This is a genomic window from uncultured Oribacterium sp. (assembly GCF_902481605.1).
Lineage (GTDB): Bacteria > Bacillota > Clostridia > Lachnospirales > Lachnospiraceae > Oribacterium > Oribacterium sinus.
In genome coordinates this window covers 1-51,210 of the sequence record NZ_CABSXI010000011.1, presented here as the reverse complement: position 1 = coordinate 51,210, position 51,210 = coordinate 1, and the positions used below count along the sequence as shown (strand labels likewise).

35 protein-coding genes are annotated in these 51,210 nt (G+C 43.2%); 27 read left to right on the top strand and 8 right to left on the bottom strand.

The window, feature by feature from the left end:
* Positions 1-314 precede the first annotated feature (314 nt).
* The 10 genes from RDQ32_RS03520 (at position 315) to RDQ32_RS03475 (ending at position 16,906) form a co-directional block, all read left to right on the top strand.
* Positions 315-809 (top strand): MarR family transcriptional regulator, encoded by a 495-nt coding sequence (locus RDQ32_RS03520; protein WP_007157587.1) that lies wholly within the window; start codon positions 315-317, stop codon positions 807-809.
* A 269-nt stretch (positions 810-1,078) separates the two neighbouring features.
* Positions 1,079-3,217, top strand: coding sequence for a protein translocase subunit SecD (gene secD, locus RDQ32_RS03515; protein ID WP_308579134.1), 2,139 nt, complete (start codon positions 1,079-1,081; stop codon positions 3,215-3,217).
* A 33-nt stretch (positions 3,218-3,250) separates the two neighbouring features.
* On the top strand, positions 3,251-4,423 hold the full coding sequence (gene tgt / locus RDQ32_RS03510) for a tRNA guanosine(34) transglycosylase Tgt (RefSeq protein WP_308579135.1): 1,173 nt from the start codon (positions 3,251-3,253) through the stop codon (positions 4,421-4,423).
* A gap of 35 nt (positions 4,424-4,458) precedes the next feature.
* On the top strand, positions 4,459-4,740 hold the full coding sequence (yajC, locus tag RDQ32_RS03505; RefSeq protein WP_183683751.1) for a preprotein translocase subunit YajC: 282 nt from the start codon (positions 4,459-4,461) through the stop codon (positions 4,738-4,740).
* Positions 4,741-4,842: 102 nt separating this feature from the next.
* Entirely contained in the window at positions 4,843-5,913 is a 1,071-nt protein-coding gene (locus RDQ32_RS03500) for a D-alanine--D-alanine ligase family protein (RefSeq protein ID WP_308579133.1), read from the top strand.
* Positions 5,914-6,226: 313 nt separating this feature from the next.
* Positions 6,227-6,643 (top strand): DUF1934 family protein, encoded by a 417-nt coding sequence (locus tag RDQ32_RS03495; protein ID WP_308579132.1) that lies wholly within the window; start codon positions 6,227-6,229, stop codon positions 6,641-6,643.
* Positions 6,644-6,704: 61 nt separating this feature from the next.
* Positions 6,705-7,211: a hypothetical protein gene (locus tag RDQ32_RS03490; RefSeq protein ID WP_308579131.1), complete on the top strand. Its 507-nt coding sequence runs from the start codon at positions 6,705-6,707 to the stop codon at positions 7,209-7,211.
* Between the two features lie 527 nt (positions 7,212-7,738).
* Complete coding sequence (locus tag RDQ32_RS03485; protein WP_308579130.1) at positions 7,739-11,638, top strand: DNA-directed RNA polymerase subunit beta; 3,900 nt, start codon at positions 7,739-7,741, stop codon at positions 11,636-11,638.
* A gap of 10 nt (positions 11,639-11,648) precedes the next feature.
* Positions 11,649-15,350, top strand: a complete 3,702-nt coding sequence (gene rpoC, locus RDQ32_RS03480) for a DNA-directed RNA polymerase subunit beta' (protein ID WP_308579129.1) — start codon at positions 11,649-11,651, stop codon at positions 15,348-15,350.
* A 455-nt stretch (positions 15,351-15,805) separates the two neighbouring features.
* Positions 15,806-16,906, top strand: coding sequence for a DUF4349 domain-containing protein (locus RDQ32_RS03475; RefSeq protein WP_308579128.1), 1,101 nt, complete (start codon positions 15,806-15,808; stop codon positions 16,904-16,906).
* Positions 16,907-16,978: 72 nt separating this feature from the next.
* Here the strand turns inward: RDQ32_RS03475 and csrA are convergent, their stop codons facing one another.
* The 7 genes from csrA to RDQ32_RS03440 form a co-directional block, all read right to left on the bottom strand.
* Positions 16,979-17,227, bottom strand: coding sequence for a carbon storage regulator CsrA (gene csrA, locus RDQ32_RS03470; protein WP_007157574.1), 249 nt, complete (start codon positions 17,225-17,227; stop codon positions 16,979-16,981).
* 54 nt (positions 17,228-17,281) lie between these two features.
* Positions 17,282-17,746 carry a flagellar assembly protein FliW gene (gene fliW / locus RDQ32_RS03465; protein ID WP_040649253.1) on the bottom strand — a complete coding sequence of 155 codons (465 nt, stop codon included), beginning with the start codon at positions 17,744-17,746 and terminating at the stop codon, positions 17,282-17,284.
* 126 nt (positions 17,747-17,872) lie between these two features.
* Positions 17,873-18,448 (bottom strand): hypothetical protein, encoded by a 576-nt coding sequence (locus RDQ32_RS03460; RefSeq protein ID WP_007157572.1) that lies wholly within the window; start codon positions 18,446-18,448, stop codon positions 17,873-17,875.
* 85 nt (positions 18,449-18,533) lie between these two features.
* Positions 18,534-19,763, bottom strand: coding sequence for a hypothetical protein (locus RDQ32_RS03455; RefSeq protein ID WP_007157571.1), 1,230 nt, complete (start codon positions 19,761-19,763; stop codon positions 18,534-18,536).
* Between the two features lie 489 nt (positions 19,764-20,252).
* Entirely contained in the window at positions 20,253-22,037 is a 1,785-nt protein-coding gene (locus RDQ32_RS03450; RefSeq protein WP_183683737.1) for a flagellar hook-associated protein FlgK, read from the bottom strand.
* A gap of 98 nt (positions 22,038-22,135) precedes the next feature.
* On the bottom strand, positions 22,136-22,570 hold the full coding sequence (locus RDQ32_RS03445) for a flagellar protein FlgN (protein WP_040649250.1): 435 nt from the start codon (positions 22,568-22,570) through the stop codon (positions 22,136-22,138).
* 15 nt (positions 22,571-22,585) lie between these two features.
* Positions 22,586-22,897, bottom strand: a complete 312-nt coding sequence (locus RDQ32_RS03440; protein WP_007157568.1) for a flagellar biosynthesis anti-sigma factor FlgM — start codon at positions 22,895-22,897, stop codon at positions 22,586-22,588.
* A 214-nt stretch (positions 22,898-23,111) separates the two neighbouring features.
* On the opposite strand from RDQ32_RS03440, the gene RDQ32_RS03435 reads away from it, so the two are divergent.
* The 17 genes from RDQ32_RS03435 to RDQ32_RS03355 all read left to right on the top strand — a co-directional run bounded on the left by RDQ32_RS03435 (position 23,112) and on the right by RDQ32_RS03355 (position 49,186).
* A complete protein-coding gene (locus tag RDQ32_RS03435; protein WP_308579127.1) occupies positions 23,112-24,515 on the top strand; it encodes a hypothetical protein in 1,404 nt (467 codons plus the stop codon).
* A gap of 152 nt (positions 24,516-24,667) precedes the next feature.
* A complete protein-coding gene (locus RDQ32_RS03430; RefSeq protein ID WP_007157565.1) occupies positions 24,668-25,003 on the top strand; it encodes an EscU/YscU/HrcU family type III secretion system export apparatus switch protein in 336 nt (111 codons plus the stop codon).
* Positions 25,004-25,024: 21 nt separating this feature from the next.
* Positions 25,025-26,431: an N-acetylmuramoyl-L-alanine amidase family protein gene (locus RDQ32_RS03425; RefSeq protein WP_308579126.1), complete on the top strand. Its 1,407-nt coding sequence runs from the start codon at positions 25,025-25,027 to the stop codon at positions 26,429-26,431.
* 319 nt (positions 26,432-26,750) lie between these two features.
* Entirely contained in the window at positions 26,751-28,097 is a 1,347-nt protein-coding gene (locus RDQ32_RS03420) for an N-acetylmuramoyl-L-alanine amidase family protein (RefSeq protein ID WP_308579125.1), read from the top strand.
* Between the two features lie 884 nt (positions 28,098-28,981).
* The gene (locus tag RDQ32_RS03415) at positions 28,982-29,869 is read left to right on the top strand and encodes a lytic transglycosylase domain-containing protein (protein WP_308579124.1); all 888 of its coding nucleotides are present in this window, start codon (positions 28,982-28,984) and stop codon (positions 29,867-29,869) included.
* A gap of 28 nt (positions 29,870-29,897) precedes the next feature.
* On the top strand, positions 29,898-30,536 hold the full coding sequence (locus tag RDQ32_RS03410) for a PilZ domain-containing protein (protein ID WP_308579123.1): 639 nt from the start codon (positions 29,898-29,900) through the stop codon (positions 30,534-30,536).
* A 323-nt stretch (positions 30,537-30,859) separates the two neighbouring features.
* A complete protein-coding gene (locus RDQ32_RS03405) occupies positions 30,860-32,917 on the top strand; it encodes a LicD family protein (RefSeq protein ID WP_308579122.1) in 2,058 nt (685 codons plus the stop codon).
* A 10-nt stretch (positions 32,918-32,927) separates the two neighbouring features.
* Positions 32,928-34,826 (top strand): LicD family protein, encoded by a 1,899-nt coding sequence (locus RDQ32_RS03400; RefSeq protein WP_308579121.1) that lies wholly within the window; start codon positions 32,928-32,930, stop codon positions 34,824-34,826.
* A gap of 166 nt (positions 34,827-34,992) precedes the next feature.
* Complete coding sequence (locus tag RDQ32_RS03395; protein WP_308579120.1) at positions 34,993-36,978, top strand: LicD family protein; 1,986 nt, start codon at positions 34,993-34,995, stop codon at positions 36,976-36,978.
* Positions 36,979-37,082: 104 nt separating this feature from the next.
* The gene (gene aepX / locus RDQ32_RS03390; protein WP_308579119.1) at positions 37,083-39,104 is read left to right on the top strand and encodes a phosphoenolpyruvate mutase; all 2,022 of its coding nucleotides are present in this window, start codon (positions 37,083-37,085) and stop codon (positions 39,102-39,104) included.
* Positions 39,105-39,281: 177 nt separating this feature from the next.
* Positions 39,282-40,454, top strand: a complete 1,173-nt coding sequence (locus RDQ32_RS03385; protein ID WP_308579118.1) for a phosphonoacetaldehyde reductase — start codon at positions 39,282-39,284, stop codon at positions 40,452-40,454.
* 158 nt (positions 40,455-40,612) lie between these two features.
* Entirely contained in the window at positions 40,613-41,728 is a 1,116-nt protein-coding gene (gene aepY, locus RDQ32_RS03380; RefSeq protein ID WP_308579117.1) for a phosphonopyruvate decarboxylase, read from the top strand.
* A 118-nt stretch (positions 41,729-41,846) separates the two neighbouring features.
* Positions 41,847-42,197 carry a hypothetical protein gene (locus RDQ32_RS03375; protein WP_308579116.1) on the top strand — a complete coding sequence of 117 codons (351 nt, stop codon included), beginning with the start codon at positions 41,847-41,849 and terminating at the stop codon, positions 42,195-42,197.
* A 256-nt stretch (positions 42,198-42,453) separates the two neighbouring features.
* A complete protein-coding gene (locus RDQ32_RS03370; protein ID WP_308579115.1) occupies positions 42,454-44,964 on the top strand; it encodes a ribonucleoside-diphosphate reductase subunit alpha in 2,511 nt (836 codons plus the stop codon).
* 87 nt (positions 44,965-45,051) lie between these two features.
* Positions 45,052-46,095 carry a ribonucleotide-diphosphate reductase subunit beta gene (locus RDQ32_RS03365; RefSeq protein ID WP_308579114.1) on the top strand — a complete coding sequence of 348 codons (1,044 nt, stop codon included), beginning with the start codon at positions 45,052-45,054 and terminating at the stop codon, positions 46,093-46,095.
* Between the two features lie 262 nt (positions 46,096-46,357).
* Positions 46,358-47,446 (top strand): HD-GYP domain-containing protein, encoded by a 1,089-nt coding sequence (locus tag RDQ32_RS03360; protein ID WP_308579113.1) that lies wholly within the window; start codon positions 46,358-46,360, stop codon positions 47,444-47,446.
* A 369-nt stretch (positions 47,447-47,815) separates the two neighbouring features.
* Entirely contained in the window at positions 47,816-49,186 is a 1,371-nt protein-coding gene (locus tag RDQ32_RS03355) for an NAD(P)/FAD-dependent oxidoreductase (protein ID WP_304070013.1), read from the top strand.
* A gap of 114 nt (positions 49,187-49,300) precedes the next feature.
* Here RDQ32_RS03355 and RDQ32_RS03350 read toward each other — a convergent pair whose 3' ends face one another.
* Entirely contained in the window at positions 49,301-50,956 is a 1,656-nt protein-coding gene (locus tag RDQ32_RS03350) for a LicD family protein (RefSeq protein WP_308579112.1), read from the bottom strand.
* Between the last annotated feature and the right edge of the window lie 254 nt (positions 50,957-51,210).

Genomic DNA, 51,210 nt, shown 5'->3' with positions numbered 1-51,210 from the left:
CCGATGAGGGCAATCTGAGCCCGCCGGCACTTGCGAAAAACAAAGGAACTGCTGTTTTTCGCTTAGTGTCCGCTGCAGGGCGAAGTTAGCGGGAGCGTGCCCGAAGAGGAAGGCTGTACCGCAGAATGCGTTTCTATACTTCTTTTCTGCCCTCGGATTCGGAATGGAACCATTAAAACCCCTTATATAAAATCATTTTATTAATAACAGTTGAAATTTTATAGAAAAATTCCTTATAAGCTATAGGCAAATGAAAGTTTTTCTGTTAAAGTTTAACAAGTCACAGTTTATTTATTTCAAGAAGAGAGAATGCTATGTTTAGTGAATCGATTATTGAGTTGTACAACAAGTTTCGAATTTATTTTTATATGCAGGTGTTTGCGAAATTCGAAAAGAGAGAGGCCAGTCTGACCACTGTAGAAAGCTATAGCATTGAATGTATCAAGGCTCTGGGAGAGCCGACGGTACAGGAATTTGCCATTATGATGGGAATTTCCGCTCCTAATGCCGCCTATAAGGTGAATGCCTTAGTGCAGAAGGGCTACATCGAGAAAATTCAGGATGAAAATGATCGAAGAGAGTTCCACCTTCGTCCCACGAAGAAGTTTTGGGATTATTACAATGTTTCCTACAGTTATGTAAAGACTGTAGAAGCTCGTTGTAAGAAGCGTTTCAGCAAGGAGGATTTGGCAAAGTTTGAAGAGATGGTAAAGATTATTACCACAGAGCTTATGCCTGAGCTGGATACCAGGAAATTTACCAAAACAGGATTTGAAAACCACGTCAGCATCGGTGAAGTGGAAGAGTAAAAGTAACGGAAGAATCGAAAAAGTCCCCTTGGCCAAGAAGGCCTTGGGGATATTTTTTTGAAAAAATCCCGTATTTCCAGGAAAGGAATTGCCTTTTTTCTTGCGAGCAGGGTGAGCCTATGATAATATAAACCGGTATATGCCCGAGTGATGGGAGTAACCGGAAAACTTCGGAGAAAACAGGGATAAGGGCGAAATCTGGTGAAACATTTTTCCTTTTCCGGAGGAGAAAAGCGTTTCACCAAATTCGATTGTAAAGGAAGTAGAAGATGAACAAGAAATCAAATGCAGTGCTACGGCTTATCGGAATCCTCCTGCTGACCATAGCTTTTTGCGTTTTGGGTTACCTGAATGCAAAAAACATTAAGCTGGGCTTGGACCTGAACGGTGGTGTGTCCATCACCTACCAAACCGTGGAAGAGAATCCTACCGCCGAGCAGATGAGTGACACGGTGTATAAGCTTCAAATGAAGGCTCAGAGCTATTCCACAGAGGCGCAGGTATATCAGGAAGGAAAGAATCGTATCAATATTGATATTCCCGGAGCTACCGATGCCAATGAAATTTTGGCGGAGCTTGGAGAGCCGGGTACCCTGCAGTTTGCGGATGAGGATGGCAATGTTCTTCTTACCGGTGACGATGTAAAAACAGCTACTGCGGGAATGACCAACCAGAACAACAATCGTGAATATGTGATTGAGTTGCATTTCACAGAGGCAGGTGCGGCAAAATTTGCGGAAGCCACCAAGAACAATGTGGGAAAGCGTATCTTCATTATCTATAACAATGAAGTCATTTCTTCTCCAAATGTTAAAGAAGCGATTACCGGCGGACAGGCCAGCATCAGTCCCATCGAAAGCTATGAGCAGGCGCAGAAGATTGCTTCGACCATTCGTATCGGTGCTTTGCCGGTTAGCCTGACAGAGCTTCGGTCCAATGTAATCGGTGCTACCTTGGGTGCGGAAGCGATTTCCACCTCTTTGAAGGCTGCGGCTATCGGTATTGCATTGGTTATGCTTTTCATGCTTTGTGTTTATCGTATCCCCGGTCTTGCGGCATCTCTGGCTCTTTTCATGTATGTGGGGCTGGAAATGGTGCTGATGCAGGCCTTTGAAGTTACCCTGACTTTGCCGGGTATTGCCGGAATTATTCTATCCATCGGTATGGCGGTGGACGCCAACGTTATTATCTTCACCCGAATTAAGGAAGAAATCGGTGCCGGAAATTCCGTAGATAAGGCAATTAAGTCAGGATTTGAAAAGGCCTTGTCTGCAATTTTGGACGGTAACATCACTACTTTGATTGCGGCGGCAGTGCTGTATGTCCGTGGTTCAGGAACCGTAAAGGGCTTTGCAACCACCTTGGCCATCGGTATTATCATTTCTCTGATTACTGCACTTTTTGTAACCAGAGGATTATTAACTGCTTTTTTCGCTTTGGGAGCGACAAACCCCAAGCTCTACGGTATTAAGAAGGAAACCAAGGTAATCAACTTTATCGGTTTCAGAAGAATTGCCTACAGCATTTCTTCCTTAGTAATTATTGTGGGATTCATTTTCCTGGCAATGAATAAGAAAAATACCGGAGATATCTTTAACTATGACCTGGACTTTAAGGGAGGTTCCTCCACTACCATTACCTTCGATAAGGATTTGTCCATGAAGGAGATAGATAGTGAGGTGATTCCTCTGTTTACCGCGGCTACCGGGGGAAATGCTTCCACCCAGGCTGCTAAGGTTGCGGGAACCAATGAGGTTATTATTAAGACCAGAACCATGACCACCGAGGAAAGAACCAAGCTGTATGACAGTCTTCAGGAGAAGTTCTCCATTTCCGAGGATAAGATTGTTACCGAGAACATTTCCGGTGCGGTTTCCACAGAAATGAAGAAGGATGCGGTTTGGGCTTTGCTGATCGCTATCTTCTGTATGCTGATTTATATCTGGATTCGATTCACAGACATTAAGTTTGCCTCCGCTTCCGTAATGGCCTTGTCTCATGACGTATTGATTACCGTTACTTTTTATGCGGTACTTCGCTGGGCGGTGGGCTCAAACTTTATTGCTTGTATCCTTACCATCGTAGGATATTCCATTAACGCTACCATCGTTATCTTTGACCGTATCCGTGAGAATTTACACAACGGTACCAAGAAGAAGGGATTGGAATATGTGGTAAATGAGGCGATTTCCAGTACGGTAACCCGTTCAATCAATACCTCACTGACTACCTTTATTTCCGTATTTGTGCTCTACATCTTCGGTGTAAGCTCCATTCGGGATTTCACCTTACCCTTGATGGTGGGTATTGTAGCCGGCGCTTGGTCTTCCGTATGTATCGCAGGACCGCTTTGGTTTGATTTTGTGATTCTTTCCAAGAGAAAGAAGGAACAGCTTATCAAAAAGTAAAACAGTAAAGAGGTGACTATGGCAGCTGCCAAAATGAAATATGAAATCAAAGGGCAGTGCGGAAGAGCCAAGTCTGCCCATGTGGAAACCGTCCATGGTGTGATTGAAACCCCGGTCTTTATGAATGTGGGTACTGTGGCAGCCATCAAGGGCGGGGTATCCACGGATGATCTCCGCCTGGTACATACCCAGGTGGAGTTGTCCAATACCTATCATCTCCATGTGCGAACCGGAGACAAGGTTATCCGGGAGCTGGGAGGCTTACACAGGATGATGAATTGGGACAAGCCTATCCTTACCGATTCCGGCGGTTTTCAGGTTTACAGTCTGGCCAAAACCGGAAGAAAAATTCGGGAAGAAGGGGTGGAATTCCGCTCCCATATAGATGGAAGAAGGATTTTCATGGGACCGGAGGAATCCATGCAGATTCAGTCCAACTTGGGCTCTACCATTGCCATGGCCTTTGACGAGTGTCCGCCGGCCTTGGCGGAGCGGGATTATATTCTTCCTTCCGTGGAGAGAACCACCCGTTGGCTTCTTCGTTGTCAGGCGGAGATGAATCGTTTGAACAGCCTGGAAGATACCCTGAATCCTAAGCAGATTCTCTTTGGGATTAATCAGGGAGGGGTTTTGGAAGATATTCGTATCGACCATGCCAAGCGTATTACGGAGTTGGATTTGGAAGGCTATGCAGTTGGCGGTCTGGCCGTGGGAGAAAGCCATGAGGATATGTACCGGATTTTGGATGCGGTGGTTCCTCATTTGCCCCGGCATAAGCCTACTTACCTTATGGGGGTAGGAACTCCGGAAAATATGATTCAGGCTGTGGATCGGGGAATTGACTTTTTCGATTGTGTATTCCCCAGCAGAAACGGAAGACATGGTCATGTGTATCATGCCACCGGGAAGCTGAATCTTTGGAACCTGGCTTATGAAAAGGATATGCGTCCCATTGAAGAGGGCTGTGATTGCCCGGCTTGCAAAGGGATTCGAAAAGAGGACGGAACGTATACCGGCGGTTATTCCAGAGCCTATATCCGCCATCTTTTAAAGGCGAAGGAAATGCTGGGAATGCGGCTTTGCGTTTTACATAATCTTTCCTATTACAATCGCCTGATGGTGGAAATGCGTAACGCCATTCGGGAAAATCGTTGGGAAAGCTGGAAGACGGAAGCCTTATATAAACTAAAAATACAAAACTCCTAAGGGAGAAGATTTGACAGAAGAAAAGGAGATACATTATGGCAGGATTGGGAGCAGTAGGTTGGATTATTTATGCGGTAGTGATTATTGCCATGTTCTATTTTTTGGGTGTTCGTCCTCAGCAGCAGGAAAAGAAAAAACTGCAGGATTTGATGAGCTCCCTTGCTGTGGGAGATACGGTTCTTACCAGTTCGGGATTTTACGGTGTCATCATTGACCTTACCGAGGATACGGTAATCGTAGAGTTCGGCGGAAACAAGAACTGTCGTATTCCGATGCAGAAGACAGCCATCGTTCAGATTGAGAAGGCTTCCAACTAAGGCTTTGATCGAGAGTAGAGCAGATTTTGTTTTAAGCTTTCAAAATACTTATTCTCCTGCTTGGGAAGAATAAGATGTTTTACAAAAATAGAAAGAAGGAAAATGATGAGGAAGACCCTGGTTTTACTTTTTGGGGGACAGTCTACAGAACATGAGGTTTCTTGTCGCTCTGTGCTCACGATTAAGAGGGCGGTAAATCAAGAAAAGTACAAGGTGCTTTGTATCGGTATTACGAAATCCGGGGAATGGATTCCGGTGGAGAAAGAAGAAGCCATTGAAGACGGAAGCTGGAAGGAAAGTGCAGAGAGAGCCATGATTCTTCCGGACGCAAAGCTTTCTTCCGTGCTTTTTCTGGGGAAAAACGGAGAAAGTCATTTGGAAAAAATTGATGTAGTCTTTCCGGTGCTTCATGGCAAGGATGGAGAAGACGGAACCATTCAAGGACTTTTGGAGATTGCCAGAATTCCCTATGTGGGCTGCGGGGTACTTTCCTCTGCGATTTCTATGGATAAGGTTTATACTAAGATGGCGGTGGAAAAGCCTTTGGCAAAGATTGGCGTTCGACAGGCTAAGTATATCTCCTTTGTGCGAAGCCAGTGGGAAAATCAGGAGAAGATTATTTCCAAGGTGGAAGCTGCTCTTTCCTATCCGGTGTTTGTAAAGCCTTCCAATGCAGGCTCTTCCTGCGGCGTAAGTAAGGCAAAGGATAGAGAGGCCTTAAAGAAGGCGGTGGAAAATGCCCTTTCGGTGGATAGAAGAGTCTTGGTGGAAGAAAGCATTACAGGAAGAGAACTGGAATGTGCAGTATTCTCCGGAAAAGAAGGGCAGGTAGAAAGCTCCTCTGTGGGAGAAATTCTTGCGGCAGCAGAGTTCTACGATTATGACGCCAAATATAATAATCCGGATTCCAAGACGGAACTCCAGCCGGATATCTCCGGGGAGATTGAAGAGAAAATCAGAAAGGCGGCTGAGACGGTCTTCTTAGCGGTGGACGGCTTCTCTCTCTCCAGAGTGGATTTCTTCTTGTCCGGGGAAGAGGTGATTTTTAATGAAATCAATACTATGCCGGGCTTCACTTCTATTTCCATGTATCCCATGCTTTTTAAGAAAAAGGGATATTCCATAGAAGAGCTGGTAGAGAAACTTCTAGAGAGTGCTTTTCATAGACCTTAAGAATTTCATAAATAATTATTTCCGTGGACTTTAAACTTTTTTGCAAGATTGTGCTATACTAAGTACACAATCAATTTGATTTTAAATGTTTGATTTCCATTCTCCTAGGGGCTCTGTTATGCACGCAGGGTCCCTATTATATTGCCAAAACTAAGAGAGAAACGAAAAAGTTCAAAGCTGCTCAATCAAAATGCTGCTTCCTGAGGCGGCAGCTCCCAAAATAAAAAATAGAAATTAATTAAGGGAGAGGAACAATACTCTGTTAAAGAAAGTTACTATAAAGGAAAGATTTTGAAAAAGATGAGGAACTGAAATGAAAGTCAAGATGACTATGCATACCAGACAAAAATATGATGGAGATTTGGATAGCTTTGAACTGGAAAATTCCGGGGTGCTGATACAAAGAGGAGAAGTGTTTCTTTTAAGTTATTTCCAGGAGGGAGTGCATCACAGTATGAAGCTTTTTCCTTCGGAAAAACGGTTAGAGATAGTCCGGAACTGGAAGGAAGAGGAAAGTCTGGTCTATGAGGGCGGCGTTCGCTGGAAGGTGAATTATGAAACGGAGGTAGGGGTTCTGCCATTGGAATTTGATACGGCGGAGGTAGATTTTCGGAATACAGAACTTCAGAAGGGGAGAGCCGAAATCCGGCTTTATTATACTCTTTTTCAATTTGGGCAGAAGGTGGCGGAGACAGAACTCTCCATTGCAATTTTCCCCTTTTCGGAGTAAAATATAAGAGTTTCTTTGCGCAAAAAGCAGATAGGTTTTATAGACTGGAAATGAGGTGTACATGGTACTGGCAATTTCTCCACAAAGTATTATTTCGATTTTGTTGGTGGTTTTAATCTTGCTCTTTGGAGTATTAGTGCTTTTGTATTTTATGGGAAGACGCTTGCAGGAGAGGCAGGCGGCTCAACAACCTATGATTGAAGCCAATACTATGGAAGTATCCATGTTGATTATTGATAAGAAGAAGCTGAGTGTAAAGGCGGCTGTGGCAGCAGGATTGCCGGAACAGGTGGAGAAGGAACTTCCCTTTTATCTTCGTTTTTCCAAGCTTCCTATTGTAAAGGCTAAGGTAGGACCAAAGATTTTGGCTCTTATGGCCGATCCCACTGTATATGAAATCCTTCCCGTTAAGAAGGAAGTAAAATGTGCGGTATCCGGAATCTATATCCGCTCCATCAAGTCTGTAAGAGGTGGTGTGGTACCTGAGGCACCAAAGAAAAAAGGACTTTTTGCCAATTTAAGAAAGAAGGCGGAAGACGAAGTGAAGAAGCAACAGGCAAAGAAATAAGGCATATCAGAAACGCGGAAAATAAGAAAAGTAGAAAATAAGAAAAAGCCGGGTTTTATGAGAAAGAATTAGCTTTGCGTAAAAAAGAGGCAGAGTCGATGGCTTTTCTAAGAAACAGGTCCGGAAAAGGGGTAATCTGAGCCCGCCGGTACTTACTGAAAGCAAGAGAAACGAAGCTTGAAGTTAGTACCGCTGCGTGGCGAAGTTAGCGAGAGCGTGCCCTCTTTCCGGACCTGTTTCGTAGAAAAATATTAAGAGCCATATTTCTCCTTGACAGAAAAAGGTAAAGAATGGTAGTATGAAGTTTGCTTATTTGGCCGGTAGGGGGATAACTCTGCCTATTTTTCGTCCAAAGGAAGAAAAATACCAAAGAAAAGTGAACGTATCGTCAACTAATCCATAAATTAAAGGAGTTTCCCGAGTTGTTTTAAGCAGATTATAATACTAAAGGCAAATTGGGACAAGTTTTATTGTGGATTCTTAGCAAAGAGATGAGATATATCTCGGATATTAGGGGTGAACGGTCGATGAAAAAAAGCAAAATGCATCCGGTGCAAACCGGAAAGAATCTCAGAATGACTTTCTCTCAGAGTAAAGAAGTTCTGGAAATGCCAAACCTCATTGAAATCCAAAAGGATTCCTATGAATGGTTTTTGCATGAAGGCTTGAGGGAGGCCTTTGATGATATCTCTCCCATCCAGGACTTTGCAGGACATCTTAGCTTGGAGTTTGTGAATTTCAAACTGGCTAAGGAAGAGGCAAAGTACAGCATAGAAGAGTGTAAGGAAAGAGATGCAACCTATGCAGCTCCCCTTAAGGTTAAAGTTCGCCTCTTTAATAAGGATAAGGAAGAAATCAATGAACATGAAATCTTCATGGGTGACCTTCCTTTAATGACAGAGAACGGCTCCTTCGTCATCAACGGTGCGGAAAGAGTTATCGTTTCTCAGTTGGTGCGTTCTCCGGGAATTTATTATGGGGTAGACCATGATAAGGTAGGTAAGGAGCTTTACAGCAGTACCGTCATTCCAAATCGTGGTGCCTGGATTGAGTACGAAACAGACTCCAATGACGTATTCTTCGTTCGTGTAGACAGAACCAGAAAGGTACCGGTTACTGTCTTTATTCGTGCGCTTGGCGTAGGTTCCAACAAGGATATTCTTGATTTATTCGGAGAAGATCCAAAGCTCTTAGCTTCTATCGACAAAGATCCTTCTGAAAATTACCAGGAAGGTCTCTTAGAGTTATACAAAAAAATTCGACCGGGAGAACCGCTTTCCGTGGACTCCGCCCAATCCCTATTGAACTCCATGTTTTTTGACCCAAGACGCTATGATTTAGCCAAGGTGGGACGATACAAGTTCAACAAGAAATTACATTTTAAGAACAGAATCAAGGGCCATGTATTGGCTGAGGCTGTTTATGCACCGGAGACCGGAGAACAGCTGGCTGAGGCAGGTGCAACCGTTAGTCAGGAATTGGCGGAGCAGATTCAGAACGCCGCTGTTCCCTTTGTTTGGATTGACGGTCCTACAAGAACCGAGAAGGTGCTTTCTTCCATGCAGGTGGATATTAAGGAGTGGATTCCCGCTTCCATCAATCCTGAGGAGTGCGGCATCAATGAATTAGTATTCTATCCTGCCTTAAAGGAGCTTTTAGCTTCCGTGGAAGGACAGGGAGAGGACGCACTGAGAGATGCGATTCGTAAGAACATCCACAGCCTGATTCCAAAGCATATTACTAAGGAAGATATTTTTGCTTCCATCAACTATTTACTGAATCTGGATGAAGAAATCGGCACAGTGGACGATATTGACCACCTGGGAAATCGTCGTATTCGTGCCGTTGGAGAGCTTTTACAGAACCAGTATCGTATCGGATTGTCCCGTATGGAAAGAGTAGTAAGAGAGAGAATGTCCACCCAGGATATTGATGAAATTACTCCTCAATCCTTAATCAATATTAAGCCCGTAACGGCAGCGGTAAAGGAATTCTTCGGTTCCTCTCAGCTGTCTCAGTTCATGGACCAGAACAACCCGCTTTCCGAGCTTACCCATAAGAGGAGACTTTCCGCATTGGGACCCGGCGGTCTTTCCAGAGATCGTGCAGGTTTCGAGGTGCGAGACGTACACTATACCCACTACGGAAGAATGTGTCCTATCGAGACCCCTGAAGGACCGAACATCGGTTTGATTAACTCCTTGGCTTCTTATGCAAGAATTAATGAGTACGGTTTTATCGAGGCGCCTTACTTAGTGGTAGATAAGACCGATCCGGCCAATCCGGTGGTTACCAATCAGGCGGTATATCTTGCCGCAGACGAGGAAGACCAGTTCGTGGTTGCTCAGGCGAATGAGCCTCTGGATGAGGAAGGACATTTTAAGCATGATAACGTTTCCGGTAGATATCGGGATCAGACTTCTGCTTTTCCCAAGACCAGTATTGATTTAATGGACGTATCCCCGAAGATGGTATTCTCGGTAGCGACTTCCATGATTCCTTTCCTGCAAAACGATGACGCGAACCGTGCCCTGATGGGATCCAACATGCAGCGTCAGGCAGTGCCGCTTTTGATTACCGAATCTGCAGTGGTGGATACCGGTATGTCCAGCAAGGCGGCGGTAGACTCCGGAGCCTGCGTAGTGGCGAAGAACAGTGGAGAGGTTACTCTTTCTTCCTCTGCAAGAATCTTGATTAAGAGAGATAAGGACGGAGGAATTGACGAGTATAAGCTGATGAAGTTTATGCGTAGTAACCCCAGTAACTGTTATAACCAAAAGCCCATTGTCAATACCCATGACAGGGTAGAGGCAGGGGATGTTATTGCAGACGGTCCTTCTACAAAGGACGGCGAGATTGCCTTGGGAAAGAACCCCTTAATCGGATTTATGACTTGGGAAGGTTACAACTACGAGGACGCGGTTTTACTTTCCGAGCGTTTGGTACAAAACGATGTTTACACCTCCGTTCATATTGAAGAGTATGAGTGTGAGGCCAGAGATACAAAGTTAGGACCTGAAGAAATTACCTCTGACGTTCCCGGTGTAGGTGATGATGCCTTAAAGAATCTGGACGAAAGAGGAATTATCCGTATCGGTGCGGAGGTTCGTGCCGGAGATATTCTTGTAGGTCGTGTAACGCCAAAGGGAGAGACAGAGCTTACCGCCGAGGAGCGTTTGCTTCGTGCCATCTTCGGTGAGAAGGCAAGAGAAGTAAGAGATACCTCCTTAAAGGTACCTCACGGTGCTTACGGAACCGTTATTAACACCATGGTTTATACCAGAGAGAATTCCGACGAGTTGGCTCCGGGAGTTTCCCAGTCCGTTCGTATCTATATCGCCCAGAAGAGAAAAATCGGTGTGGGAGATAAGATGGCGGGACGTCACGGAAACAAGGGTGTAGTTTCCAGGGTGCTTCCTGTAGAGGATATGCCATACCTGCCAAACGGTCGTCCCCTGGATATCGTATTGAATCCTTTGGGTGTGCCTTCCCGTATGAATATCGGACAGGTCTTGGAGTTACATCTTTCCTTAGCGGCGAAGGCCCTGGGCATTGATGTTTCTACCCCGATCTTTGACGGTGCAACCGAGGTGGATATTCAGCAGACCCTTTTACTGGCAAATGATTATGTGAATCTTTCCTGGGAAGAATTTTCCGAGAAGCATAAGGAAGAATTGGATCCGGAAGTATATGCTTATTTGGGCGAGCATCTTGACCACCGTAAGGAATGGCAGGGTGTGCCTATCGGCATTGACGGAAAGGTACAGCTGAGAGACGGAAGAACCGGAGAGAAATTTGACAGTCCTACTTCCATCGGCTTCATGCATTATTTGAAACTTCACCACCTGGTAGACGATAAGATTCATGCCCGTTCTACCGGTCCGTACTCCATGGTTACTCAGCAGCCTCTGGGAGGTAAAGCCCAGTTCGGTGGACAGCGTTTCGGAGAGATGGAGGTTTGGGCTTTGGAGGCCTACGGTGCAGCGTATACCCTGCAGGAGATTCTGACCATGAAGTCCGATGATGTGGCAGGTCGTGTAAAGACCTACGAAGCCATCATCAAGGGACAAAATATTCCGGCGCCGGGAGTGCCCGAGTCCTTTAAGGTGCTTTTAAAGGAAATGCAGGCTCTGTGTCTGGATATGAGAGTGCTGGATGAGAATCAGCAGGTAGTAGAGATCACGGAAGATCTTTACGATGCAAATCAGGATATGCACAGACTCTTATCCGGCGGTGATTATCGTCAGGATAAGCAGGAAAACTTCGGAGCCTACGGCTATACCAAGCAGGAATTCCAGGATGGAGAGCTGGTGGATGCCGAGGAAAATGAAGAGAGCGCAGAAGAGGATGACTCTATAGAAGAGCTGGATCAGGATGATTTTTATTCCTTAGCTTCCGACTTCGGTGATGATGGTGATAACGAGTAGAGGAGGAAAAATGGCAAACTTTCAAAGTGGAAATGAGCCGGTACAATTTGATTCCATAAAAATTGGTTTGGCTTCCCCGGAAAAAATTCTGGACTGGTCCTATGGAGAAGTAAAGAAGCCGGAAACCATTAACTATAGAACCCTGAAGCCGGAGAAGGACGGATTATTCTGCGAAAGAATTTTCGGACCGGTGAAGGACTGGGAATGTCACTGTGGAAAATATAAGAAGATTCGCTACAAGGGTGTGATTTGTGATCGTTGTGGTGTAGAGGTTACCAAGTCTTCTGTACGTAGAGAGCGTATGGGGCATATTGCCCTAGCGGCTCCCGTATCCCACATTTGGTACTTCAAGGGAATTCCTTCCCGTATGGGATTGATTCTGGATATCAGTCCCAGAATTTTGGAAAGAGTTCTGTATTTTGCCTCCTACGTAGTTCTGGATCCCATGGAAACCGGATTAAACTATAAGGATGTGCTTTCCGAGAAGGAATACAGAGATGCCGTAGAGCAGTACGGTTACGGCAACTTCAGAGTAGGAATGGGTGCGGAAGCGGTATATGAGCTGCTTTCCAACATTGATTTGGAGAAGGAGTATACGGATCTTCGTGGAGAGCTGGACAGCTCCTCCGGACAGAAGAGAGCCCGTATCGTAAAGCGTTTGGAAGTGGTGGAAGCTTTCCGTTCCTCCGGAAATAAGCCGGAGTGGATGATTCTTTCCAACCTTCCTGTAATTCCTCCCGATTTACGTCCTATGGTACAGCTGGATGGCGGACGTTTTGCTACCTCCGACTTAAATGACCTGTATCGTAGAATTATCAATAGAAATAACCGTCTGGCAAGACTCTTGGAGCTCGGAGCACCGGAAATTATCGTGCGTAACGAGAAGAGAATGTTGCAGGAGGCGGTGGATGCCCTGATCGATAACGGTAGAAGAGGACGTCCTGTAACCGGTCCCGGAAACCGTGCTTTAAAATCCCTTTCCGATATGTTAAAGGGTAAGCAGGGACGTTTCCGTCAGAACCTTTTAGGAAAGCGTGTGGACTACTCCGGACGTTCCGTAATCGTAGTAGGACCGGAATTAAAGATTTATCAGTGCGGTGTGCCTAAGGAGATGGCTATCGAGCTCTTTAAGCCCTTCGTTATGAAGGAGCTGGTAAAGAGCAACAAGTCTCATAACATTAAGAATGCCAAGAAGATGGTGGAAAGACTGGATCCATTGGTTTGGGATATCTTGGAAGATGTTATTAAAGAGCACCCGGTTATGTTAAACCGTGCCCCTACCCTGCACCGTTTGGGAATTCAGGCCTTCGAGCCGATTCTGGTAGAAGGTAAGGCAATTAAGCTTCACCCGCTGGTTTGTGCGGCCTTCAACGCGGACTTCGATGGAGACCAGATGGCAATCCACCTTCCTTTAACACAGGAAGCACAGGCGGAGTGTCGTTTTATGTTACTTTCTCCCAACAACCTTTTAAAGCCTTCTGACGGTGGTGTGGTTGCGGTACCTTCTCAGGATATGGTACTGGGTGTGTATTATTTAACCCAGGAAAGAGAAGGAGACAAGGGAGAGGGAATGCTCTTCAAGTCTATCAATGAAGCTATTTTGGCTTATGAGAACCACTATGTAACCCTTCATGCGAAGATCCGTTGCAAGGTAAAGAAGGAATTCTTACAGGAAGACGGCAGCAAGAAGGAAGAAGAAGGTATTATCGAGACCACTGTAGGAAGACTTCTCTTCAATGAGATTATTCCGCAGGATTTAGGATTTATTGACCGTTCTTTACCTGAGAATCGTTTCCTTCCGGAAATCAATTTCCTGGTAAAGAAGAAGAACCTAAAGCAGATTCTGGAAAAGGTAATGGATGTGCATGGGGCTATGCAGACCGCTTTAACCTTGGATGATATTAAGTCCATCGGTTATAAGTTCTCTACAAGAGCAGCCATGACCGTATCCATCCACGATATGACCGTTCCGGAGACTAAGGAAACGCTCCTGGAAGAGGCACAGAAGACTGTGGACAGGATTGCCAAGAACTTCCGCAGAGGTTTGATTACTGAAGAAGAGCGTTACAAGGAAGTGATCGAGACCTGGAAGAACACCGATGAACAGCTTACCCATGACCTCTTAACAGGACTGGATAACTATAACAACATCTTCATGATGGCGGACTCCGGAGCCCGTGGATCCGATAAGCAGATTAAGCAGCTTGCCGGAATGCGTGGACTCATGGCAGATACAACCGGTAAGACTATCGAACTTCCCATTAAGTCCAACTTCCGTGAAGGTCTGGATGTATTGGAGTACTTTATCTCCGCCCACGGAGCACGTAAGGGACTTTCCGATACCGCTCTTCGTACAGCGGACTCCGGATACTTAACAAGACGTTTGGTAGACGTATCTCAGGATTTGATTATCCGTGACCTGGATTGCTCCGAGGGAAGAGAGACTATTCCTTCCTTAGAAATCACAGAGCTTTCCGACGGACAGGAAAAGATTGAGTCCTTACAGGAGAGAATCACCGGTCGTTATGTAGCGGAGGATATCATTGATCCGGAAACCGGAAATATGGTTATCAAGGCGAACCACATGGTAACACCGAAGAGAGCGCCACAGGTTATGGATGCTTTAAACAAGATGGGCAGAAAGTCCATTCGAATCCGTACCGTATTGACCTGTCGTTCCAAGTCCGGTATCTGTGCAAAGTGTTACGGAGCAAACCTGGCAACAGGAAAGCCGGTTGAAGTGGGAGAGGCAGTAGGAACCATCGCTGCTCAGTCCATCGGAGAACCGGGAACACAGCTGACCATGAGAACCTTCCATACCGGAGGTGTGGCAGGTGGAGATATCACCCAAGGTCTTCCCCGTGTAGAGGAGTTATTCGAGGCCAGAAAGCCGAAGGGACTCGCAATTCTTACGGAGATTCCGGGTGTTGTGGAAATTCGTGACACCAAGAAGAAGAGAGAGGTTATCGTAACCGACAACGAAAAGGCTCAGTCCAAGACTTACCTGATTCCTTACGGATCTCGTTTAAAGGTTACAGATGGACAGGTTCTGGAAGCCGGAGATGTATTAACCGAAGGTTCCATCAATCCTCATGATCTTCTTAAGATTAAGGGCGTTAAGGCTGTACAGGAATACATGATTTCCGAAGTGCAGAGAGTATACCGTTTACAGGGTGTAGAAATCAACGATAAGCATATCGAGATGATTGTGCACCAGATGATGAAGAAAGAGCGTGTCAATGAAGCAGGAGATTCCCGCTTTATCCCGGGAACCACTGTGGATCGTTTAGACTTCGAAGATGAAAATGAGAGACTCATTGCAGAAGGAAAGGTGCCTGCAGAAGGAAAGAGAACCATGTTGGGAATTACCAAGGCTTCCTTGGCTACCGATTCCTTCATGTCTGCAGCATCCTTCCAGGAGACCACCAAGGTTCTTACTGAAGCGGCTATCAACGGTAAGATTGACCACCTCATCGGTTTGAAGGAAAACGTTATTATCGGTAAGCTAATTCCTGCAGGTACAGGAATGCGTCGATATAGAAACGTTAAACTTTCTACAGATAAGGAAGAAGTGGTAGATACTTCCGACGTGCTTAGCAACGAGGTAAATGAACCTTTAAGCACAGAAGAGATTTTTGATGCGGATCCCAAGGGATTATCCGGATTATCCGCAGCCCTAAGAGCAATTAAAGAGGGCGAAAACGAGTTATAATATTAGCTTTAAAAGAGGCTATATAAAATCAAAATAGTTTTTTTACGCAATATAGGTCTGAAGCCGGGGCACGCTCCCGCTAGCTTCGCCACGAAGCGGATACTAAGCGAAAAACTGCGTTTCTCTTGTTTTTCGCAAGTACCGTCGGGCTCAGACTACCCCATTTTCAGACCTATATTGCTAAAAATTTTCTTTTTAATTTTGATTTATATAACCTCTTTTTTTTTTGAAAATTTGAAGCACTTTCATACAGCATAGGTCTGAAAGGCTAAGAAATATTTTCAATAAAAATAAGAGAATATGTGACCAATTCCTTCCTTTTACCGTTTATAAGGTAGAGAGAAGAATATTGCAGTACTTTCTGGTCAACGAGATACCGCATATTACGCCGGTGATACTCGTTAAGAAGGAAAAGACTGACCTGCAACATCAGGGCATAAGCCAAGGAGGAAATTATGAAAAAAAGGAAGGAAAAGAGAAAAATATCTGTTTTGGCAATAGGATATTGTGCCGCCATTTTATCCGCAGGAGTATTGACAGCTTGTAGCGGAGCAAGAAAAGACACAAGATATAGAGAGGATAACTCTATTAAGAGTGCGGTATATGGGGATGCAGAGGCAGAAAGATCTGATGAAGCAGCTTTTGCAGGAGCACAGGTGGCAAAATCCAATGCCGGAAAGGATTCTGTAGTTACTAAGGAAAATGAAGTTCCCGGAGCCTCTCAGGGAGAAGCCGCTGAGGAGACCGTTCCGGAAGTAAGCAATCCTGATTCCAATACTCCCGATGTTGGGGAGGACTCCAATGTTCAGATTTCGGAAAAAAAGATTCGTACCGTGAATATGGAAATCGATACAAAGGATATTCCGGAAAAAGCAAAGGCGCTTCGAGAAAAAGTGAAAGCAATGTCCGGCTATGTGGAATCAGAGGATTTTCAGGATGACGACAGCTATAGCGACTTTAGAAGAATGTATTTTACCATTCGTATTCCAAAGGATAAGATGGATGAATTCCTTAGCTTCGTGGAAGGAGAGGGACAAATTAAGTCTCGCAACGAGAATCTGGAAGATGTTCGTTTACAGTACCATGATGCCCAGGCTCATAAGAACTCTTTAGAAAAGGAGCAGGAGAGGGTTCTGGCTTTGATGGACAAGGCGGAAAATCTGGATCAGCTTCTGATTTTGGAAAATCGTTTAACTGAGATACGCTATCAGTTGGAGAATTACGGAAGCCAAATTCTGGAATATGACAACAGGATTAACTTTGCCACCTTAAACCTGACTTTGACGGAAAAGTCAAAGCCGGAGGCAAGAGAGCAGAAGGAGGAAGGCTTTAAGGATAGATTGAAGACGGGATTTAAAGAAAATCTCTACGGTATCAAATGGTTCTTTGAAGCTCTTCTTTTACTGATCCTTGTGTACAGTCCTCAGATTATAGGAATTGCAGCTATCGCCTTACTCTTGATTTTTCTCCATAAAAGAGAGCAGAAAGCCAGGGAAAAGAAGGCAAAAGCCATGGAACAGGAATCATTAAAGGAGCAGGATAAAAACATAAAGTAGCATATAGAGAGAAATATATAGTAAAACATAAAACAAAAGTCCCCGGAGAATTTTCCGGGGACTTTCTTATGATCATTCTGGTTTGCTTACGGCAAGATTTTTTAATAAACCGTTTTGTAACTGGAAGATTGCATTGGAATCGCCTGCAACAGCAGAGCGGTTAGCTTCTTCCGCATGGGATAACTCCTCCCGTAAGATGGAGATATGTTTTGGAGCATCAATGGCAATACGAACGCCGTCAGCGGCAGTTTCAATTACCGTAAGACGAATATTATCGCCGATTAAAATGCTTTCATTCTTTTTTCTTCTTAAAATTAACATGGTTTTCCTTCACCTCTTTCTTCCACATCCCTGTGGAAACTCCTCCGGGCTATCTTATACGGCAGCCTTCTGCTTTGCCTGTACAGATTCAAAGCTGCCCAGAGTGTGCTTGTATTCGTATCCGCTTGCTTCAAGTATTACTTGCATGCCCTTATGATTCTCTGGATTAATCACCAAAGGACACTTCAAATTTACGGTGTTGTCCAGGTAGTCTGCCTGTAAAACGCAGGTCACATAGTAGCTTAATTCTTCCGCATCCTTAACCCCTAAGTAAGTAAGCTCTTCCTCGGTAAGGTTTGGAGCATAGTCAGGATCCAATGAGAATGGATTGATGACAACAAAAGCCACTTCGGGATTCTCTACTCCCTGTAAAAGAAGAATGGTAGAATCTTCCTCTTCGTTTAAACATAAGGGAAGATAGTGCTGCACCTCTGAAAAGCCGAAAAGCCCATCAGGGAAATGAAACAAATCCTTCTCCTCATAATCGATAACGCCATAGTCCTTGGTATGTAATTGCATAATTTCCTCCATAGAATAATAATGATCATGTTTGTAATTTTTTGGAGATTTCCCTCCCTCCTTTCGGAGAGAGGGCCGGCTGTTATCCTATGCCACCTGCCAAAAGCAAGGGACTTCTGTAAGATTTCAGCTTTCTAAATCTATGGATCCGCCCATATCGGGTTTTTTCGGAAAATAGATAAAATCTCCGGTATACTCGAATTTAATGTCCGGCATTTGGGTTACGATGGTCATATCCATCGCGGGAAGAAAAGATAAATCTCCCTTGTGTACCCGCATTTCAAAGGCTCCCCGATCCTGAAGATAGCCGGCTGTTTTTTCTTGTCTCATAGCTCTCTGAGATTCTAAAATCTCCAGTGTTTCTGCAGCTGCTCTTTGTTTATTGCCTTGGATATAGAGATTTGGGGATTGGGTATCAGCTCCTGTAAGGGGTAAGGAATCTGTGCCCGTCTCCGTTCTTTTGGCAGAGACAGCCTGCATGGCGGAGTAGTAAGCCAAATGGTTTTCTACTCTTTGGTATTGCCGGTTTACCTTATACTGCAAAGCAGCATCCTGTTTTCCGACTTTTTGTGCTTCAATGGTACTTAGACGAAGCGCTCTCCCTCGTGCTTGGTCAATTTGATCGGAAGGGACCAGCTTTCCACCACTGCTTAGGTGAATCGCTTTAAAGTCAGTCGTACTTACTTTGATGAGTTGTCCCATACTCGCCTCCCTGTTTCCAACCTGCTATAGAAACTATAGCAATCGCCTTGCCTTGGTCAGGTTAATGGAGAGATGACCTGTTCTTTTATCTACCAACGAAATCAAATAAAGAAGACTGCATGATGTTGGAACCAACCTTCATTGCGGCATTGTAGCTGTATTGGTAGGAATACATCTTCACCACTGCATCATAGGGGTCCACACCCAGCTTAGAGGTATATTCCTCCTGGAGAGTATCCATCGTAATATCTAACTTACTCTGGGTAGTTTCCAGTGCGGCATACTTAATACCCAATTCTCTGTAGCTGTCGCTGACTCTTGCCTCCGCATCATCATTTTGGTTGATGAAGTCGGACATATCTTTATGAAAACGGGATTTCGCTGTAGACACATTTGTATTTGTTTTTAAGGCTTCCCTATACTGGTGGGAAGTTAAAATTGCCTTAGACATTAAGGCTACCGGGCTGTTTGCCAAGGAATCTTCCTCAGCTACAACAGGACCTCCGTTAGAGGCACCCTTGATTCTCTGGATGGCATCTGCATCACTCAGGCCTCTCAGAGTATCGGAGGAAAGTCCGGTGATCATGTTTAATCCGCCGGTATAGGTGTCTAAAAGAGTACTTCTGTCTCTTAAAGAACCGTAGCCGGTACTCATTTTTCCCTGCTCTCTCATAGCGGAAAGAATCATCTTCAAGCTATCATTTTCATTGAGGGCATTCCCGTCCGCATCGGTACCGGAGAACTCATTCTTGTAGTTTGTTCCGTCATAGCTGTACTTAATGTTCAGCTCTGTGGCTTTGCTGTCTCCCGGGAATTTGTGGGTATAGGTCAGGGTAATACTTGGGTTGGTACCGTTTAAATCCTCCTTTAAGGAGAAGGGAACGGTGGTCATATCGTTTCCGCCATAGACATAGAAGTTGTCATACTGGGAATTCAAGGTGTTTACTACGGAATGAAGACGCTGGGTAAACTCTGTTTCATAGGTTCCCACAGTTCCTTCATTAGCATTCTGGCTATCGTTAGAGATAGCGAGCACCTTGGTATTAACGGCACGCATATCTTCCTGAATGCTTAATGCACCTTTTTCCTGCTGGTACAAACGATTCTTTACGTCGTCGATTATGCCTTTCTTTGACTCGGCATCCATGTACTGATTGTCCATTCGCTTTCCGGCATAGTAAGCAATGGGGTTCTCATCGGCTGCCTTGTATTTTCTTCCGGTGGAAACCTGCTCCATAGACTCGTTTAACTTGCCATGAAGATTTCCGACGGACTTTGCATAATCCTGATAATAGGTTCTTGCTGTTACTCTCATGATTTACTCCATTCTTTCCGGATATTTATCCTTTGCTTCTTGCATGTTACCGGGCATCCTTTCCCTGATGAAAGAAGAGCCGTTTTAGCTCTTTTTTCATTACTGTATATATCGAGCTATTTTTCTTAAACTATAAGTATTTTTCAGAAAAACTCTTAAAAATACAGGAGGAATGGCTACCGCATTTTTAAGAAAATGAAGGGGACTGTAAAAAGTTAGACAGTACAATGATTCTATGCAATATAGGTCTAAATTGGGTCACTTCACTCTAAGCTCGCCCTCCGAAGGGAGGGACTGTTGTAATAATACTGCTTCATTCGCTTCGTCTTATTAATTTCTACAGTCCTTCCCTTCGCTGACGTTCAGTAAGTACCGGCGGGCTCAGGCTACCCCTGTTTTAGACCTATATTGCTTAGAATCCATATATTCATTTTTTTATAGTTCCTTTGACATAAAAATACGGGAGCCATTTATAGCTCCCGTATTTTCTTATCGTCCGATAGCCAATAAGGTTTCTAAGGTATCATTCAATGTGGTCATCAGTCTTGCCGCTGCATTGTAGGAAGAGGAGTAGGTCATCATGTTTGCCGCCTCTTCGTCCAAGCTGACTCCGGAAAGCTGATCTCTGGAATTGTTGATTCCCTCTAATACCGCCTTGTTGATTTCCTGTGCATTTTTATTGGCATAGGAATCGGTGGCTAAAGTAGTGGATACATTGTTCATGTAATCCGCATAGTTGGTTTTGGTGTTGTTCATCTTCATCATAGGAGAAGTCATCTGCTCCAGCATTTCCAAAACCGTATCGGTGGTATCTCCTCGATTGGTAGCAGAAGCACCGTTTCTAAAACCGTTGGTTCCGATATGGGTGGTTCCGTTTACCCAGCCTCTGGAAATTCCGATATTGGCTGCGGTAACATTGCTGGGATCGTTTCCACCGGCATTATCCTTGTTAATCATTAAGACATAGTTGGGATTGGTTACTCCGGCATAGTTGGTGTTACCTTTTTTATTCACCTCGTTCATGTTCTTGGTAAAGGTCTCTGCCAAAAGGTCCAGTTTTCCCATATAGAAATCATAGCTGTAGGAATTCATTTCATTGCTGGCCTTTAAGTCTGCCAGGTTAATGGTTCCTCCGCCTCGTACCAAAGCACGCACATCGGAGGTGGAAAGCATATCCAGGCTGGCCTGTACGGATCCGGAGGAGAAACGAACATCCTTGGTATCTGTAGTAAAGCTATCCGCTGCCGCACCTCTCTTTTGGAAACCGGTAAACTTCAACTTGGTATTAAGAGGTGCATCAATGCTTCCTGCTGCAAGCTCTACCTTACCTACGTTGTTGTGTTTTCCGCTGGCATCCTGCAGGTCTGCATCAATAGCACCGTTTACCAGAGTGATTTTCTTTACTTCCGCTCCGTTTCCGGCACTGCTGTCTCGGTAAACCAGGTTTACTCTTACATCCTCAGGCCAGTCGGAACGTCCCTTTACGTTTCCTGCAGAATCGTAGTTATAGATACGATAACGGGTGGTGGGAGGGGTGGGAGAGCTGTATTCCTCGGAGAAATGTTCCACTTCGATAGGAACATACTTGGAAAGCTCGTCCAGCTTTAAGTTTCTCTGATCCTGTAACTCTAGCGCAGGGTTTCCTAAAAGCTGATTCTTTTTGATTCGATTGTTTAAGTCTCCGATATCGCTAACCAAAGAGTTAATCTTTTGGACTGCGCCGTTTTCGGAGGTGTTGGTTCCGTCAATCTTATGGAACTCATTCTTTTCTGCCTGGTGAATACTCTCCGCAGCAGAGTTCATCAGTGTAGTCATAGCCTGCACTCTGGACATTAACTCACCCTCATAAACAGGGTCCTGCACCTTGGAAGGATCCTGCATATTGGTTAAGGAACGCTGAATGTCGTCAAAGGAAGAACGGATTCCGTTTACCTTGGTCTCATCCAAAAACAGAGAAAGAGACTTCAAGGATTCTCCGATAGACTCGTTATAAGAGGATTTTCCGTTTTGGGTACGGTATTGTCCGTCCAAAAACTGATCTCTTAACTGGCGTACTTCATCCATGGCCACACCGAAGCCTACATTTACATCATTGGAATTCATGTAAAAGGAGGTTGGGTTTTCATAGTTAATAGAGGAGGTCTTTAGCTCTTGACGAGTATAGCCCTCAGTATTCATATTGGCTAAGTTATGCCCAACTACATCTAATTTTTTCTGATTCATCCGCAGTGCGGAAAGGGCTGTATCAAAGCCGGAAAAGGTTGCTCTTACCATAGTGTCCTCCTAAAAAAGGTTATTAAAATTTAAGACTTCTAAAAATAGGCGAAAAAAAATACGCCTTAAGGTTCATTTCCCTCCGGAAGAGAAGAGTCTTACACCCTTCTATCCCGGAAAGATACTTCAGGCTGTCCCTGAAGCTGCTGGGAAATGTCGCTGATGCGAACCTGTAATATTCTATCGGCGTTTTCTCTGGAATGTATAAAGCGTCTCAGATTATTCTGAAGATCTGCAATTGGATTCTCCCAATCCTCCCGCAATTCTTCCGGAATCCCGGTGAGAAATTCCGTCATGGAACGAGGGGCAAATCCACATTCTTTCTGTAACTTTACTCTTTTTTGCTCTAGGCCTCGAAAACGAAGCAGAGTGGGTTGTGCTTCACTGACCAGTCGGGTTAACTCCTCCAAATCATTTTTAGATGCGGAGACAGTTAAGGAATCCTCCAAGTCACATAAAGCAGAAACAAGAGAGGAAAGCTCCGAAAATACGGGCAGGAGCTGTTCCCACTTTTCTCTGTTGGAAATATTCATCATTCTTCCTCTGTATTAATCTTTATATCCTAACATCTTCTCAGCGATACGCTGTGCATTAGGACGATAGGTTCCTGCCTGAACTTGCTGATGAAGTTCTGCTACTCTTTTGTCAGAGGCACTTACGCGAAGAGAGTCGTTGGTAGCTTTAGACAAAGCTGCTGCAAAGCTTCTGTCGTCTACAACGTTTCCCTTAGAAAGGGACAATCTGTCTACATCCGCTTTCTGTGTAGCTTCTACCTGGTCTACCGGCTTCTGTGGTAGTGCTGCCTGACGAGTTTGATAATCTACTCGAGTGTTAAAATCAGGTCTGATAGAAAAGTTCATTTTTTGTCCTCCTGGGTTTTCCCGTTAAATGGCTCCAAGTTTCTTCCTTGCATATCAGAAACTCTTGGGGTATACTTCCCTTCACAAGAAAAATTTTATGAATGAAACCCCTTCTTCCTCTACTATATCGGCGAGTTTTTTGTCGATATAAGGAATAGTCCATTAAAATTGCAATTTTTTTGAAATCATTTTATTTTACATCCAAGGAGGGAAAATGGCAAACATTTTACAGGTAAGTTCTTCCCCGATTACCCCGGATCCATCGATTAATCAGAGAATATCACAAGATCCTTCTATAAAGAATCCGGTTTCCCCGGGTACGGTGAATCGTGCAGACGGTCAGAATACCGGACAAACCGGCACCGCTACCGGAGAGGGAAGCTTTTCCGGCGTAGATTTTGAAGGGAACTATGCCGCCTTTTTAAAGGAGCTTTCTCAAACGGCAAATCTTCCTAAAGCATTGGAGACTGTGCTTTTTGGTGACGGAGCTCTGGCGCTTTCCCAGGAAAAGGGCGAAATCGGTCAGGTAATGGAGGAGCTTTTCTCTTCTATGGAGATGGAAAGCCCTGAGGATTTGAAAGCATTTTTACAGGATCAGCAGAAGGCTCAAATCAAATTCTCCGGAAATCTCTTTAATAATTTAAGAGGAATGTTAAGCAGCAATATTTCTCCTTCCTTAAAGAATGCGATTTTGAATTTCGGAAAGACCTATAACGACTTCGCGTCTTCCGGACATTTTCTTCAGCAGATGGAGACCATTGCGGGAGATATAGATAAGATGCTTCTTCCTTCTTTCCAGGGAGAGTTTGAAGATTTGCTTTCTCAACTTAATTTTCAGGCAGAGCCGGGAAAGACGGAGGAGAATACTTCCTTAATTAATAATCAGATTATTCCGTTTATGTCCAACTACATTTCCAGAACCCATGATTACGGGGCGGTCAGAAATGCGGTGGTGATGTTTATTTTGTATGCGGTAAAGTATGAAAACGGCTCTGAGGAACTTTTGGGTAAGCAAAAGGATGCTTTGATGAATAATCCTGACTTCCGTCTTCTGTTTAAGGGAAATCCGGAGGAGGCATTTAAGGAGCTCTTAGATCAGGTAAAGGGGCAGGAAGAGAATGCCTTCCCCAAGCTGTTTACGGACTTTTTGAAGGCCGGTGCGGAGGGAAAGGCGGGAACGGAAAATATTTCCCACTTCCAGGAGGTTTTGCACGGCTTATTGGTCAATGAAAGTGTATATATGCCCCTACAGCATTTGGTGATGCCTTTCCGTTACGATGACAAGGATGTGATGAGCGAGATGTGGGTGGAGCAGGAAGCAAAGGACGGTGCCGGCGGAAAGCTGACCAAGATGCTTTTGAAGTTCAACATTCAAAGCCTGGGTAATTTTGAAATCATTTCCGGTATTTCCGATATGCGAGTGGATTTACAGCTCTTTATGCCGGAGGAGCTTATGGATAAGCAGAAGGATGTGGAGGACGTGCTTTCCCATATTTTAAGAAGAAACGGACTTTCCGTAGCGAATCTGGGGGTATATCAAAAGACCAGAGACTTCCGAATTCAGGAAGTTTTCCCAGAGATTAAGGAAGCGGAGAAGGGCTTAAACGTAAGGATTTAAGGCAAAGTAGAGTAAACTTCAAGGAAGGATTATCGAGCCTTTTTTGTTATGAGCCGTAAATTTAAGTGTAAGGATTTTGTTAAGGAAAGGTCCTTTTCAAGGATGAAAAAACTGTCGATAGAATACTATCTTCAGGAAATAAAGGAGAGAAAGTGGCAGACTTTAGTAAGATAATGGAGAAAAAGGCGGCAGCCTTAAAGTATGATAATGAGAAAAACGGCGCCCCTATGATTGTGGCGGCCGGTATGGGCCACATGGCGGAAAAAATCACGGAAACCGCAATGAAGTCAGGCGTCCCCGTCTATGAGGACGACAGTTTGGCTTCTCTTCTTACCCAAATGAAACTGGGGGCAGAAATTCCTGAGGAATTGTTTCAGGCGATAGTGGAGATCTATATCTATTTCCTCGGCTTTACCGGGGATCCGGAGAAGGATCGGGCAGAACGGGAACGAAGAAGGGAAGAACGAAAAAACAATCTCTCTTCTTAGTTTCTAAGAAGAGGAGTAATCATGAAGGATAAATTTTTGCATTTTTTGGAAAAAGGGATAGCTCTCGCAGGACTATGCCTTTTTTTCTTGTATTTTAGTGGCGTGGTGAGCTTTGCCGCCTCTAAACCGATTAACAGTATTCATATTCAGATTTACTCAAAGCTTGAGTCCGGAGACAGTCCCGGAGAAATTTTAATCGAAAAGGCTGAAATTCAAAAGCATGAGGTAACCGTAAGGGGAAAGAGTTCTCTTTTTACAATTACCGCCGCAGAATGGGGAGGACAGAATAAGTCCAACGTAAAGGTGGGAGAGGAATTGGAATTGCTTCTTACCCTAAGCCCTACCGATGTGACCGATAATTATTTTCTGGCTTCTTATCGTGCTAGCTCCTTTCATATTACGGGGGGATATTATGTTTCCGCGAAAAGAGAGGGCGATGATCTGGTTTTGACTTTGAAAATGAAGGCCGTGGAAGGAGCCTATGACGCCCCGGTTTCCGTGGACTGGAATGAGAAAAGTCTGGGATCCGTTCGCTGGCAGCCGGGAGAAGTGGATTCCGGCGTTTATTCGGTTCAACTTTTTCGAGACGGCAGCAGAATTCACGAAATAGAAAAGCTTTCCGGAAATCAGTATAATTTTTATCCCTATATGACCAAGGCCGGACGCTACATGGTGAAGGTAAAAACCTTGGTGAAGGATGCCAAGGAAAGAAAATATGCCAGAGGCAGCGGCTATACCGAATCCTCCGATTTGAAAATTCGAGACAGGGATGTTTCGGACGGTAAAGGAAAAGAAGGAGAGAAGGTTCAAGCGGGGACGGAGAAAAAAATCGGTTGGGAGGAAACGGACGGAAGCTATATTTTCCGCCTGCCCAGCGGAGAGCTCTATAAGGGCTGGGGGAAAATTGACGGATACTGGTACTATTTCCAGCCGGACGGCAAGATGGTGAAGGGCTGGCAGAAAATCCAGGACAAATGGTATTTCTTCCAGGAAAGCGGAGCCATGGCTGTGGGCTGGGTGAAGGATCAGGATCAGTGGTATTATCTGATTCCGGAGACGGAGGCCGCCAACGGTCAAGTGGCAGGAGAATTATTTGCCGGAGACTGGAGAGTCATCCAGGGCAGATATTATTATTTTGAAGCCGACGGAAAGATGCACACCGGATGGCTGTTCTGGCAGGGAAGATGGTATTACTGCAATGAACTGGACAACAGTTTGTTGGGCGTGATGTTTACCGGCTTCTTGACCAGAAACGAAAAGACCTATTATTTAAACAGCAATGGAGCCATGGAAACCGGTTGGCAGAAAATCGACGGAGATTGGCGCTATTTCCAGGAGGAGAGCGGAGAAATGCTGAAAAATACCTCTGTAGGCGGTTTTCCTTTAAATGGGGACGGCATTTTCCTGCAGGGAGAATTTGGAAGATAAAGGGATATTTTGCCAAATCATTTTTTAGCTCATATCATTATTTTAGCTCATATCATTTTTATGCTCCAATCAAAGGTTTTTGGAAAAGCGTATTTTGCAAAAAATGCATTTTTTGACGGATAATTAAGAAAATAGAATTGAGTATTTTGCGAAAAAGAAGTATTATGATAGTTAGAAAAAAGTTTTTTCAAGATTAGTGAAGAAATTTCAAGAATCATTGTACTTATTGAAATTTCATATTTATAAAATTTAAGAAAAAACCGATAAATACAATGGAGAAAATGGAGAAGATTGGAGAAGAAAGCTTAAGGAGATAGTGATGAAGAAGAAGGATCTGATCAATTTTGAAGGAAAATGGAAGGGAAAAGAAAAAGATTCTAACGGCTTTGGGGGTAGAGAAATGCAATTTCTGGAGCTGGCGGAACGACTTATTCTCTTTTTATTACTCCTGTGGCTCTTCTTAATTCCATTTGAGAATAGGGCCAGAGCGGCGGATTCCACCGTGGTGGAATCGGTCAGCATTGACTTCCAGAGTCAGTACGGAGATGCGGAGGAAATTATTCCTCCGGAGATCAAGGTGCTGGAGAATTATGTGGAAATTCGTTCCATCCAATATAGAAAAAATTTTGAATCCTGGGTACCGGCTCAGAAGGTAAGAGTGGAAGTGCTTTTGGGAACCAAGGACAACAAGGTATTTGCTGCAAATTTCAATAAGAGCAAAGTCAATGTTTCCGGTGCCAACTTTGTGGAGGCCAGCCCCAGAGGCTCGGAGCTTTTGCTGAAGCTGGATTATATACCCCGAATGGTTTTGGGAAGAACCTCCCGCGCCGGTTGGAACAAAGCCCATACCATGGCGATTTGGAAAAAAGTAAGCTATGCCCCTGCCTATACGGTGGTATTGTATGGGGACGATAAGAAGATTACCGAATTTACCAACGTAAAGACCACATTTTTGGATTTGTCCAAGGCAATGTCGGATTTACGAAAGACCTATTATTATGAGGTTAAGGCAACTCCTTCCACCGATGAGGAAAAGCAGTATATGAAGGATGGAGAGTTTGTCACCGCTTCCACAGAGGAATTGCAGGAACCGGAGGGGAGCAACCCGGTGAGCGCTTCGGAAAATGAGAAAAGCATCGCTGATGCTTTGTTGGAAGGAAACGGCGTAGCCCCCAATTCCTGGCGTTATGTAGGAAGACATTGGTACTTTATCGATGAAAACGGAAAAGTAAAAAAAGGCTGGCTGGAGCGTAACGGTGCATGGTTCTTTATGGATCAGCAGGGCGTTATGCAAACCGGAATCACCAAAACCGGCGAGGACAAATATGCCTTTTTCAAGGAAGACGGTACTATGGCGGCAAACACTTGGCTACAGGTGGATCCGGAAACCTGGTATCTCTTCGGAACAGACGGCTATATGATTTTCGGCTGGTGGCAAAACAGCCGTGGCCAGTGGTACTATATGAATAAGGATTTGCAGGGAAAAATGCAGATCGGCTGGCTGTTAAAGGATCAGGAATGGTACTACATGGATAAGACCGGTGCTATGCAAACCGGCTTCCAGGTCATTAATGGAAAGAAATATTACTTTGACGGGCAGGGAAAAATGCTGAAGAACACCACTGTAGAAGGCGTGGTATTGGGAGCAGACGGCGCTGCCGCATAAAAGGCTTGCAGGAATTGCAAGTTCAAAAAAGCAAGGGCGAAAGCCCTTGCTTTTTCAATGGAAAAGAAGCTTTAAAAAATCAAAAAAATTTTCTAAGCAATACAGGTCTGAAAATTGCCTTGTTTTGATTTTTTACAGCTCTTTTTTTATTGAAAAATCTTTAGGCTTTGGGGAAAGGAGAAATTCTTGCAAAAAGGTTTAGGGAAACCGGCAAGGGGAAGGACGACTTCTTTTCTTACCGGCATACCGACATACCGTAAAGCAAGAGCAGTACTCCTTTTAAAGGAATGTGTGACGTAGATGCTTGTAAGCAAAGCCATTTAATCGTTCTTTCTTGGGGGTATACCGATATGCAGTAACGCAGGAGCAGTACTCCTTTAAAGGGATGTGTGACGTAGATGCTTGTAAGCAAAGCCATTTAATCGCTCTTTCTTGGGGGCATACCGATATGCAGTAACGCAGGAGACGTACTCCTTTTAGAGCTAATGGGAGGAGTTGCAACATGTTTTTTAGGAGTGTCAGTATACAGTAACGCAGGAGAAGTACTCCTTTAAAGGCAATGTGAGGCCGTCGGTACTTGCACTAAGTGCTTTTCTTAGTGCTTAGTACCGCTACGAGCCGAGCTTAGCGAGAGCGTGCCTGGAAAGGAGTACTCCTCTCTGCGTTACGTATATCCCTCCTTCCTGAAAAGGAGTGCTCCTCTCTGCGTTACGTACATCCCTCCTTCCTGAAAAGGAGTCCTACTCCTGCTTTACGTTACATTAATTCCTTGTAAAGATTTATAAAACCCTCCCATCTTGCCGATAAAAGAAAAGATAGTGCAAATAGAACTGGAACAAATGACGTTTCACCATATATTTTACAGGAAAAGGGTAAAGATTTAGATGGCAAATGGAATTTCAATCTTAAATGGCATTCAGAATCAGAATGCTGTGCAGGCGCAGTCTGCACTGAATACAAAAACACAGGGTACCACAGGAACTTCTTTCGCCTCCGTAATGCAAAATGTGCAGAAGCAAAAGTCCGTGCCTGCAGGTGCGGCTAAATATGATGCCATTTTTGAAGAAGCCAGCAGAACCTACGGGGTATCCAAATCTCTTTTGATTGCGGTTGCCAAGGCGGAGTCAAACTTTAATCCTAACGATGTTTCTCATGCAGGCGCTTCAGGAATTATGCAGCTCATGCCGGGCACGGCCAAGAGTCTGGGAGTAAAGAATGTTTTTGATCCCTATGAAAATATTATGGGAGGAGCGAAGCTGTTACGGGATAATATCAAAAGCTTCGGTTCCGTACCTTTAGCTTTGGCTGCCTACAATGCAGGCCCCGGCGCGGTGAAAAAATACAATGGAGTGCCTCCCTATAAAGAGACTCAGAACTATGTAAAGAAAATCATGGCTGATTTGGGGGATTCCGCGTACAATGTAAAAAGCAATTATTTCGGACAGGGCAGCAGCACAAGCAGCTACGGAAACTCTTCAAGCAGTGTTTCTGCTAACAGTTTGCTGTCTACAGAGGGCTTGGGAGCTTTAACCGGTTCTTCCAACAATCTTTTTTCCGGCCTGGGATTATCCGGAGGTCAAAATGTTCTTTTCTCCGGAGTGCTTCAGTCTATTCTTAGCAATGCGCTTTTGAATTCCGGCCGAGAAGCGGCAGCGGGAGACGGAGCGGACAATGGTACGGTAACACTGGATAAAAAGAGCTTTCAAAGCTTAGTTTCTCTATTACAAATGCAGATGATGATGCCATCCCGTATCGGGGAAATTTCGGATTGATCAAATGCTGTTCATTTAAGGGAGTAGAATGATGGTATTACGAGATTGCAATAGAGGCATGGTTCATTGGCCGGAGGAGGATAGAAACCTTCCGGTGGATGTGGAATTACAGGGAGAGGAAATCTTTCTCTACTTTAAAGGCTATAAGTTTCAAGACAGCCGTTTTGTTTCGGAAATAGATTTTTATGATAAGCAGCAGGGGATGATTGTAACCCTTGCGGAAGTTGTAATGAAAAGAAATCCGGCCTTTCCGGACAGTCCTTATCCCTGGATGGGCATTTGCGATGTGAAGGAAGTGCTTCGGGTAGTACAGCGACAAAACGATGTGCGCGTATCCGTAGCGATGGAGCTTCCCTTTGTAAAAGAAGGAGAAGGGGACGAAGAGGTACATTTTTTCGGCATTATCCGGAATTTAAGTGCAGGGGGAATCTTTATGGAGACCCGGGAAGCCTTGAAGGAAGATGATATTGTTCATTTCCGTTACCGCTTTGACAAGATGGATAGAGAGTTAAAGCTGGTGGTGGTTTGGGTAAAGACCAATGATCGGGGAACCTACGGTTATGGACTTCGCTTCCTCCGAATGAGCTCCGGAGAGGAGTCGGAGGTACGAAATCATGTGTTTCGACTGATTTTTGAACATGCAAGAAAAAGAAAAAAGGATGAGTAGGGCTTTTCGAAAAGCCGCCAAGGAAGGAAAAAGATGATGCTCTTTAGTAGCATGATACAGAAAAAATGAAAGGAAATCTTTGGAGCGATGCGTAAAAGCAGCCGCTCCTTTTGTTGATTTTTGCTTGATTTTAGAAGAATATTCCGGAGCTTACCGGAGTAGCTCTTGAGAATAGTAGGCTTAGCTAAGCAATTTGAAGCATTGCCTTAAGACATGGAAGCATTACTGAAAAAGTAAAGATATCGCTACTGCATGCTATTGAGCGAAATAGCTTCGGATGCATTATGGAAAAGGTATAAGGGTATCTTTTTAGGAGGAAGAAATTGGAATTTCAAAATGAGTTTTTTTTAGATGAAGTGATAGAGGGCTTTTATGTTCCGGGACTCATGAAGCGGGCCTGGGCGGCAGAATTACAGCTTCTCTCTTTTTTGGACGGATTTTGTAAGAAGAATCAAATTTCTTATTTTTTAGATTGCGGTGCTTTACTTGGAATAGTTAGGCATAAGGGATTTATTCCTTGGGATGATGATTTGGACATTTCCATGTATCGAAAGGATTTTAGACGTTTGGCAGCTTGTATTGAGGAAGAGCTACCAGAAGAAATTGGCTTTTATTATGTAGGCAAAGATAGAGTGACAGCCAGTTCTATGGCTGCCATAGGGATGAAGTCTCCAAGCTTTAATCCGGAAAAGCAGGAATTTTTTAAGCAATTTCCCTTCTATGTAGGAGTAGATATCCGTATTTTGGAAGATGTTTTAGATGATGAGAAGGAAGAGGAACGCAAAAAGATATTCTATTATCTGGCTTCTTTATTAAAGGCTGTAGAAGAAGACAAAGAGTCGAATTATACCCAATTATGTCGGAAGTGGAAAAAAGAGCTTGCTGATATTCGAGAGGCAATACATCACTTTCTAGCGCCTTATGGAATAGTAAACCTGATGCTATTTCCAAAGGATGGCAAGTCTTTTATGGGAGAAATCTATTATGCTATGGACAGTTTATATAGCTTTGTAGAGGATCGAGATACAAAGTATGTGGCTTGGGGGCCGGATTATGCCTTAAGACGTAAGGGGAGGATGAGAAGGAGCTGGTATTTGGGAGATGCATGCAGGAAACTATCCCTTTATGGACAAGAATTTTCAGCTCCTTCAAATTTGGAGGAAGTTTTGAAAGAGGAATATGGAGATTATCTTATTCCGAAGCAAAATTTAGGAGGACATTTCTATCCCTTTTATAAAGATTCAGAGAAGTACTTTCACCATAGTCTTGGAGAAAAGGATCCTTATCGATATTTCTTTTTGGAAGAAGATTTAAGAGACAGTAAAAGAAATAATGTACGCAGTATGATCTTGGAAAGCTTTGCCGGCTTGGAACGGTCTTGGAAGAATGCTTTGGAAAAGAGGCCGGATGGCGAAGAACTAAAGTTCCTATGCCAAAAATCACAGGAAGATGCTTTAGCGATAGGAAATGCTATTGAAACAAGAGGAAGTTTTCCTTCGGTGAGTTTACTGGAAAGCTTTTGCACTATGGTTTTTCGACTTTATGAATGCGTGGCAAAAAAAAGCTGTAGCGAAGAATATATTTTCTCAGAAGAGTTGCCTGAAAAAAAGAGAGAGGATCATTATCATGATGAGACGACAGCTAAGATATATCAAATTCTAAAGACGATAGAAAATGCTAAGGAACAATTTCAGAAGGATTGGAAGATACGAGTGGTATTTTTAGCCTATTCTTACTCCCGTTTTGAAGAAAGTTTGGCCGCAGATTTTCAAAAGATACTGGAAGGGGAGAAGATGGATGCCTACCTTCTTCCTGTACCCTATGGCTTTAAAAATGTTAAGGGAGAGCTTAGGGAAAGAATATATGAAGGGAAAATATTTCAGAAGAAATATCAAATCTTGGATTATGAAAGCTTAAACTTGCAGAGTTTACAGGCGGATATTCTAGTGACACCTGTGGCCTTTGATTACGTGAATCCGGTTTTTTCTTTGGATCCCTTCTATGATACTAATAGGATAAAGGAATTCACCCCTAATTTGATTTATTATCCGGATTTTATAGTGGAAAGGGCCAAAGAAGGAGAGGAGAAATCTCTCTATAATCAGCGCTATTATATACCGTTGCCGGGAATTGCTCACTGTGATTTCACTATTCTTCCTAAGGAAGATATGCTTAAGGGATATCTTCACTACTGGAGAAAAAATGTTTTTTCACAAGCCAATGTGGAGTCTTATGAGAAGGCATTAGAGAAAAAACTTCTTTCCATAGAGAATTTTCAAAAAAGCTTTGACGAAGTTGGAGAAGGAGAAGCTTCTGTTTTTGAAAAATTATTATCTGAAATAGTACATAAGGAATATATAAAGGGAAAAATTATAGAATAAAGGAGATATCATGGAATTTAATAAAGATTTTTTTGAGGATGAAATACGAAACGGTTTTTATATCCCGGGGATTATGAAACGATGTTGGGCAGCGGCTATAGAAATTTTGCTGGAACTGGATAGAATCTGTAAAAAATATAATATTTCTTATTATATTGATTACGGTACCTTAATTGGTGCGAAACGACACGGTGGATTTATTCCTTGGGACGATGACATTGATATTTCCATGAATCGAGAAGACTATAATCGTTTTGCAGAGGTGGTAGAAAAAGAGATTCCACCGGAATTGAATTTTAATTCCCTTGAAAAGAGCAGAGATTATGGCAACGTTATAGCATGCTTGGGATTCCATGATGTAAGTTTGGATGATAAACGATTAAGCAAATATCATGAGTTTCCTTATATGATTGCCATAGATATTTGCATAAATGATTCTATAGCTAAAAATGCAGAGCTGGAAAAGTTGAGAGAGTCAAAGATTATTGTTCTGGCTCAGCTGGTAAAAAAAGTACTGGACGGAGAATGTTCAGGAAAGCATTTTGAAAAAACCTTGAAGCTCGTGGAAAGTAAATTGCAGGTTCACTTTAACCGAAAAGAAGAATTAAAGCCTCAGGTTTATCGCTTATTGAATAAATATTGTAAGGAGTTTGAAGGGGAAAAGGGAAGAAAGGATCTTTATGCTTGGATTCCCGGTGCCTTACAATTCAAGCAATATTATTATCCGCAGGAAGAAGTATTTCCCCTTTCTTCCATTAGTTTTGAAGGGGTTTCTTTTCCTGCGCCTAAAAATGTAGATAAGATTTTAAGAATTGAGTATGGGGATTATACAACACCGAACGTATCAGGAGGGGCCCATAATTATCCCTATTTTCATCGATATGAAAAAAATTTAATTGACATAGCGGGAGGAGAGGATAAATGGCATTTCCGTTACCGTTTTAAAAAAGAAGATTTGGAACACGAGAAAAAAGAGAATATTAGAGATATGGTTTTTTCCGTTCTTCGTTCTTTGGGACAGCAAGAAGAGGCGATGAAAAGTAGAGAGGAGGATTATAGCTTTTTACAAAATACGTTGGCAGATATACAGAATACAGCTCTAACTATAGGCAATACGATAGAGCAACGTTTGGGAGAGAACACGGAAACAGTGGCTCTTTTGTCTCGCTATTGTGAGATTTTATTCCAGGCATATGAAAAGGCTCGGCAGGGCGAATCTCCCAAAGCAGAATTGACAGATCTAAAAGAAAAGCGTTTAGAATGTGAAAAAACACTGGAAAAAGAATGGAAAAAAACCATGCTCATTCTATTGGATAAAGCGAAGCATTTCTCAAGTATTGAAGGATTTTATCGGAAAATGCTAGAAAGAGAAGATTGGGAAGTACTCTTAATGCCCATTCCATATTGTTATCGAAAGGGCAACGGAGCTTTAATGGAAGAAGAAATAGATTTGGAGAATTTTCCCAAATCCTATACTTATGTAGATTATAAAGCTTATGCCTTTGATGTCATGATGCCGGATTGTATTGTAATCAATAGCCCTTATGACTCTAATAATATGGTGCAGAGCATAGATCCTTTCTTCTATAGCGAGAACATGAAGAAATATACAAAAAACCTGGTCTATATTCCCTGGTTTGTGACAAAGGAAATAGAATGGGCGGCCGAAGAAGATGGGAAGGCCATCGTTATGATGGATTATTATGTATGCCAACCCGGAGTAGCCCATGCGGATCATAGCTTTGTGCAATCCGAAACTGTACGAAAAAGCTATATAGAAAAGCTGGTTGAATTTACCGGAGAAGAATGTAGAGCAGTATGGGAGAAAAAAATTATTGCTGCAGGCTCTTGTTTATTGGGACAAGAGGAGGAATTAACAAGGCATATATTGTCGTGTATAGACAGATAAGATAGCCGGAAGTAAAATTTTACACTCTGAACCGTACTCATTATAAAAAGTCCATATTTATTTTCTCGTCTTTAACAAACTTATGAAAGAAGGGAAAATCGCCGAAGAGTAAGACATAGAGAGTAAAAAAATCAGATGTCTAAAGGAATAGATAAAGGAGTGGAAAATGGAATTTCCAAGAGAATTTTTTTATGATGAGGTAAGGAACGGATTTTATATCCCCGGAATTATTAAAAGGATTTGGGCGGCACAGCTGGAAATCTTAGCAGTGATACAAAAAATATGCAAAAAGCATAAAATTCGTTATTATGCGGATTTTGGAACTCTTCTTGGGGCAGTAAGAGAAAATAATTTCATTGCCTGGGATGATGATTTGGATATTATGATGCTGCGGGATGATTTTGAACGCTTTGTAAAGGTTGTAGAAAAGTCCCTCCCTAAGGAGCTGAAGTTTACGGCAGTGGAAATAAATAAGGATTCTTGCAGTTTTATTTCTGCTGTCGGACTTACGGAAATGAAATATAGAGATAAGGTTTTACGAAAATATCATGAATTCCCATATCCCACAGCAGTGGATATCTTTGTGGTAGATGAGTTAGCAAAGGATCCTGAAGATGAAGCCTACAGAATGGAAGTCTTATCCATGTTGGGGACTATGCTGAATGGTATTGTTAATAAAAAGGAAAATACAAAAATTTTTCAGAAGGAACTAAAAGCAATTGAGGACTTATTACAGATAAAATTTGACCAAACAAAGCCCTTGGAAGGACAGTTCTATGCCATTATGGACAAAGTTTTCCAGGAGTTTAACGGGGAAGGCGGAGAAATGCTGGCTTGTATGCCTTTTAGAATGATTCATAAGGATGCTTGTTTCCCCAAGTCCGCCTTTACAGAGACTACTTGGGTTCCATTTTGTAACACAGAGCTTCCCATACCGAAAGATTATGACAGTGTTTTGAAAGCTAAATACGGGGATTACCATAAGACAGTAAAAGCCGGAGGCGGCCATGATTATCCTTGTTATAGAGAGTATGAGGATCTCTTAAGGAATGCATTAAAGGATAAATGGAATTTCGATTATCATTTTTCAGAGGAAGACTTACAGCATAAGAAAGAACCTAATTTCCGAGATATGACACTGGAAACTTGGGCTTATCTGGAGCAAAAAAATAAAAAGATTTTTGAAAATTTCATGGCAGGTGAGTTTGCAACATGTTTGCAACTTATGGGACAGATGCAGGAGGAGGCTATTGCATTCGGCAATGCTATAGAGGTCAAATGCGGTGAAGGAAGTGAGACGGTATCTTATTTGGAAAAATACTGTGAAGCTCTATATCATTCCTACCAGGCTTTAGAAAAGGCTCTGCCTTTGCAGGAAAAAGCTAAGGAGAAAAAGGGACCCGCGGGAGATTTTCCGGCTGCATTATGGAAGGATTTACAGAATATTGTACAAAAGCCAAGTTCCTACCTAAAGAAAGTTAAATTAGCGATAGAAAAAGAATTGAAAAGAGTGGTTCTGTTTTTACCTACTCGAGTGGAACAACATAAGAGCTTTTTGCCTCTGTATGAGGCGCTTTCTCAAATGGAGGATGTGGACTGTAAAATCATGCCGATTCCTTATTTCGATCGCCTGGGCACCGGTGAGCTTTCGGATATGCATTATGAGGGAGAAGAATTTCGAAAGCAATGCTCCGTTACAGATTATAAAGACTATGATTTTGCTTCAGAGCGTCCGGATTGTGTCGTGATGCATTCTCCTTATGATGAGTTCAACCAGGTTCTTTCCGTGGATCCGTTTTTCTTTAGTAAAAATCTAAAAAAGTATACTAATAAATTGGTCTATATACCGGCTTTCGTGACTGATGAGATTGATCCCAAGAATGAGGAAGACGGTAAAGCGTTTGGAAATATGGATTTCTATGTGACTGTTCCCGGACTTTTCCACGCTGATTTTACCATTGTGCAGTCAGAAAACATGAAAAAAGCTTATTTGGCTAAAATTGCACAGTTCACGAATTCCGAGGTGCGGAAGCAAATGTCCAAGAAAATTTCCGGTGCAGGTTCTTGTCTTTACGGAGATGATGAGGAAAAGGGAAGCAAGTCTGTAATTTCCGCATTTCGAAGATTTTTAATGAAAAAGGAAGAGATGTAGAGGGTATAAAAAATCAAGAAAATACTTGAGTTTAAAATAAAAAAGAAAATCCAAAGAGGTTTTTTAAAGATAGATTGAAAAAGGAAAAGAAAAAGGAGATAAGGATGAAGGCCTTAATTTTAAATTCCGGCAAGGGTAGCCGTATGGGAGATCTGACCAAGACTCACCCCAAATGTATGACGGAAATTGCCAGCATGGAAACCATTATCAGTAGACAGCTTCGTCAGGTGGCGGAGCAGGGGATTTCCGAGGTGATCATTACTACAGGTCCCTTTGAGGAGAAGCTGATTCACTATGTGGAAAGTCTTGGGCTCCCCTTAAGCTATACCTTTGTGCGGAATCCCAATTACGAGAACACCAATTACATTTATTCCATGTATTTGGCGAGAAAGTATCTGGAAGACACGGATATTTTGCTTATGCACGGAGATTTGGTGGTGGAAAACGATGTGTTTTTCTCCTTTTGCGAAACCGAAGGTTCTTTGATGGCGGGAAGTAAGACGAAAGAGCTTCCGGAAAAGGACTTTAAGGCGGTGGTGGAGAATGACAGGATTCAAAAGATAGGAATTTCCTACTTTGAACAGGCCTTTGCTGCTCAGCCTTTATATAAATTAGAAAAAGAGGATTTTGAAAAATGGCTTTCCGCCATTGTGGCGTTTTGTGAATCCGGTGATGAGGAGAAGAGAAGACTATATGCAGAGGAAGCTTTAAATACTGTCTTAGAGCATATTCCCCTCAATTTCTATGATGTTGGGAATAAGCTCTGCCAGGAAGTAGATAATCCGGATGACTTAGCAGTGGTATCCAATATTTTATCGGAAATCAAAAAGCGCACCGTATATATTTGCTTTTCCACGGACATTTTGCATAACGGACATTTGGCTCTTATCAAAAAAGCAAAGCGTCTGGGAAGAGTAATTGTAGGCGTACTGAAGGACGAAGTGATTGCTTCTTATAAGCGTTATCCCTTAGTGCCTTTTTCCGAGCGAAAGGCCATGTTTGAAAATATTTCCGGAGTCTATCAAGTAGTAGAACAGTCCAGCCTATCCTATAGGGAAAATCTGGAAAAATACCGGCCGGATTATGTTCTTCATGGAGATAACTGGAAGATTGGTTTCCAAAAGCCCATACGGGAAGAGGTTTGCAGTGTTTTGGCAAGCTATGGAGGAAAGCTAATTGAACTTCCCTATCATAAGGAAGAAAAGTACGCAGAGCTGGAAAAAAGAACCAAAGCGGAGCTTTCCATGCCGGATGTAAGAAGAGGAAGACTGAAAAAGGAGCTGGAGTTGAAGGGGCTGGTTACCGCCATGGAGGCTCATGACGGACTTACCGGTTTGATTGTTGAGCAGACCAAGGTCTATAAGGAGGGAGGAGCTCACCAGTTTGACGCCATGTGGGTAAGCTCTCTCTGCGATTCCACTGCTAAGGGAAAGCCGGATATTGAACTGGTGGACATGAGTTCCCGTTTCAGAACCATTGAGGATATTACCGAGGTTACTACGAAACCCATTATTTTTGATGGAGACACCGGCGGAATCAAGGAGCACTTTGTGTATACTGTGCGAAGCCTGGAACGTCTTGGGGTATCCATGGTGATTATAGAGGATAAGACGGGACTGAAGAAAAATTCTCTCTTCGGGACAGAGGTGGAGCAGACTCAAGACAGTATTGAGGCCTTTTCGGAGAAGATTCGGGCAGGTAAGCATGCCCAAAGAACCAAGGACTTTATGATTTGTGCCAGAATTGAAAGCCTGATTTTGGAAAAAGGCATGGAGGATGCTTTGGAGAGAGCTTTTGCTTTTCGAAAGGCGGGGGCGGATGCTATAATGATTCATAGCAGAAAGAAGGATCCCACGGAGATTTTTACTTTTGTGGAGCGTTTCCGGGAAAAAGAGAAAGATTGCTATATCGTTGTGGTACCCACCAGCTTTAACAGTGTAAAGGAAGAGGAATTTAAGCGAAGAGGAGTCAATGTGGTGATTTATGCCAACCAACTGATGCGGGCTACCGTGCCGGCGATTCAGAAGGCGGCCACCTTGATTTTGGAAAAGGAAAGAGCAGAGGAATGCGACAGCATGCTGATGCCCTTCCAGGACATTATCCGTTTAATTCCGGAAGAAGACTAGAAGGATTCCGAAAGAGATGCCACAGAGAAAACTTTGGCATCTCTTTTTATAATTCTTAATGCGTATCATAGGCGTTTCCTTGGGGAATCTCGTTTTTATGAGCCTCTGTAGGTGGCTTGTGATATTTTATATCGATGTAGTATGTAACAGCGTGAATGAGAAAGGGATGAATGAGCAATGACCAAAGCGGAAATAGAGAATCAAATTGTACTGGGAAAGAAAAATCTAAAGGAAGAGTTGAAAAGCTTTTTTCAAGAACATTCCTTCCGAAGAATCTTTCTGGTGGCAGGAAGCTCCTTTTCCAAGCTTCCCATCGGGGAAGAATTGCAAGAGCTTTTTTCGGAGCTTTATATTGCTTTTTATCATTTTTCCGATTTCCGGGCCAATCCCCGATTGGAGGAGGTGGAAGAGGGGATTCAGGCCTTTTCCGCCTTTCGCGGAGACAGTATTTTAGCGGTTGGAGGAGGCTCCGCCTTGGATACGGCAAAGTGCATTAAGCTTTTTACAGGCTTATCCAAGGATAGACCGTATTTGGAACAGGAATATCGAGAGAATGATATTCCTCTATTGGTGCATCCCACCACGGCGGGGACCGGTTCGGAAAGTACTCCCTTTGCGGTAATTTACCAAGATGGAGAAAAATGCTCTGTGGAGCATGAGAGCATTTACCCGAAGTATCGTATAGAGGATGCAAGAAGTCTAAGAAGTTTACCGATGTACCAGAAGAAGGTCACTCTTTTAGATGCTTTAAGCCATGCCATGGAGGCGATTTGGTCAAAATACAGCAACGAAGACAGCAGAGCTTATGGACAGAAGGCTATTTCTTTGATTTTAACGAATTATAAAGCCTATCTTTCTTTGGAAAATAAAAATGAGGCGAAAGTTCAAGGAAAAGCTTCTTCAGCGGAAGACCCTTCGGAGTCGGTTTTGGAGTCTATTGCTGAAGCTGCCAATCTTGCGGGAAAGGCTATTGCGGTGACAAAAACCACTGCCGGTCACGCCTTATCCTATAAATTGGGGAGCATCTGTCAGCTTCCCCACGGATTGGCCACCGCCATGGTAAACCGTGCGCTTTATCCTTTTATGTGTAGGGAAAAAAGCCGTATGATACATCCGGAAAACCTGCTGTTTTTGGCAAAATGCTTTTCGGCAGAAACGGAAGAAGAGGGAGCAAAGCGTTATCTAGAAATTTTGGAGGACTTGGAGATTCTTCCCAATCTTTCGGTAAAGGAGGGGGACTTGGAGAATTTAGTCGCAGCCGTGAATCCGGAAAGACTTTCCAATCACCCCATTGCGCTAAGAGAAGAGGACATAGGGCTTTTGTATAAGGAGATTTTGGGAATCAGGTAAGAAAGATTTTCTGGAAGCTGAGGAAAATCTATTCTTTTGCCTCAAGAATTTTCAATATTCTATGTTTCATGATGAAAAAGCAATAGCCAGAAAAGCAAAGAAAGCTTATGATAGAAATATAACAATAAATGACAGCTTAGTAGAGCAAGGAGGCCCCTATGAAGGTTGAGAGATTTTTAGAGTTGTGTCCGTCGGATTTTTTTGCCGGAGTTCCGGACTCCCAGTTAAAGGCTCTCTGTGATGAATTAATGGAAAAATACGGTACAGGGAGGCAACACCACATTGTAGCCAATGAAGGCAATGCTGTAGCGCTTGCAGCAGGATATCATCTGGCTAGTGGAAAGGTGCCCATGGTTTATCTTCAAAACAGCGGAGAGGGCAATGCCATGAATCCCTTAGTGTCTTTGGCTTCGGAAAGAGTCTACGGGATTCCCCTTCTCCTTGTGATCGGATACAGAGGAGAACCGGGGGTAAAGGATGAACCCCAGCATCTTTTTCAAGGAGAAATCACACTGGATTTTTTAAAGCTATTACAGATTCCCTACTTTGTTTTGGAGAAGGAGAGCAAAGAGGAAGAATTAAAAAATGCTTTAGAGGGCTTTGCAAAAGAGTTTCAAAAGGGCAGACAGGCTGCTATTGTGGTAAAGAAGGGGGCTTTGGAGAAGGAGCACGGCTATCACTATAGCAATGCTTATAACTTTTCCAGAGAAGATGCTATCCGCTGCATCGTAGACTATACCGGAGATTCTCCCATTGTTTCCACTACCGGAAAAGCCAGCAGAGAGCTTTATGAGATTCGGGAAGAACGGGGTGAGGACCATAGCAGAGACTTTCTTACCGTGGGTTCCATGGGACATGCCAGTTCCATAGCTTTAGGAATTGCTTTGGAAAAGGAGAACGAAAGGATTGTTTGTCTGGACGGAGATGGCGCTCTTTTGATGCATATGGGGGCTATGGCAGTTCTTGGATCATCGGGGCAAAAAAATATTTTACATATCCTTTTAAATAACGAGGCTCATGAAACCGTAGGAGGCCAGCCCACCGTCTCTCCAAACATCGATTATGGCAGTGTGGCAAAGGCTTGCGGATACAGTAAATCCTATCTGGTAAGAAACCAAAAGAACTTGGAAAGAGTTCTTTTGGAAAGTGCCAAGGAAGATGGACCGATATTTTTAGAAGTTCGTTGCGCCATGCATTCCCGGGAGAATCTGGGAAGACCAAAGGAAAGTCCTAGAGATAATAAAGAACTGTTTATGAAGAAACTGGAGAAGTAAGGGCTTATGAAAAATTAAAAAAGTGTTTAACTTTTTTGATTTTTCACCGCCCCTTTCATTTCGTGTTATAATGTTGTCCGTAGAACTTTATTAAACTAATTTGGAAAAGGAGGACAATATGACAAGAGAGGCGTTAAAGCAGGAAGTGGAGAGATTCTTAGAGGCTTATAGCCTATGCCCGGAGGGAAAGGCTGCAGCCCAGGCATATTTGGAGGCCTTCGGAACGGAGCATGAACAGGAAAAGGCAAAGGCTTTGATTCAGGAAATCAAAGAGGATATTACCAGTATCGATGATTTGATTGCCCTTGCGGAAAGTGAAGCCGGAAAAGCTATTTTCGGAGAAGAGGGAGCGAAGAATACTGCCGCTGCCGCAAAGGAAGCTAAGGCAAAGGGAGAGGATACCTGTATTTGCCCGGCCTGCCAAAGCGGAAAGATTCTCTTGGCCAATGAAAGAGAGATTATCGGATAAAATAATATACAGATGTAAAAAAGCGGGTCCTCGGACCTGCTTTTTCAATGGACAAAATCAATTCTAAAGATTCCGAAAAAGCACTTGCTAGAGGAAGGATTTCTTGCTATATTGTGTTGGCGTGTCTATTGCGACACAAGAATTTGTGTTTTGTGAGGAATATGAAGGGGCAAGGTTTTTCAAGGGAAAAGTGGCTTAAAGCCTTTTTTTATGCGAAAAAATAGAGCCGATACGGTAGTAGAGAAAGATGGGTACTATGCAAACAATTATTAAAAGAGGTCTTTTGGAAGAGGGCTATCAGGGAGCGAAGATTGAAAGAGCGATGGAAAAGGCCTTTCTCTCTGAGGGAATTTCTGTAGAGCAGGAAAAACTGCATTTTCTTTTGGGAAAGGTAGAGGAGAGCCTGGCAGAGAAGCATAGAGTTTCCGTAGAGGAAATTCAAAATGCGGTGGAAGAAGCCCTGATGCATAACGGGGATTACAAGGTGGCCAGAGCCTATATCCTGTATAGAGAGAAGAGAACTCTTTTAAGACATCTTCGTCAGAGAATCAAAGAGGAAATCGGAGACAATGAGATTGACGATGTACTTCGTCGTTGTCAAAAGGATTTTCCGGATTATGATTTGGCAAGACTTTCCGCAAAGTACCTGTCCTTAAGCAAGGGAGAGCAGGAGCTTAGCAAGCGTTTGGCTCTTCTTACCAGAGCGGCGGCGGAGCTTACCACCCAGGAGGAACCGGGATGGGAAAGAATTGCGGGAAGACTACGTTCCTATCATTTCCATAAGGAATTAAAGAAGGCGGAGGAGAGCAGAAATCTCCACAGCTTTTATGATAAGCTGGTATACCTTACAGAGCAGGGACTTTATGGTGCTTATATTTTAGAGCACTATTCCAAGGAAGAGGTGGAGGAACTTGCCAAGTTTATTGATCAGAGCAGAAATGACCTTTTCGGTTATTCCGGACTGGACCTTCTTTTGTCTCGCTACCTGATTCGAGATCATCAGCATGTGGTACTGGAAAGTCCCCAGGAAATGTATCTGGGAATCTCCATGCACCTTGCCATGAAGGAAAAGGAGAACCGTTTACAGTATGTAAAGGAGTTCTACGATATGATGAGCCTTCATCAGGTGACCATGGCCACCCCTACCCAGTCCAATGCCAGAAAGCCCTACCACCAGTTAAGCTCCTGCTTTATTGATACGGTTCCGGATTCCTTGGACGGCATTTATCAGAGCATTTCCAAGTTTGCGGATGTTTCCAAATATGGCGGTGGTATGGGAATGTATTTCGGAAAGGTGCGTTCCAGAGGGGGAAAGATTCGCGGCTTCGAGGGAGCCAGCGGCGGTGTCATCCGTTGGATTCGTGTGGTAAACGATACTGCGGTGGCTGTGGACCAGTTGGGAATGCGCCAGGGCGCGGTAGCTGTATATCTGGATGCTTGGCATAAGGATTTGCCGGAATTTTTACAGTTAAAGACCAATAACGGGGACGACAGAATGAAGGCCCATGATGTTTTCCCGGCAGTTTGTTATCCTGACCTTTTCTGGAAGAAGGTAAAGGAAGATTTGAATCAGGAATGGTACTTAATGGATCCCCATGACATTTTCCTGGTAAAGGGCTACTGCTTAGAGGACTTCTACGGAGAAGAGTGGGAAAGTCGCTATGAGGACTGCGTACGGGACAACCGAATCAGCAAAAGAGTCTATGTCTTAAAGGATTTGGTGCGTTTGATTCTGAAATCCGCTGTGGAAACCGGAACTCCCTTTGCATTCTACAGAGATACCGTAAATCGCATGAATCCCAACAAGCATAAGGGAATTATCTACTGCTCCAACCTTTGTACGGAAATCGCTCAGAACATGAAGGAAGCGGAGATTTGCGAGCGGAAGGTAGTGACCAAGGACGGGGATGAAGTTATTGTCAGCACCGTTAAGCCGGGAGACTTTGTGGTTTGCAATCTGGCATCCCTCTGTCTTGGCAATATTCCGGTGGAAAATCAGCCGGAGCTTGAGAGAATCACCAAAACCGTTGTCCGGGCTTTGGACAATGTTATTGACTTAAATTTCTATCCCGTGGCAGAGGCGGAGATTACCAACAAGCGTTACAGAGCCATCGGTCTAGGGGTTTCCGGTTATCACCACATGCTGGCAAAGCACCATATTGCCTGGGAGTCTCAGGAACATCTGGACTTTGTGGATAAGGTTTTTGAAAATATTAACTATGCGGCGATTAAGGCCAGCAGTGAATTGGCTAAGGAAAGAGGTGCCTACAGTGCTTTTGCAGGCTCTGAATGGGAGTCCGGAGAATACTTTAGCAGAAGAAATTATAACAGTCCCCGTTGGGAGAGCTTAAAGCAGGAAGTTCATGAGGGCATCCGCAATGCCTGGATTTTGGCTACTGCCCCCACCAGCTCCACCTCTATCTTAATCGGAACCTCCGCCGGCTTAGACCCCATTATGAATCGCTTCTTCTTAGAAGAGAAGAAGGGGGCAATTCTGCCCAGAGTGGCACCGGAGCTTTCTATGGATACCTACTGGTATTATAAGTCTGCCCACCAGATGGATCAGACCTGGTCCGTACGGGCGGCGGGACTTCGTCAAAGACATATTGACCAGGCCCAGAGTTTTAACTTCTGGATTACCAATGAGTACAAGATGAGTGAGCTTTTAAACCTTTACACTCTGGCATGGGAATGCGGGGTCAAGACCATTTACTATGTAAGGTCCAAGGCATTGGATCCGGAGGATTGTGAGTCCTGCTCCGCATAGAGAGGAAGCATCGCAATAGCCTTTTCAAGGATAACAAAAAGAATGGATTACTCTACTGCTTCAATGCAGTAGGAAAGGAAATAGAGTATGGAAGAGATTAAGCGTAAGCCCTTATTTAACCCGGAAGGGGATATTGATGTTCGAAATCGTAGAATGATTAATTTCAATACGACCAATATCAATGACTTTAACAACATGAGATATGAGTGGGTGTCGGATTGGTATCGTCAGGCCATGAACAACTTCTGGGTACCTGAGGAGATTAACTTAAATCAGGACAAGAGTGATTATCCCAAGCTTTCCGAGGCGGAAAGAAGAGCCTATGATAAAATACTGAGCTTTCTGGTGTATTTGGATTCTTTGCAATCCGCAAACCTGCCCAACATTTCCCAGTATGTTACGGCAAATGAGGTGAACCTCTGCCTTTCCATCCAGACCTTCCAGGAGTGTATCCACAGCCAAAGCTACAGCTATATGCTGGATACCATTTGTAATCCTACGGAAAGAAACGACATTCTCTACCAATGGAAGACGGATGAGCATCTCTTACGGAGAAATGAGTTTATCGGAAATCTCTACAATGAGTTTGTGGAAAAGCAGAGTAAGGACAGCTTCTTAAGAGTTTGTATTGCGAATTTTATTTTGGAGGGAATCTACTTCTATTCCGGCTTTATGTTCTTCTATAACTTAGGAAGAAATGGAAAAATGCCCGGTTCCGTACAGGAAATTCGCTACATTAACCGAGATGAAAATACTCACCTTTGGCTTTTCAGAAATATGCTTTTGGAGTTAAAAAAGGAAGAACCGGAGCTATTTGACGAGGCTCATATTGCGGAAATTACCGAGATGGTGAAGAAGGGTGTGGAGCAGGAAATCGCCTGGGGGCAGTATGTAATCGGAGACTCCATTCCCGGTCTTAACGGGAAAATGGTGGAGGATTACATCCGTTATTTAGGAAACCTTCGTTATCGTTCTCTGGGCTTGCCCAACCTTTATGAGGGCTATGAGAAGGAGCCGGAATCCATGAAATGGGTATCCCAGTATGCGGATGCCAACATGGTAAAGACGGACTTCTTTGAAGCTCGTTCCACAGCTTATGCCAAGAGTACAGCGATTGAGGATGACCTATAATCGAGCTGAAGAACAGCTTTTCAAGAATCCAGAATATGGATGCTTTTACTTCCATAGAATAATTTAATAAGCATTATTAATTCTTTCTGAAATCCATAGAAAATCTTATAAAAAGCGGCTATTTTGACGAAATTCGAAGTAACCGCTTTTGTGTTAGAAGGAGGCATTTTGCATTCTCCTTTGCATAAGATAGAAATATAGGGAAAGGTCGAAAAGGGAAAAGTGTGTTCGGCTATAGATGGTCAGAGAAGGAAAGGAAGGAATGGAAGAAAAGCTATTTGTACGAAGAGATGATATACAGATTGGCATGCAGCTGGGTGAGTCGGTAAAAGACATTCGTGGAAGAGCCATGATTGAAAACGGCGTTTATCTGGATGCCTATCAGGTGCGCTATATCAAAGAAAAAAAGCTGCCGGGAATCTATATTTACCGGGTGCGAGATGATAAAGACATCAAAATTCCGGAGAAAACCAAGCAGATTATTCGCCAGCATAGAAAACCGGATCGTGCTAAAATTCAGCTTTCCGTGGAAATGAAGAAACAGCTGGAAGAAAGAATGAACCATATCTTCGACCACACGGAGGATAAGGACTTTGCTGCCAACTCTTTAGATATTTTCGGAGAGCTGGAATCAGCCATCTTCAAAAATGATGCGGTGGCGATTGACGTGAACCTCATTAAAATCAGTGATGAGTACACCTTTAAGCATAGTGTGGACGTGGCGGCCATTTCCATGATGATTGGAAGAGAATACGGCCTGCCGAAGGAAGAGCTTCACCAGCTTGGAATTGCAGGCTTACTGCACGATGTGGGAAAAGCCAGAATTCCCAATGAAATTTTGAATAAGCCGGGAAAACTGACGGATGAAGAATTTACGGTGATTCAGAACCACAGCCTATTCGGCTATGAAATCTTGAAGGAAAAGAACAGCTTTTCCCCCATTATTTTGGATGGCGTATTGCATCATCACGAGAAGATGAATGGAATGGGCTATCCGGACAACTTGGGCAGCAGCCAGATTTCCCTGTTTTCCAGAATTATTTCCGTGGCGGACGTATTTGATGCACTGGTAACCAAGCGCCCTTATAAAGGACCGATTACCGGAAGAGAAGCTATGGAAATGGTCTTGGCTATGGGCTCCGAGTTGGACAACGCTATCATTCAAAGCTTTATTGAAAGCGTGATCCTCTATCCGGTAGATACCATTGTGGAGCTGTCCACGGGACAGATGGCCAAGGTGGTAGAGAACAACAAGCGTTATCCCACAAGACCCAAGGTGGTAGAGCTACAGACCGGAATGGTTTACGATTTATGTCATGACATGGAATGCAACAAAATCATAGTTTTATAATATACAGAGGAAAAGGGATGGGAGAGAAACTCCTGTTCCTTTTCTGTTTTTAATGCATTGGAAATATGGAGAAAATCCACTTTTCTATGAATAGGTCCGGAAAAGGGGCAATCTGAGCCCGCCGGTACTTGCTGAAAGCGAAGCTTGAAGCTTAGTACCGATGCGTGGCGAGGTTAGCGAGAGCGTGCCCTCTTTCCGGACCTGTTCTATAGAAAAGAATGTGAGTGCTTATTATATATCCCTTTTCCTCTGTATATTTTAAATACTTTAAAGAGGGGAAATTTATGCTATACTAAATCGTAAAATGCTTTTTTTCAAAAAAGCGGGGTCTAGTCCTTTACGGTAGTAAGGGAGTTACAGGAGGCTTGGATGAAGAAATATGATGTAGCGATTGTTGGTGCAGGACCGGGAGGAATTTACGCGGCTTACGAGCTGATGAAAAAAAACAGTAAGCTTTCCGTGGTAGTTTTGGAAGCGGGGCATAGCTTGGAAAAGAGACATTGTCCTATTGACGGAAAGAAGATTAAAAGCTGTATTTCCTGTAAAAGCTGTTCCATTATGAGCGGCTTTGGAGGAGCCGGAGCCTTCTCCGACGGAAAATACAATATTACCAATGATTTTGGGGGAACGCTTTACGAATATATCGGAAAAGAGGAAGCTCTTTCTCTGATGCGGTATGTAGATGAAATCAATATGGAAAACGGAGGCGAAGGAACAAGACTTTTTTCCACCGCAGGAACAAAGTTTAAGAAGCTTTGCATGCAAAATCGTTTGAAGCTTTTGGATGCTTCCGTTCGCCATCTGGGTACAGATATCAACTACGTGGTATTGGAAAATCTTTATGCCAAGCTTAAGGATCAGGTGGAATTCCATTTTGATTGTCCGGTGGAAAAGGTGGAAAAGCTGGAGAAAGACGGCTTCCATCTCCATACCAAGAAAGAAGATTTTTATGCGGATAAATGCATTATCTCTGTAGGTCGTTCCGGAAGTAAGTGGATGGAAACGGTTTGCAAAGACATGAACATTCCCACTAAGTCCAATCGCGTAGATATCGGTGTTCGCGTGGAGCTTCCTGCCGTAATCTTCTCCCATTTAACCGATGAGCTTTATGAGAGTAAGATTGTTTATCGTACCGAGCTTTTTGAGGATAATGTACGTACCTTCTGTATGAATCCCAACGGTATCGTGGTTAATGAAAATACCAACGGCATTGTTACCGTAAACGGACACAGCTACGAGGGAGAAGAGCAGCATACGGAAAATACCAACTTCGCTCTTTTGGTGGCTAAGCATTTTTCAGAGCCCTTTAAGGACAGTAACGGATACGGTGAAAGTATTGCCCGACTTTCCAATATGTTGGGAGGCGGTGTAATCGTTCAGCGTTTCGGTGATTTGGTGCGAGGAAGAAGAAGTAATCATAAGAGAATTGAGGAGGGACTGGTACAGCCTACTCTTCAGGCAACACCCGGAGATTTGAGCCTGGTGCTTCCCAAGAGAATTTTAGACGGCATTATGGAAATGATTTATGCCCTGGATAAGATTGCTCCCGGTACAGCCAATGAAGATACCCTTCTTTATGGAGTAGAGGTTAAGTTCTACAACATGGAAGTGGCATTGGATGAGCATTTGGAATCCTGTGTAAAGGGGCTCTATGTGATTGGAGACGGTTCCGGTGTGACCCATTCCCTTTCCCATGCCTCCGCATCCGGAATCTTCGTAGCCAGAGAAATTGCAGGCTAGTTATATAAAGCATAAAATTGCGACTGAGAATTGCAATAGATATAGTATCTAAGGAATTAAAAGTCTAAAAAAGACCGACCATAGGGCAGCGTTGCCTTGGTCGGTCTTTTGAATCTATTGATATGCTTTCAACTTTTCCCATATAGCTTTAGAAGCATATTTTTTTTTATCTTTATCCTTGTCGAAGAGGGGGCTTCCGAAGGGAAGAAGCTTTTCTTTCCAATAGTTTGCAAACTCCGCTCCGCTTTCTTTTTCTAAAAAGCTTTGATACAGCTTTGCAATTCCTTCGGATTGTAAAATCACATAATCGGAATGCACCGGAGCGGGCATGACTACATAATTTTCCGCATTCACGATGGCTTTTCCGTCTTCCTTATCTTCTAAATCAATTTCGGAAGTAACAAACCAAGGAATATAAATCAACTGTTGCGTACAAGACTTTAGCTTTTTGCTAAAAAAGGCCGGATCAAGCATAAAGCTTAAGTTATATTCATCACAGGGATCATTTATGAAAATAAGATCCGGAGAAATCTCCTTTAAATCGATAGTCCTAAAATCCAAAAGAGAAGGGTTGTCTTTTCCCAACTCATCTTCATATAAAGCATAGTCCCATTGTGCCGGAGAACAGCCTCCCAGCCCGTCTTTGTAATAATAAGGAAGGGGCATAAGGAAACAATCCACAGAGTCATCTTTATTTGCCTCTAAAAATAGCCCCCTCATGGACTCCCAGCGAGAGTAAAGGGAAGGAAGAAAAAACAGGCGCGGTTTTTGGGATTCTGACTTATTTTCTTCTTTAAAGATAGATAATACATTTGATCTTTTCTTTAAATCATTTTTATCGATAGAATATTCGTAGAAAAGCTTTCCCCCAATTCCATCCCTATAGGCCGATTCCATTTTGCGATACATGGGGTAATCATGATTTCCTCCGCCTTTTTTTATAGTTTCATAATCATAGTATCTTTCGGAGATGACTTTTATATATTCTTTTGGCGCAGGAAGCGCTAAAAATTCAAAATCCAAATAAACTTGTTCATCGTACCAATGCGCATTAAAAATGCCTTTACCTTGCCCTTGATAAATAATAAAATCCAGTAAACAGGCAATTTTACTTCCGGGATTCTGATTAAATCTTTGAAAACAGTCTGATAAAAGATTTAGAATAGTTTCTCGGTAGTGAGGAGAATGCAATAGTTTAACTTTGGTTATTTTTTCCACCTTTTTTGCTTCTTCTACCAAAACAGCTTTCTTGTCGCCCTCAGTAAAGGGAAAAGAAGCAAGAATGCATAGGGATTTCAGCAGCTCCATTCGTTGTTTTTCTTTTTCAGTATCTTCCGAAAGATAGTCATAAGAGAAAATATCAACACCGGCTCCATAAAGATAGTTGTGGTATTTCCCGATGGCATCGGTGGAAATCAGCATTTCCTTATGTTGGACAGAGCTAACTAACTCGCCGTTACTATTGTCTTCCTTTAAAGAGCGAAAAAGCAATTCTTTAGGAAGCTCTTTATTAGCCACTTTTGCGAAGATTTCGTAATCCTTTCGCAGCATCATAATGTCAATGTCATCATCCCAAGGAATAAAACCCTTGTGGCGGATGGCACCCAATAGATTCCCATAATCAATAAAATAGCGAAGTTTATGTTTTTCGCAAATTTTATCAATCTCAACTAAGATTTCCAATTCCGCAGCCCAAGCCCGTTTCATCATGGCGGGAATAAAAAAACCTTCTCTAACTTCATCCAAAAAGAAATCTATTGGAAATTCCATCTTTTGTACTCCTTTTTCCGTAAATGTATATCCATTATATACTTCGGTAAAAAGAAAGCTATCATTATTTAAGCAAGGGAAAAACTAAACTACAAAATATGGAAGACAAGCTAGCATATCTTGTATCTTAAAAAAGAGAAAAATCTTTTTCGAAATAAATCTACAATTTTTGTTGACAAGCTTAAGCTCAAGTGTTAATATACACAAGCTGTCGCAAAAAACAAGACAGCAAAAAGCAGAAAGAAAGCAAGGAA

Coding starts and splice junctions, on each gene's coding strand:
- RDQ32_RS03485 (WP_308579130.1), top strand. CDS start 7,739: ATGAAAAAAAGCAAAATGCATCCGGTGCAAACCGGAAAGAATCTCAGA.
- RDQ32_RS03435 (WP_308579127.1), top strand. CDS start 23,112: ATGGCAAACATTTTACAGGTAAGTTCTTCCCCGATTACCCCGGATCCA.
- RDQ32_RS03415 (WP_308579124.1), top strand. CDS start 28,982: ATGGCAAATGGAATTTCAATCTTAAATGGCATTCAGAATCAGAATGCT.
- aepX (WP_308579119.1), top strand. CDS start 37,083: ATGAAGGCCTTAATTTTAAATTCCGGCAAGGGTAGCCGTATGGGAGAT.
- RDQ32_RS03500 (WP_308579133.1), top strand. CDS start 4,843: ATGATGAGGAAGACCCTGGTTTTACTTTTTGGGGGACAGTCTACAGAA.
- RDQ32_RS03460 (WP_007157572.1), bottom strand. CDS start 18,448: ATGGGACAACTCATCAAAGTAAGTACGACTGACTTTAAAGCGATTCAC.
- RDQ32_RS03490 (WP_308579131.1), top strand. CDS start 6,705: ATGGTACTGGCAATTTCTCCACAAAGTATTATTTCGATTTTGTTGGTG.
- RDQ32_RS03495 (WP_308579132.1), top strand. CDS start 6,227: ATGAAAGTCAAGATGACTATGCATACCAGACAAAAATATGATGGAGAT.
- aepY (WP_308579117.1), top strand. CDS start 40,613: ATGAAGGTTGAGAGATTTTTAGAGTTGTGTCCGTCGGATTTTTTTGCC.
- RDQ32_RS03410 (WP_308579123.1), top strand. CDS start 29,898: ATGATGGTATTACGAGATTGCAATAGAGGCATGGTTCATTGGCCGGAG.
- RDQ32_RS03360 (WP_308579113.1), top strand. CDS start 46,358: ATGGAAGAAAAGCTATTTGTACGAAGAGATGATATACAGATTGGCATG.
- RDQ32_RS03375 (WP_308579116.1), top strand. CDS start 41,847: ATGACAAGAGAGGCGTTAAAGCAGGAAGTGGAGAGATTCTTAGAGGCT.
- RDQ32_RS03395 (WP_308579120.1), top strand. CDS start 34,993: ATGGAATTTCCAAGAGAATTTTTTTATGATGAGGTAAGGAACGGATTT.
- RDQ32_RS03455 (WP_007157571.1), bottom strand. CDS start 19,763: ATGAGAGTAACAGCAAGAACCTATTATCAGGATTATGCAAAGTCCGTC.
- RDQ32_RS03350 (WP_308579112.1), bottom strand. CDS start 50,956: ATGGAATTTCCAATAGATTTCTTTTTGGATGAAGTTAGAGAAGGTTTT.
- RDQ32_RS03385 (WP_308579118.1), top strand. CDS start 39,282: ATGACCAAAGCGGAAATAGAGAATCAAATTGTACTGGGAAAGAAAAAT.
- RDQ32_RS03445 (WP_040649250.1), bottom strand. CDS start 22,570: ATGAATATTTCCAACAGAGAAAAGTGGGAACAGCTCCTGCCCGTATTT.
- RDQ32_RS03355 (WP_304070013.1), top strand. CDS start 47,816: ATGAAGAAATATGATGTAGCGATTGTTGGTGCAGGACCGGGAGGAATT.
- RDQ32_RS03520 (WP_007157587.1), top strand. CDS start 315: ATGTTTAGTGAATCGATTATTGAGTTGTACAACAAGTTTCGAATTTAT.
- RDQ32_RS03400 (WP_308579121.1), top strand. CDS start 32,928: ATGGAATTTAATAAAGATTTTTTTGAGGATGAAATACGAAACGGTTTT.
- RDQ32_RS03420 (WP_308579125.1), top strand. CDS start 26,751: ATGAAGAAGAAGGATCTGATCAATTTTGAAGGAAAATGGAAGGGAAAA.
- RDQ32_RS03365 (WP_308579114.1), top strand. CDS start 45,052: ATGGAAGAGATTAAGCGTAAGCCCTTATTTAACCCGGAAGGGGATATT.
- RDQ32_RS03440 (WP_007157568.1), bottom strand. CDS start 22,897: ATGAACTTTTCTATCAGACCTGATTTTAACACTCGAGTAGATTATCAA.
- tgt (WP_308579135.1), top strand. CDS start 3,251: ATGAAATATGAAATCAAAGGGCAGTGCGGAAGAGCCAAGTCTGCCCAT.
- RDQ32_RS03450 (WP_183683737.1), bottom strand. CDS start 22,037: ATGGTAAGAGCAACCTTTTCCGGCTTTGATACAGCCCTTTCCGCACTG.
- RDQ32_RS03425 (WP_308579126.1), top strand. CDS start 25,025: ATGAAGGATAAATTTTTGCATTTTTTGGAAAAAGGGATAGCTCTCGCA.
- RDQ32_RS03475 (WP_308579128.1), top strand. CDS start 15,806: ATGAAAAAAAGGAAGGAAAAGAGAAAAATATCTGTTTTGGCAATAGGA.
- secD (WP_308579134.1), top strand. CDS start 1,079: ATGAACAAGAAATCAAATGCAGTGCTACGGCTTATCGGAATCCTCCTG.
- RDQ32_RS03370 (WP_308579115.1), top strand. CDS start 42,454: ATGCAAACAATTATTAAAAGAGGTCTTTTGGAAGAGGGCTATCAGGGA.
- rpoC (WP_308579129.1), top strand. CDS start 11,649: ATGGCAAACTTTCAAAGTGGAAATGAGCCGGTACAATTTGATTCCATA.
- fliW (WP_040649253.1), bottom strand. CDS start 17,746: ATGCAATTACATACCAAGGACTATGGCGTTATCGATTATGAGGAGAAG.
- yajC (WP_183683751.1), top strand. CDS start 4,459: ATGGCAGGATTGGGAGCAGTAGGTTGGATTATTTATGCGGTAGTGATT.
- csrA (WP_007157574.1), bottom strand. CDS start 17,227: ATGTTAATTTTAAGAAGAAAAAAGAATGAAAGCATTTTAATCGGCGAT.